This is a genomic window from Cellvibrio sp. UBA7671, assembly GCA_002483145.1.
Classification (GTDB): domain Bacteria; phylum Pseudomonadota; class Gammaproteobacteria; order Pseudomonadales; family Cellvibrionaceae; genus Cellvibrio; species Cellvibrio fibrivorans.
In genome coordinates, this window is the sequence record DLHJ01000014.1 from 288,358 (window position 1) to 346,028 (window position 57,671).

43 protein-coding genes (2 of these 43 only partly in view) are annotated in these 57,671 nt (G+C 48.0%); 15 read left to right on the forward strand and 28 right to left on the reverse strand.

Translation table 11 applies throughout. The features are described 5' to 3' along the window. From fliI to fliE, 5 genes are all read right to left on the reverse strand, one after another. Nucleotides 1–701 carry the 5' portion of a flagellar protein export ATPase FliI gene (gene fliI / locus B4E62_RS13030; RefSeq protein WP_310070705.1) on the reverse strand. Its footprint begins 685 nt before the window's first position, so 701 of the gene's 1,386 nt are visible here — the first part of the coding sequence; it begins with the start codon at nucleotides 699–701; the stop codon falls past the left edge of the window. A gap of 2 nt (nucleotides 702–703) precedes the next feature. Further along, the gene (locus B4E62_RS13035) at nucleotides 704–1,603 is read right to left on the reverse strand and encodes a flagellar assembly protein FliH (RefSeq protein WP_331352347.1); all 900 of its coding nucleotides are present in this window, start codon (nucleotides 1,601–1,603) and stop codon (nucleotides 704–706) included. A gap of 113 nt (nucleotides 1,604–1,716) precedes the next feature. After that, nucleotides 1,717–2,748, reverse strand: coding sequence for a flagellar motor switch protein FliG (gene fliG / locus B4E62_RS13040; protein WP_310070702.1), 1,032 nt, complete (start codon nucleotides 2,746–2,748; stop codon nucleotides 1,717–1,719). After that, complete coding sequence (gene fliF / locus B4E62_RS13045) at nucleotides 2,741–4,441, reverse strand: flagellar basal-body MS-ring/collar protein FliF (protein WP_310070701.1); 1,701 nt, start codon at nucleotides 4,439–4,441, stop codon at nucleotides 2,741–2,743. The genes fliG and fliF overlap by 8 nt, the downstream gene beginning before the upstream one ends. Nucleotides 4,442–4,508: 67 nt before the next feature. Continuing rightward, nucleotides 4,509–4,883, reverse strand: a complete 375-nt coding sequence (gene fliE, locus B4E62_RS13050) for a flagellar hook-basal body complex protein FliE (protein WP_310070700.1) — start codon at nucleotides 4,881–4,883, stop codon at nucleotides 4,509–4,511. A gap of 260 nt (nucleotides 4,884–5,143) precedes the next feature. Between fliE and B4E62_RS13055 the strand changes: the two genes are divergently transcribed. Next, entirely contained in the window at nucleotides 5,144–5,344 is a 201-nt protein-coding gene (locus B4E62_RS13055; RefSeq protein WP_310070698.1) for a PA3496 family putative envelope integrity protein, read from the forward strand. Nucleotides 5,345–5,703: 359 nt separating this feature from the next. On the opposite strand, the gene B4E62_RS13060 is transcribed toward B4E62_RS13055, so the two are convergent. Together B4E62_RS13060 and B4E62_RS13065 are read right to left on the reverse strand one after the other, a co-directional pair. Beyond that, on the reverse strand, nucleotides 5,704–6,105 hold the full coding sequence (locus tag B4E62_RS13060; protein WP_331352348.1) for a hypothetical protein: 402 nt from the start codon (nucleotides 6,103–6,105) through the stop codon (nucleotides 5,704–5,706). A 159-nt stretch (nucleotides 6,106–6,264) separates the two neighbouring features. Continuing rightward, entirely contained in the window at nucleotides 6,265–6,816 is a 552-nt protein-coding gene (locus tag B4E62_RS13065) for a TetR/AcrR family transcriptional regulator (protein ID WP_331352349.1), read from the reverse strand. Between the two features lie 117 nt (nucleotides 6,817–6,933). On the opposite strand from B4E62_RS13065, the gene B4E62_RS13070 reads away from it, so the two are divergent. Continuing rightward, nucleotides 6,934–7,614, forward strand: coding sequence for a hypothetical protein (locus B4E62_RS13070; protein WP_331352350.1), 681 nt, complete (start codon nucleotides 6,934–6,936; stop codon nucleotides 7,612–7,614). 678 nt (nucleotides 7,615–8,292) lie between these two features. Here B4E62_RS13070 and B4E62_RS13075 read toward each other — a convergent pair. Further along, entirely contained in the window at nucleotides 8,293–9,429 is a 1,137-nt protein-coding gene (locus B4E62_RS13075; protein WP_331352351.1) for a hypothetical protein, read from the reverse strand. A gap of 798 nt (nucleotides 9,430–10,227) precedes the next feature. Between B4E62_RS13075 and B4E62_RS13080 the strand changes: the two genes are divergently transcribed. After that, nucleotides 10,228–10,572: a hypothetical protein gene (locus B4E62_RS13080; protein ID WP_331352352.1), complete on the forward strand. Its 345-nt coding sequence runs from the start codon at nucleotides 10,228–10,230 to the stop codon at nucleotides 10,570–10,572. Between the two features lie 93 nt (nucleotides 10,573–10,665). Here the strand turns inward: B4E62_RS13080 and B4E62_RS13085 are convergent, their stop codons facing one another. Further along, complete coding sequence (locus tag B4E62_RS13085; protein ID WP_331352353.1) at nucleotides 10,666–12,210, reverse strand: sigma-54 dependent transcriptional regulator; 1,545 nt, start codon at nucleotides 12,208–12,210, stop codon at nucleotides 10,666–10,668. Between the two features lie 10 nt (nucleotides 12,211–12,220). Continuing rightward, complete coding sequence (locus tag B4E62_RS13090; RefSeq protein ID WP_331352354.1) at nucleotides 12,221–13,528, reverse strand: sensor histidine kinase; 1,308 nt, start codon at nucleotides 13,526–13,528, stop codon at nucleotides 12,221–12,223. Between the two features lie 468 nt (nucleotides 13,529–13,996). Here B4E62_RS13090 and B4E62_RS13095 point away from each other — a divergent pair, with 468 nt between their 5' ends. Both B4E62_RS13095 and B4E62_RS13100 read left to right on the forward strand, forming a co-directional pair. Further along, a complete protein-coding gene (locus B4E62_RS13095; protein ID WP_331352355.1) occupies nucleotides 13,997–14,569 on the forward strand; it encodes a TMEM165/GDT1 family protein in 573 nt (190 codons plus the stop codon). 69 nt (nucleotides 14,570–14,638) lie between these two features. After that, nucleotides 14,639–15,799 (forward strand): AraC family transcriptional regulator, encoded by a 1,161-nt coding sequence (locus B4E62_RS13100; RefSeq protein ID WP_331352356.1) that lies wholly within the window; start codon nucleotides 14,639–14,641, stop codon nucleotides 15,797–15,799. A gap of 79 nt (nucleotides 15,800–15,878) precedes the next feature. On the opposite strand, the gene B4E62_RS13105 is transcribed toward B4E62_RS13100, so the two are convergent. The 8 genes from B4E62_RS13105 to B4E62_RS13140 all read right to left on the reverse strand — a co-directional run bounded on the left by B4E62_RS13105 (nucleotide 15,879) and on the right by B4E62_RS13140 (nucleotide 28,375). Next, nucleotides 15,879–17,468, reverse strand: coding sequence for a tetratricopeptide repeat-containing sulfotransferase family protein (locus tag B4E62_RS13105; protein WP_331352357.1), 1,590 nt, complete (start codon nucleotides 17,466–17,468; stop codon nucleotides 15,879–15,881). 21 nt (nucleotides 17,469–17,489) lie between these two features. After that, a complete protein-coding gene (locus B4E62_RS13110) occupies nucleotides 17,490–18,572 on the reverse strand; it encodes a hypothetical protein (RefSeq protein ID WP_331352358.1) in 1,083 nt (360 codons plus the stop codon). Nucleotides 18,573–18,622: 50 nt separating this feature from the next. Next, nucleotides 18,623–21,097 (reverse strand): family 20 glycosylhydrolase, encoded by a 2,475-nt coding sequence (locus B4E62_RS13115; RefSeq protein WP_331352359.1) that lies wholly within the window; start codon nucleotides 21,095–21,097, stop codon nucleotides 18,623–18,625. 170 nt (nucleotides 21,098–21,267) lie between these two features. Then, the gene (locus B4E62_RS13120; RefSeq protein WP_331352360.1) at nucleotides 21,268–22,875 is read right to left on the reverse strand and encodes a discoidin domain-containing protein; all 1,608 of its coding nucleotides are present in this window, start codon (nucleotides 22,873–22,875) and stop codon (nucleotides 21,268–21,270) included. Nucleotides 22,876–23,058: 183 nt separating this feature from the next. Continuing rightward, nucleotides 23,059–25,887 carry a TonB-dependent receptor gene (locus B4E62_RS13125; protein WP_331352361.1) on the reverse strand — a complete coding sequence of 943 codons (2,829 nt, stop codon included), beginning with the start codon at nucleotides 25,885–25,887 and terminating at the stop codon, nucleotides 23,059–23,061. Between the two features lie 444 nt (nucleotides 25,888–26,331). After that, the gene (locus B4E62_RS13130) at nucleotides 26,332–27,048 is read right to left on the reverse strand and encodes a hypothetical protein (protein WP_331352362.1); all 717 of its coding nucleotides are present in this window, start codon (nucleotides 27,046–27,048) and stop codon (nucleotides 26,332–26,334) included. Nucleotides 27,049–27,090: 42 nt separating this feature from the next. Next, nucleotides 27,091–27,510, reverse strand: coding sequence for an HIT family protein (locus B4E62_RS13135; protein ID WP_310070653.1), 420 nt, complete (start codon nucleotides 27,508–27,510; stop codon nucleotides 27,091–27,093). Nucleotides 27,511–27,532: 22 nt separating this feature from the next. Then, nucleotides 27,533–28,375 carry a 4-alpha-glucanotransferase gene (locus B4E62_RS13140; protein ID WP_331352363.1) on the reverse strand — a complete coding sequence of 281 codons (843 nt, stop codon included), beginning with the start codon at nucleotides 28,373–28,375 and terminating at the stop codon, nucleotides 27,533–27,535. A 718-nt stretch (nucleotides 28,376–29,093) separates the two neighbouring features. On the opposite strand from B4E62_RS13140, the gene B4E62_RS13145 reads away from it, so the two are divergent. Next, entirely contained in the window at nucleotides 29,094–30,950 is a 1,857-nt protein-coding gene (locus tag B4E62_RS13145; RefSeq protein WP_331352364.1) for a DEAD/DEAH box helicase, read from the forward strand. A 118-nt stretch (nucleotides 30,951–31,068) separates the two neighbouring features. On the opposite strand, the gene B4E62_RS13150 is transcribed toward B4E62_RS13145, so the two are convergent. Together B4E62_RS13150 and B4E62_RS13155 are read right to left on the reverse strand one after the other, a co-directional pair. Continuing rightward, nucleotides 31,069–31,818, reverse strand: a complete 750-nt coding sequence (locus tag B4E62_RS13150) for a hypothetical protein (RefSeq protein WP_331352365.1) — start codon at nucleotides 31,816–31,818, stop codon at nucleotides 31,069–31,071. Between the two features lie 108 nt (nucleotides 31,819–31,926). Then, nucleotides 31,927–32,850, reverse strand: a complete 924-nt coding sequence (locus B4E62_RS13155) for a LytTR family DNA-binding domain-containing protein (protein WP_331352366.1) — start codon at nucleotides 32,848–32,850, stop codon at nucleotides 31,927–31,929. A 277-nt stretch (nucleotides 32,851–33,127) separates the two neighbouring features. On the opposite strand from B4E62_RS13155, the gene B4E62_RS13160 reads away from it, so the two are divergent. Then, entirely contained in the window at nucleotides 33,128–35,545 is a 2,418-nt protein-coding gene (locus B4E62_RS13160; RefSeq protein WP_331352367.1) for a TonB-dependent receptor, read from the forward strand. 110 nt (nucleotides 35,546–35,655) lie between these two features. On the opposite strand, the gene B4E62_RS13165 is transcribed toward B4E62_RS13160, so the two are convergent. Both B4E62_RS13165 and rapA read right to left on the reverse strand, forming a co-directional pair. Further along, complete coding sequence (locus B4E62_RS13165) at nucleotides 35,656–35,937, reverse strand: hypothetical protein (RefSeq protein ID WP_310070636.1); 282 nt, start codon at nucleotides 35,935–35,937, stop codon at nucleotides 35,656–35,658. Between the two features lie 101 nt (nucleotides 35,938–36,038). Further along, nucleotides 36,039–39,023, reverse strand: a complete 2,985-nt coding sequence (rapA, locus tag B4E62_RS13170) for an RNA polymerase-associated protein RapA (protein ID WP_310070633.1) — start codon at nucleotides 39,021–39,023, stop codon at nucleotides 36,039–36,041. A gap of 169 nt (nucleotides 39,024–39,192) precedes the next feature. Here rapA and B4E62_RS13175 point away from each other — a divergent pair, with 169 nt between their 5' ends. Further along, nucleotides 39,193–40,122, forward strand: coding sequence for a D-hexose-6-phosphate mutarotase (locus B4E62_RS13175; protein WP_310070630.1), 930 nt, complete (start codon nucleotides 39,193–39,195; stop codon nucleotides 40,120–40,122). 80 nt (nucleotides 40,123–40,202) lie between these two features. Here the strand turns inward: B4E62_RS13175 and B4E62_RS13180 are convergent, their stop codons facing one another. From B4E62_RS13180 to treS, 6 genes are all read right to left on the reverse strand, one after another. Further along, complete coding sequence (locus tag B4E62_RS13180) at nucleotides 40,203–41,186, reverse strand: malate dehydrogenase (RefSeq protein WP_331352368.1); 984 nt, start codon at nucleotides 41,184–41,186, stop codon at nucleotides 40,203–40,205. A 217-nt stretch (nucleotides 41,187–41,403) separates the two neighbouring features. Further along, the gene (locus B4E62_RS13185; RefSeq protein ID WP_331352369.1) at nucleotides 41,404–42,870 is read right to left on the reverse strand and encodes a dihydrolipoyl dehydrogenase; all 1,467 of its coding nucleotides are present in this window, start codon (nucleotides 42,868–42,870) and stop codon (nucleotides 41,404–41,406) included. Between the two features lie 121 nt (nucleotides 42,871–42,991). Next, on the reverse strand, nucleotides 42,992–43,702 hold the full coding sequence (locus B4E62_RS13190) for a polysaccharide deacetylase family protein (protein WP_331352370.1): 711 nt from the start codon (nucleotides 43,700–43,702) through the stop codon (nucleotides 42,992–42,994). Next, nucleotides 43,683–44,186: a YkoP family protein gene (locus tag B4E62_RS13195; protein WP_310070622.1), complete on the reverse strand. Its 504-nt coding sequence runs from the start codon at nucleotides 44,184–44,186 to the stop codon at nucleotides 43,683–43,685. The genes B4E62_RS13190 and B4E62_RS13195 overlap by 20 nt, the downstream gene beginning before the upstream one ends. 62 nt (nucleotides 44,187–44,248) lie before the next feature. Next, nucleotides 44,249–45,598, reverse strand: a complete 1,350-nt coding sequence (locus B4E62_RS13200) for an MGDG synthase family glycosyltransferase (protein WP_331352371.1) — start codon at nucleotides 45,596–45,598, stop codon at nucleotides 44,249–44,251. Nucleotides 45,599–45,813: 215 nt separating this feature from the next. Next, nucleotides 45,814–49,071 (reverse strand): maltose alpha-D-glucosyltransferase, encoded by a 3,258-nt coding sequence (gene treS, locus B4E62_RS13205; protein ID WP_331352372.1) that lies wholly within the window; start codon nucleotides 49,069–49,071, stop codon nucleotides 45,814–45,816. Between the two features lie 284 nt (nucleotides 49,072–49,355). On the opposite strand from treS, the gene B4E62_RS13210 reads away from it, so the two are divergent. The 7 genes from B4E62_RS13210 to glgX all read left to right on the forward strand — a co-directional run. After that, the gene (locus B4E62_RS13210) at nucleotides 49,356–49,871 is read left to right on the forward strand and encodes a DUF4142 domain-containing protein (protein ID WP_310070612.1); all 516 of its coding nucleotides are present in this window, start codon (nucleotides 49,356–49,358) and stop codon (nucleotides 49,869–49,871) included. Between the two features lie 115 nt (nucleotides 49,872–49,986). After that, nucleotides 49,987–50,358, forward strand: coding sequence for a termination factor Rho (locus B4E62_RS13215; protein WP_331352373.1), 372 nt, complete (start codon nucleotides 49,987–49,989; stop codon nucleotides 50,356–50,358). A gap of 51 nt (nucleotides 50,359–50,409) precedes the next feature. Continuing rightward, nucleotides 50,410–51,519 carry a mechanosensitive ion channel family protein gene (locus B4E62_RS13220; protein ID WP_331352374.1) on the forward strand — a complete coding sequence of 370 codons (1,110 nt, stop codon included), beginning with the start codon at nucleotides 50,410–50,412 and terminating at the stop codon, nucleotides 51,517–51,519. Nucleotides 51,520–51,563: 44 nt separating this feature from the next. Then, a complete protein-coding gene (gene treZ / locus B4E62_RS13225; protein WP_310070603.1) occupies nucleotides 51,564–53,393 on the forward strand; it encodes a malto-oligosyltrehalose trehalohydrolase in 1,830 nt (609 codons plus the stop codon). Between the two features lie 102 nt (nucleotides 53,394–53,495). Beyond that, nucleotides 53,496–56,432, forward strand: a complete 2,937-nt coding sequence (locus tag B4E62_RS13230; protein ID WP_331352375.1) for a malto-oligosyltrehalose synthase — start codon at nucleotides 53,496–53,498, stop codon at nucleotides 56,430–56,432. After that, entirely contained in the window at nucleotides 56,416–56,943 is a 528-nt protein-coding gene (locus tag B4E62_RS13235) for a DUF2934 domain-containing protein (protein ID WP_331352376.1), read from the forward strand. The genes B4E62_RS13230 and B4E62_RS13235 overlap by 17 nt, the downstream gene beginning before the upstream one ends. 28 nt (nucleotides 56,944–56,971) lie before the next feature. Further along, nucleotides 56,972–57,671, forward strand: the 5' end (the start) of a protein-coding gene (glgX, locus tag B4E62_RS13240) for a glycogen debranching protein GlgX (protein ID WP_331352377.1). It continues 1,520 nt past the right edge of the window; only the first 700 of its 2,220 coding nucleotides appear in the window; it begins with the start codon at nucleotides 56,972–56,974; the stop codon falls past the right edge of the window.

The window sequence follows — 57,671 nt, forward strand, 5'->3', positions numbered from 1 at the left end:
ATTAAAGGAGCATCGTCGGCGGGTGATGCAACCACAACCGCGCGGCGCAAACCTTCCTCACCGAGGATGTGATCAATAAATTCTTTTACTTCACGGCCACGCTCGCCTACCAACCCCACAACAACTACGTCTGCTGTCGTAAAGCGGGTCATCATTCCCAGGAGCACACTTTTACCCACACCGGAACCGGCCATTAAACCCAGACGCTGGCCACGCCCAACGGTAATCAGTGCATTGATTGCACGCACACCTACATCCAAGGGCTCGCTGATGGGATGACGCTGCAAGGGATTAATTTCGTGCGGAGTGAAATCGAGGAATTCATCGCCAACGAGTGGGCCTTTACCATCCAACGGTTGGCCGATGCCATTCACAACACGGCCTAACAAATGCGGGCCAACCCGCATCCCCATTTGGGTGGCAATGGGCACGACGCGCGCACCTGGCTGCAAACCTTCAACGCGTTTAATCGGCATTAAAAAAACTTTATCGCCAGAAAAACCAACCACTTCTGCTTCAATACGGCGGTTGTCACTATTGATAATTTCACACTGGCGGCCGACAGATACATTCAAACCCACTGCTTCAAGAGTCAATCCGACTGAACGGGTAATACGCCCTTCTGCCTGAGGTTCCACCACAACTAACTTACGCGGTGCGTAAGTGCGTAAACGAGAACCAATAGATTGACGTTCTGACATGCTTACACCTCATCCTGTTGATCAGGTTTCAGGTCAGATTTTTTTTCACGTTCTTTCTCGTTCTCCAGTTCCGCTTTATGCAACATATTTCCGTGAGCAAACGCATCATCACCTTCGTCATCGTCTCTGTCTCCACTCGCTAACTGCTTGGAAATAAATTGTTCCAACACGGTTTGCAAACGCGATGACACAGAAAAATCCACGCGGCTTTCCGGAGTTTCAATTCGGCAACCACCGGGCAACAATTCCCCATCGCCAAAAAAACTCCAGGCTAATTGCTGTTCTGCAGCATAGGTTTCAACAGCGGCGAGATCGTCGGGATTTAAACAAACACGGATATTTTTACTGCCAATAGGCAATGCATCCACCGCATTTCTTACTAAACCGACAATATGGGAGGAATCCGTCAGTAATTCGCGCTGCACCACACTTTGGGTGAGCGTGCAAATCACATCCAGTAATAAATGTTCTACATCGGTATCTTGTGCGTTGATGGGTTCGAGCAATGCATTGGCCAATTTTTGAAAACGCTGCTGCTCGGCAACCAACTGCGCGCGCATTTCCATTAGTCCCTGCTGGCGCCCGGCTTCATAACCCTCGGAATTGCCTTTAGTAAAACCTTCCTTATGCCCCTGCTCAAAACCGTCTTTTTCTGCAGTGTCAAAAATCGCCTGCATCTCCTCGGCGGTCATGCCTAATTGTGGTGGCGCTTCCGGCTCGGGGATTTCAACGGTTTCAATCGTTTCTTTTTCGCGGCGCAACAACCGCTCACGTCGTTCACGTGCTTCTTTTTCTGCCGACGACAAAATTTTGCCGTGTTCCGTAATCGGGGGAATTACCCAAGTCGTGGCATTTTCGACCACTTCAGCGGGAATACGATTTAGCAAACTGTTATCCGACATGGACGCTCTATCTCAATTTGGATACCCGCGTTCGCGGGTATGACGAGCAATGTACTGCTATGACGAGAAATGTACTTCTATGATGAGAAATGTATTTTTCAACGACCCCGTACTTAAACCATTTGGTCGCCACCGCCGCCCAACATAATTTCGCCAGCATCGGCCATACGGCGCGCGGTAATAAGGATTTCTTTTTGCGCGGCTTCCACATCGGCCAAACGCATTGGGGGTTTGGTTTCCAAATCGTCGCGCAACAATTCGGCGGCACGCTTGGACATATTTTTGAAGATTTTTTCTTTGAGTTCGTCGTCTGCACCTTTAAGTGCAACCACCAACACGTCCGAGGACACTTCGCGCAGCAGCGCCTGGATTCCGCGGTCGTCCACCTCTTTGAGGTTTTCGAACACGAACATCAGATCCTGGATTTGGTTGCCCATATCCTCGTCGATTTCTTTGATGCCTTCCATCAATTCGGCTTCAATAGAACCATCCAGATTGTTCATAATTTCCGCCGCCACTTTGTAACCACCCATGGCTTTGGTTTGCGATGCCGCATTGCCCGAGAATTGTTTTTCCAGAATATCGTTCAATTCTTGCAACGCGCTCGGCTGTACGGTGTCCAGCGAGGCGACGCGCATCATAATATCGAGGCGAACTTTCTCGGGGAAATATCCCAAAATTTCTGCGGATTGATCTGAATCCAGATAGGCGATCACAATCGCCTGAATCTGCGGGTGTTCGTTGCGAATAATATCGGCAACGGAACGCGCTTCCATCCATTTGAGCGTATCCAGACCTGTGGTATTGCCACCAATCAAAATACGGTCGATCAAACTATTCGCTTTATCTTCACCTAGCGCAGTGACCAGCATTTTGCGGATGTAATTATCAGCTCCCACACCAAGCCCAGTGAGCGTGCGCACTTCATCTAAAAAGTTACCGAGCACAGCATGTACTTCTGATTGCTGCACATTTTGCAACTGGGTCATTGCAGCACCAATCCGCTGCACCTCTTTTGGCCCCATGTGCTTGAGTATTTCTGCTGCGTCCGATTCACCCAGCGACATCAATAAAATGGCCGCCTGATCAACGTAGCGCAGTTTAAGTTTGGCTTTATCGACCGCTTTATCGTTAGCTTCAGTCATCGCGATTTATCCACTGTTTCACTACCTGAGCCACACGGCCCGGGTCATCGGCAATCAAACCTTTAATGGCGTTCAGTTGTGCTTCGTAACCTTCTTCCGGGCTGGGCAATAACAGCGCCGAGCCGCCGGTCAGTGTGACAGTTTCATCAGACATGCCATCTAACCCGCCAGCGCCAGCTGCTTCCAGAGCGGCCAATTGACGGGCCTCTTCTTGTTCTGCCAGCGCGCCACCTTGTTTGGACAAACTTTTAAACATAGGGCGGAGCAAGCCAAATATGATCAACAGAATAACCAGCACACTGGCGATATATTTAATATTGGGAATAATCCATTGCTCCCACCAAGGTACGTCTACCATCACACTGGGATCCTCCACGCGATTGGCAAACGCCGAGTTCAAAACATTGACGCTATCGCCACGCACAGCACTGAAACCCACTGCGTCACGTACCAGTATAGACAAGCGTTCCAATTCGTTTTCTGTCCAGGGCACCATGGTTTCAGTACCGTCTGCATTTTTAACAACCTTATCATCGACAACGACAGCAACGGTCAGGCGCTTAAGGGTTCCCTGTTGATGCTTCGTGTAACTAACCGTGCGGTCCAGTTCGTAATTACGAGTTGCCTGTTCGCGGTTATTGGTCGGTTGCGCAGCAGCAACTGGCTGGCCAGTGGCAGGATCAATTTGTTCCGGCGCTTCCGCAGTGCCTGGTGGTTGATTGGTTAGGGCGCCAGGAATACCGGCAGCAACATCGCCCGCGCGGCGGGTTTCATTGAGGGTTTGCTCAGAGCGGATTGCCGGTAAGTCCGGGTTAAAGGTTTCGGCCGCCTGCTCTACCGCCGTAAAATCGATATCAGCGCTCACTTCTGCACGGAATTTACCACCGCCAACCACCGGTTCCAAAATACCGTTTATGCGTTTGATTACGCTGTTTTCGACCTCCTTGGAATATTGGTGTTGCTTCGCGGCCATCAACAAATCAGCACTGTCTTCGCCGGTGGAAATTAAATTGCCGTGTTGGTCTACCACCGTCACATCGGCCATTTTCATTCCAGGCACTGAGGATGCCACCAAATTCATAATGGCTTTGACTTGCGCAGGCTCAACACTGCGGCCAGCAAACACTTCCACAAATACCGATGCCGTTGGATTAGTTACATCGCGTACAAATACGGTTTTTTTCGGAATTGCCAAATGCACGCGCGCGTTACGAATACTGGTAATACTGGTAATGGTGCGCGCTAACTCGCCTTCAATGCTGCGCTGATAACGGGTGTTTTCCACGAATTGGCTGGTGCCTAGTGGCTGCTCTTTATCCATCAATTCAAAGCCCTGGGTCGGGCTGGAAGGCAAACCGAACTCAGCGAGTTTCAACCGCGCCATGTGCACATCTTCGCTAGCGACTAAAATCGCACCGCTGTTTTCGTCCACCTTGAATTTGATTTGGTTTTGTTCAAGCACGTCCACCACATTGGCGGCATCAAGGTTATCCATGCGGCCATACAGCGGGCGGTAATCCTCGCCCTGCATCCACATCACAATCGCAAAACCAATCGCAACACTGGCCGCGAGGGTGATCATCAAACCGACTTGGCGCAGCAAATTCAGGTTGCTTAAACCTTCCAAAAAATCGCCACCCAATTTCGGTTGCGCTGGTGCATTTTCAGATTCGGAAGCGGCAGACGTAGCCATAATTTCAACACCTTAAACAAATTTTTAATCGCACTGGGTGATGCAACATAACCATCAGGCACAACCATTAAATTGGCATGTTCATCACATCGCGATAGGCATCCACTAATTTATTGCGCACCTGCACCATCGCCTGAAACGACACTGAGGCTTTTTGCGAGGCGATCATCACATCGGTAATGTCTACACCGGCAACACCGCGTTCATAAGCATCCGCCATAGAGCTGGAAGCCTTTTGCACATCATTCACTTTGTTGACTGCCTGCGTCATTAAATCGCCAAAGCTGGGAACTTTTGACGTCCCCTCAACCGGCAAAGCGCCGAGGCTGCGCATACCGGCCGGTGTATCACCAACGCCCTGCGGGCGCTGAAATGCCTGGGTTTGCGCCTTTAAATTACGCATATCGCCTAATAATCGGTTGATATCTACGCGATCAGTCATGGTATGCCCTCTCAAACAAGCTCAAAACAATCCCAAACAGCCATTTCACTTGTACAACTCACAGTGACAATAATTTGGCATTGCCGCCTATAAATCTGTCATTGCAGGGGATTTTGCACAAAGCAGGCCAACCTTTGCCGCCCGGCAATCACTTGCCCCAAGCTGCGCAAGCATTAATCAATTTGTCGCAGATCCTTAACCGGTTTGTCACCCAGCGCGATTAAGCTCAAGCCGTCACCAACCCCATCAAGGAGTTTTTCATGAGCGACATGAACCAACTAAGCGATCTGGAACTAATCGAAAATGCAATGGCGAGTTTCATCGCCGACGTGGTGATCTCAAAAGGAAAAAAACAACAGATACGCCGCAACATGGAATGCCGCCGCAAGTTGGAAGAAAAATGGGAAGAGAAAAAATTACAGCGGGAAACCTGTGAGTATGAATTTGAGTATTTGCACTAAATTGCCAGCGCAATTTAATGTAGGGGCGCTGCTTGCCGCGCCCAGATTTTTATCCGGTAATTTGGGCGCAGCAAGCGGCGCCCCTACAATAAACGTCAATCACCTCATTTGCCGGTGATTGTCAGGTGGGTGTCGCCACCGTAAATTCTAATTTAGGCAACATTCTTTTCTGCGATTCGCTATAAACCTCCCCAACTTTCACTGCGCCTTTCTTTAAATAAAATCTTCAGCTTCAGTGTATTGCATTTTCTTTTTTCAAGTTGATACCGAGATAAGGATAGTTTTAAGCTCGACTTTATTAATAAAACCAAATAAAGCAGAAAAATTATAATGCAACCACACGGTAGCTGCGCATCAATTTATTTGTGTCTACCCTCATGATCCCAAAGCAAGAACATCTGATTTGAGGTCGATGCCATCGCCTGAATCAAGCGCTCGTTATTAAATGATGGAATTTCCTGAAGTCGTCGTAGCAGTTCGCCAGCGCCTGTAGCTTCACTCGGATATGTTACAACACCATTTTTCGTTGCCAGGTGCCACCACACATCCTCTACAAATGGCCCTTGATCAGTTGTTTCAACGGCCACTCCGATTAGTTCACTCCAAGCGACGGACTGAGGCTCTTTTTCCGGCCATCGTACATGAGCATAATCTTCATCGAACCAAACCTTTACCGCAGCATATGGGCTCGCCTGCCCCGCCTTCTCTGCAGATTTTTTGAGCTTAAATTTTGCAAGTAAAGATAAAATCAGATCAAACATCAACTATTCCCATTTTTCCAAAATTTTAAACCCGGAAGAGCTATTAAACAGCGCCTTAAAAAAATCAGTGGAAAAACTTTTCCGGCTGTACGCACAACAATCAGAGAACTACATATCTTCAGAGCTGAATTAAATCTTATCCTTCCCCATTAAATGTTCTCACACAGAAGGAACAGCAATCGCTCTACTGGTAAGCATCAACTGTTGAGCAAGTTTATCAGGTGTTGTGGAATATACGCCTGTCAGCCAGTTGCTCAATAACGAGAGTTGCGTTGCGGCCAGTGCCTGAGCAACAGCGGACACGGGGACATAGCGGTTAAGTGAAGGTGAAGACATGTTTTGCAATTGCTCGACAAGTATCTGGCTAAGGCAACGACTGACATGCTTACGTGTAGTGCCCGTCAATATAGGGCGAGCAAAACTTCTGTTCTGCCAAAAATGCTCCAGTATCCCTTGTACATCCAACACCTTGTTCGGGGGTAACATCGCAGAGGCCAAAACAGTCATCGGCCAGCGCAAACTCGCATAGAGTAGATCGTCTTTGTTTTTATAATGCTCATAAAACGTCGAGCGCCCCACATCAGCCTTGGCGATGATGTCTGCAATTTTTATCTTGCTGTAAGGCTGTAATAACACCAGTTCAAAAAACGCGTTGCGCAACGCTAACCCTGTGCGTTCTGCTCGCTTGTCTCCTTCAAATTCCTCTGTCACACAATTTACCCAAGGTTTTGTTGTAGATGCCGGACATTCTAATCGTATTGTCCGCCAAGTATCCATATGCGCTTGTTAGGCTGGCATTCAATTTAAATAACTACCTTTGGAGGCATCGTGTTAAACGAAAACGAACAAAGAACACATTCGTATTACCGTCTTATTGGCTGGAGCTTAATTGCCCTATCCATACTGGCGAACGCGGGTATGGCTCATCACCCGTATATCAGCGCGTCGCAACCTGAAGCCCAAATTGAACAGATGGCTCAAATTGCTGGGCTGACTATGCATGTGCACGGCTTGCTAATTTTGGTGGTACTCATCTACGTTTGGTTATTTACACTCTATGGTGCCGCAAAAAATACCCCCATCGTTTGGCTCGGAAGTGGTTTGTTTGCAGCAGGCGGATTAGCGATGGCTGGCGCAGCATTGATTAGCGGCTTTCTCGCACCTGCAATGGTGCTGGGAGCAGAGATCAATACCGCTGAGCAATTAACAATTTTCGAATTTCAATCGCGCTTATTGATGCAATCGAATAAGGTGCTAGCGAATGCAGGAACCTCTGTATGGCTATGTGCGGTGATCTGTTGGAGCGGCAATCTGGTTCGCGATAACAAACTCTTTCGTTGGGTAGGATTAGCAGGTTTATTAATCGGCACAATCAGCTTGTTCATAATAGCTACCGGCAAATGGCATTTGAATGTGAAAGGAATGAGTCTATTTGTGTTAGTTATTACCATCTGGTTTTGTGCACTTGGGTGTTGTTTGTTGTGGAGTACAAGTATAAAAAAGTTCTAGTAAGCTAATTTTTTGCGCGAAAACCGTTACCCAAAATAAAATAAATTTTCACTTTCACTAGGTTTCCGAATTCGTCAAAAACAGACATAGAAACAGTTGAATTTTTTGAAAAACAAGGCGATGCAGGCGCCATTTTTCCGAATTATTTACTACTGGGGTTTATCAATAAGAATTTGCTTTTTTTCACCAACCGCCTCAGTTCTTGAAACTGCGTTAAGTGAAACTTATGCTCCGCCCATTTTTTTTCGTATTTCTCATTGCCATAAGTGTTTAAAACTTCCGTTGCGCATTCACGAGCAGCAGTTGCAAATGTTACAGGCAAGCAGTAATTGTTAAAAATAAGTTCTCCGCCTGAATCAGGCTGCCCACCCCACATAGTTCGGAGCTACTAAGAATAGATAATTCAATTTCGTTTAATCGGGGACTTGATATTACCCAGTGCTGGTCGCCAAGCTTTTCGTCAAATCGGCAGGAGACAGTAGCTTATCGTGAAACGTTAAAATAATTAACCGTAACTTGATCCCTGCGCGTAAGTAAACTAGCCCCAAATTTTACATGGGGAAACTTTGATTGAAGGGCTCATCCTGAAGAGTGTGTTCCCGCGCCAGTGCACGGGAACAAAATCAACGCGTGAACACCCAAGACCTTAACGTTGGCCTCCAGTTATCAGCCGGACTCTCATTTTCCACAGGAATATTGATAACTGTCTGTTAAGGAACGCCGTGCGGGCGTGAGCAAGAAACTGCGATACTGACGGTCGCGCGTATCAAAGCCCGATGCCGTTATCCAACCCGCATCGGTAATTTTCGCCGCACCGAGCATATACAGATACTGATCGTCAGGTTTGTCGCGGATTAGTAGCTCGTTCAGATTGTAAATCTGGAACTGCGAGTCCCAGATGACGGCCGCTGACCCACCTTGGCCCGTGGCGTATCCAACGATCTGCCGGTGGTTGTTGATGTCGGAAGCATAACTGCTCTCGATGCTGCCGGGCAGGTCGCCCAAGTCCACAGTCCCCGTTTCCTCGCTCCAGAAAATTGCATGCGAACCGTAGTTATAAAAGCTGCCGCCACCCACGACATCCCCGTGATCGTTGATGCTTGAAGGAAAACCGACTCCGCCACTGGTCAACCCATCAATTGCGCGAAGACCACTTTTGCGATCCCAAATGTAACCGCGGCCTCCGCCCGGTGTGTTGTTGACACCAATGACCTGCCCGGCGTCATTCATAGCGTAAGGCCTACTTCCTGTGCTGTCTGGAAACTCGGGTATGACGGTTACTCGAGCGTGGCGGTCCCATATGACGGAGCGTTCACCCAATGCCGATTCATTCGGGTAAGGTCCGCTGACGCCTACCACCTCACCGCGATTATTAATGTCGACTGCAACACTGCTGTCATCTTCAGGCGCGGGCTCCAAGAATTTTAAACCTTTGCCCTGTTGCCAGATAACTGCCCGAAGAAACGCACCGGCCGGTTCTATAGGTTGAGTGCTGACGACCTGCCCTCGATCATTTAAAGCGGCGGCCTTTACGGGAATTTCTAGCTCGTGCGCGAGCTCATCAATAAATTTATATCCATGTTTTCGGTTCCACAAAAATACTTCAACCCCCTCACCCAAGTAGCCCCAACCCAGCACTTGACCTCGTCGGTTCAGACCGACAGTTGCAGTGTAATACAACCCGCTATCAGCAACACTAAGCTCCGTAGTGCAATAGTGTGTAATATCTGGAGGGGTAGCACGTTCGACTTCGTTAGCAACTGCGGAAGTCGTGATCAATACACCAATCAGTAAGAATTCGATAACGGGTCGCATAATTGTCTCCTTAATTAAGAACGTGCTCGTGAGAGGTCCGTTAGGATTACCAGCTCGCTCGGGTCTATTTCGAGCCCTGCAAACTAGTATGGGTGAAATTGATTCGGAAATACTGTGATGTAGCATTAAAATTGCGAGCGAAAAATCACAGCGAAATTGGTTAGCTTAAAAGAATTTAAATAAATGAACTTTAAAGCGCCATCCGTAAGCTCGTACCAATATTTTTTCGCCAATGTTAACTAATACTGGATCCTAAAAAAATCGACTGCGATTGTCATCGAATTTAGCAAAAGCACAGCTTTTTGAATCTGGCATGAAAGAGACGGCGCCAATTTTTTAAAGCCAAGCTCCATCTTTTTTTAGACATAATCGGCCCCATTTATTCCAAACTTGCTAAATACAGGTACCATATTTTTTTCAAGCGGCGGGTCAGTATAAAACTTGATGAAATTCACAGTTGATAAACATTGGGGAATGATTTTCTATAAAACTGAAGAAACAACAAAAAGTAAACCTGCCTTTTGATTTGTACTCTGTACGGCGCCACTTTTATGTCGAATCTTGCCCCATATAACCCATTAAAAAATCTATTTGGAGTGTTGCCTTATAACCATTATTCCGGCTCCTTATTAAACGCACATGTGGATCAAATTGAGGCACTAATCAACAATTGCAGCATTTAGCGCCAGCTGGGATTAGACCCACTACCGCGCCTGCGTTGACACCCCAACCCTCATCCACTAAGCTGCCCGCGCTACGGTAAATTCCGCAGCCGGGAATCTCACCCGTGGTAGCGGTTTGCAAACTCAAACTGCGAGATTTTCTATTATGGATAATGTAACCCCTCGCCCCGCCTTCCCCGATGCTTGCGTTATTAAACTTGATCAAACGCAATTCGATTTTTTCCGCAAATCCCGACTTGAAATTCATTCGCCGGACAAAGTTCTTACGGTGATCAGCAAGCCTCTGCCGCATAAAACCGATGTAGATTTGGTTTATCAGTTGTGGTGCCAAGCGTGTTTGCTGGAGGTGTTGCTTGATGAAGTAGAAGACAACATAAAGTTGCCGCAACGAGCAACTAATTGTATTGCCTATGTGGTTGACAGAATTGATATGCATCTTAAACGGCAGACGCGTATTTAAAAAAATAAAGGCGGTTTTTCAACCGCCTTTATTCGTTTTTATCAGCTGAATATTTCGCTAGCCATATTCATGGTCATTAACGAAATGGGCGTATTACTCCGTAATCTCATACCCCTCTTCACGCAACCGCGCGATCTTATAGCGCAGGGTACGCGCGCTAATGCCCAAACGCTCTGCCGTATTTTTGCGACTGCCGCGTTCGTTGCGCAGGGTGTTCATGATGATTTCGTATTCGCGCTGTTTAAGGTCATTGCCCAGCGCCGGGTTATTTAGCGATGAGTGATGCACAGGTTGGTTGTTGACCAGCGCGATATTATCAGCGATTCCGCCGACAGGAAATTGGCTAGCGCGGGCGTAGGCTTGTGCAGCAAAAGATGATTCGCCGTTGGATTCAAAATCCGCGCTTGGATTAACAGCTTGCGCGGCCTCTAACAAATTCGGTTTTTGGCTGTAGTGCGCTGGGCTTTGTGAGTAAGGGCCGTTTGCGCCCAAACCCAAATCATCCGCCTGGATGGATTTGCCTTCCTGCAAAATTAACGCGCGCTGCATGATATTATCCAGCTCACGCACATTACCCGGCCACGGATAGGCGAGCAGCATTTGCTGTGCAGATGCCGATAGACTGACACCGCGACGATTTTGTTTTTGTGCGTGTTTTTGCAAGATTTTTTCGGCGAGCGGAATAATGTCTTCCACGCGGTCGCGCAACGGTGCCCATTGCAGTGGCAATACGCTCAAGCGGTAGTACAAGTCTTCACGGAATTTTCCGGCGACAACATCGCTGCGCATATTGCGGTTGGATGTGGCAATCACACGCACATTTAATTTAATTGTCTTGCGGCCACCCAAGCGCTCTACTTCGCGCTCCTGCAATACGCGCAATAATTTTGCTTGCAAACCAATATCCATTTCGGAAATTTCATCGAGCAATAATGTGCCGCCGTTGGCTTGTTCAAATTTACCGGGGCTGCTGGTGTGCGCGCCGGTGTAGGCACCTTTTTCATGGCCGAACAACATGGCTTCCAACATATTTTCTGGAATAGCAGCGCAGTTGATCGCAATAAACGGTTGGTTACGGCGCGATGAATGGTCGTGAATATAACGTGCGAGCACTTCTTTACCGGTACCTGATTCGCCTACTACCAATACGGTTGAATCTGATTGCGCGACACGGCGGGCAAGTTGCAATAATTGTTTGCTGGACTGCGCCATAGCAACGGGTTCGTCGCCCTCGATCTGTGCTACGCCCAAGTGACGCGCTACGGTTTCTACCAGGGTTTGTGGTTCAAAGGGTTTTACCAAATAATCAACGGCGCCCTGCTTCATCGCATTCACGGATTCAGCGATGCTGGCATAAGCGGTAATCAGCATCATGGGAATTTGTGGATATTCTTGCTTCACACAGCGCAGTAAATCATGGCCGCTCATTGCGCCCATATTGACATCGGAAACAATCATGCGGATATCGCCATAAAGTGCCAACTCTTTTAGCGCCTCTTCGCCACTACTGACGGCAATTACCGAATAATCGGCTAATTGCAGCGTGTCTGTTAACGCCTCGCGGAGATTGTTGTCATCTTCAACAACCAATACCTTGATCGCATTTTCAAAATCAGCTTGTTGCAATGCTAACGCCATGATTATTCCCCTAAGATGTAAAATTCGCGAACGGCAACAGCAGACTTGCACAAGTCCCTTTGCCTACTGTTGATTGCAATAAAAATTTTCCGTGATGCGCACGCGCAACGGCTTTCACTACACTTAACCCCAAGCCAGTACCCTGCGCTTTGGTGGTGACAAATAAATCCCCTACGGATTTGAGCAACTCGGCAGACATTCCCGGCCCTTTATCACACACGCGAATCCACAAACGCTGTTCTTCAGAAGCGAGTTGCGCACTGAGTGATGAATCATTCAGGGTTTGCGGATAGAGATTGAATTCAATGCGCAGCGCCGCTTTGCGGTCTACAGCTTGAATCGCGTTATTGACCAGATTTAGCAACGCACCGATTAATGCATCGCGATTGCATTGGATGTAACGCTCGCGGCAATTGATAATCCATTCGCAGGTAGATTCGCTGGTCATCAACGGGACTTCCATTGCCTCTGCCAATTCAGACTGCAATTGCGCAACGCTGATCACATCGTTCAGCGCAAGCTCGCCCTTCACATAGAAAAGCATGTCTTGCACCTGGCGCTCGATATTATTCAAACGCCCGAGAATTTTTTCTGAAAATTGTTGGCGACGCGCATCATCCAACTTGCCGCTGCACAAATGGCCGGCGTATAACATGGCGGACGATAAAGGCGTGCGGATTTGATGTGCGAGTGCACCCATCATTTTGCCTAATGCAGATAAACGCTCATGACGACTTAATTCGCCCTGCAAACGACGGGTTTCAGTTTGGTCGGTGAGTAAAATAATTTGGCCATCAGCACCCAGGTTGCGGGTTTGGATACTAATGAGGCGGCCATCGCGCAATGACACTTCGTGGCCGTCATCCTGACGCGGTGCGAAACAGCGTGCGATCACTTCGCGCCACAATTCGCCTTGCAAAGGTTCGCCTAGCAATTCAATCGCAGCGGGGTTTGATTCAGACACGCGCCCGGAGGAATCCAATACCACCACACCACCGGGTAAAAAATTCAGCAGGCTTTCAAGGCGATTGGCTAATTTTTCTTTTTCTGCCAACTCCTGCAAGCGGCGGTCACTAAGACTGGACAGTTCTTCATTTAATTCAGCAACGCGGTTTTCCAACAGGTGATAAGAATCCGCCAGCTGTTCAGACATCTGGTTAAACAGCTCAAACGCACTTTTCAGATCCTGGCCTTTTTCACTGAGCGCCTTCTCCATCGGTAGTGCCGCCAAAGGCTCATCCGAATTGGCAGCCAGTAAGCCAGCTCGCGCTTTAGCCGCGCTGCCGACCTTGATCACATTGGAAACTGCTTGCGTCATAAAAACCCCTGTTGCACAACTCTTGCCCTGCCCGAAAAATCAAACCGTCAATAAAACAACGGATATTTGTCGTTAAAGGCTTGCTTAAGGGGTTAATTGCAAGCTGGATGCCAAAGTATTTAGTTGTTATTTTTCATATAGTTACAACTAATAAGACGCAACATAAGTCAAACATTTGGCTTGCGCGGGATTTTCAGGTTGTCGCATTAATCATGCATCCTTATAATGCGCGAACCCTCTCGGGGGAGTAATCTGCTCCAGCATTGCGATGCCTGCATCGGTAAATGCTGAGCGCTTTTGTCAACAAACTTGCCGCACTCTTCCTTCAAGAGCGCATTTACGGCATGGCAAAAGCGTCCTCTGTTGTGCTTACAGCACACATCGGATTGATGAGACCTGAGATACCACTGTGGCCCCGGCGGGACTGCGGTTGTATCTCATGTTATTCATCCCGCCCTGGTAAATTTTATGGAAGCCTTTCTCAGCTCAACCTTCGCCGTCGCCATTGCCGAAATTGGTGATAAAACCCAATTGCTCGCACTTTTCCTCGCTGCGCGCTATGGCCGCCCCTACATCATCAGCTTGGGTGTATTAGTCGCCACCATCGTTAACCATGCAATCTCGGCATGGCTCGGAACTGTGTTGGCAGATGTGATTCCTGCCGAGTGGATTCGCTGGATTATTGCGGGCAGTTTTTTTGCTATCGGCCTTTGGTTATTAATTCCCGATAAAGAAGATGACGACATGGGCCGCTTCGCTAACTACGGCCCCTTTGTCGCAACGCTGGTGTTATTTTTTCTGGCAGAGATTGGCGATAAAACCCAAATCGCCACCGTCATACTCGCGGCCAAATACAATGCAGATATGTGGATGACCTGTGCTGTTATTGCCGGAACAACACTAGGCATGTTGCTGGCAAACGTGCCGGTTATTTTTGCAGGAAAATGGTTAATGGATAAATTGCCACTCGGTGTTGCACACAAAGCCGCCTGCGTTTTATTTATCGCATTGGGAATTGCAACTTTGATAGGAATGGGCTGAGTTGATTCGCTAAACCTGATGTACTATGGTGGCACAATCACCATAGTCGTCACGTCAGGCCAGAGATTAATGATTACTCCTATTTTTAATTTAAACGATATTATTCTCATTCTGGCGATAGGTTTGAGTTTAATTCTAGCCTTATTCCAACCCATCTTACCCGCCAAGAAAAAACTCACCAAAGCATTATTAGCCAGTTTTTTCTTGAGCCTCACATTATCCGATATCGGCATTATGTTGATCTGGAATGAATACATTCCGCAATCAACCATGAGCGCAACGCTAGTACCCTACTTCTACTGCTGCTCCATGCTGTTAAAAGCGCCTTTGCTGTTACTGTATGTACGCAGTATTACGGAAGAAAATTTCCAATTAAAACGCATCCATCTTTTGCATTTAACACCGATGCTCATCGCCATACTGGTGATATCCAGTTTCGATATTGATATCAACCGCCTGAAGCTCGACACCTTTGGTATGGATGCACTGCTCTATCAAGTCATAGACAGCCTTTGGTATTCGCTGAAAATTATTCCACTGGGATATTTTATCGCCGCAACTTTTACTGTTTGGCACTATCACAAAATGCTGCGCCAACAACATTCCGACGTAAATGAAACCGCTCTCTGGTGGTTGTATTATTTAACCCTGGGTTTTGTATTAGCCGGTATTTGGACGCTCTCTCTAAGCATACTTGCCTATTTCTATCGCTTGCCGTTTGGTGTTACCGATAACTACCTGAACTTTATTTTATTGATCGCACTCTTCTATTACAGTATTTCCCATGCGCAAAACCTCACTACCACCAAGGAAGAAGAGGAGTTTGATGATCCGAAAGAATCTGCTGCATTGGTAGACACCAAACCGCTGGATTCCACTATCAGCAAAATTATGGACGGCATAGTCAACCAAAAGCTTTACCTTAACCAAAGCCTTAACGTTGAGCAGTTTTCAGCGAAGATCGGGGTGCCTTACCGGGATGTCTCTTTTGCCATTAACAAAGCATTTGGCACAAACTTTTTTGAGTTTGTTAATTCCTACCGCATTGAAGAATCCAAACGTTATCTCACCGATGAAAAATACAAAGACATGACTATTATGGATATTTTATTAGAGTCGGGCTTTAACAGTAAATCGGCATTCCAACGCTTCTTCAAGCGTTTGACGGGCACATCACCAACAGAATTCCGCCGCGAGGCATTGCGCAAAGCACACTTTGCGCAGGAGTAGTGCTCAGCACTTGAGGCTGTTTTTATGGATACCCGCGTATGCGGGTATGACGACAATATAACTATTCATTGATTTGCCATTATTTAGGCAAAAGACCAGCATCAGTTAATATCGCAATTGCAGGTTCAAGATAAGCCGCATAATGTTTCCATTGCCCAACACTTGCCGCTGAAATCGGTTGCCGGACTTGCACTGCGCTAGCCGTAGCAACTGGCTTGCTATTCTTCTCTACGGCCAAACAGGCCTCCTCCCACTCCAGACCACAAAAACCTAATAGTGCTTTAATCTCGTCAGTAGGGTTAGCCACTAAGGATTCATAATTAGCCACATAAAAATTATTGGGGTAAAGCGTCTGCCAGTGGTCAACTAAACGTTTGAATGCCACGTAATAGCGCGCGGCATCTTCAAGATTCAAAGTGTATCCAAAGGTGGAATCATGGAAGCTGAACAGTTGGCGATAATTACTGACGATAGTATCGAGCGGATTACGGTCAAGGCAGACTATTTTTGCCTCAGGTAAAGCGGCAATAATTAAACCGGCATAGAGTATATTCAGCGGCAATTTATCCACTAAATAACGCTTTCCCGCCAACAAATAATCCGTACTGGAAATATATTCACGCCCCAATGCTGCAAGATCCACCTCGTCCAAACGGTTAATAAAATCGCTATCAATAAACTCATTACTGGTTGACTTGAGCTGACGTTTTAGCGCTACCGAAAAATTATACAGCTCACCACCTGTGGCCACTTGGCTATGGTTTGAGATAATACGCTCAACCAAGGTTGTTCCTGTTCGCGGCATTCCAACAACAAATATCGCTCGCCCATTTGCATAACCCTTATTTAACACTGGCGGTTTTGCTGAAAAATGCTGCTTTACTCGTGCAAAAATATCCTCATCCCGCGCAAACTGATAGGCGAGCTTTTTAGTCATTTTCTGCTTTGCTTGTGCCAGCACCGCCATGGATTCATCACAACACTTTAGTGCCTCAAGCTCTTTGGAAAGCGCATGGGCCACGCACAAACTATCATCAGGATCTGTTGCCGTGGACACCAACTCACGTAAGCGAGCGATGTGGTTAGTTTGCGGAGTAATCCCCCCCAAACTAGTTAATGCGGCATGTGCTTTGTAATAATCGGGTTTTAAAGCGATAGCACTTTCATAAGCATCACGAGCACCAGCAAAGTCACCACAAAATTTTAGTGACGAGGCAAGATTAAAAAAAAGACCAGGTTGTGCTTGCCCAAACGCAATAACTTTTTTAAAACAAACCGCCGCTTGTTCATACATACAAAGTCGATTGTAAGCTACGCCCATCACATCCAACACTTCTGCCGTGTGGTTTTGCAGACGCTCTGCACGTGCCAACAAATACACAGCATCTGTATTTCCAGCAAGCACCTGTGCACGAGCCAAATACACCGTGTATTCCAGTTTATCCGGCTCAAGGCGGTAAGCATGGGTTAGCATCTCAACTTCTTTGAGATGGTTTTTGAAATCATAGGCAATGCGGCTCAGCAAAAAATAAGCGCCTGCCCACTGCGGATAACGACTAACGGCATCAGTCAATAATTGAAACGCATTGCGGTAGTCGCCTTGCAGCAAAGCAAGGCGCGCCGAATCCTGAATCAGCATTTGTTCATGTTCATTATCGACTACAACCATACAATCGCCATTCTTTCAAAATTACTGGACGTCACAACCATTGGAAATAACTCCGCCCGATTGATTGCCATTCAGGTTTTTTACATCCAGGAACTTATCATAAATAAACCAGGTAGCACCAACGACCTCGATATTTTCCTTCCATGGCTTATTGAGTGCATCATACTGTTCGCGCCAGGATTTATAAGCCTGCTGATGTGGATTCTTTTCCAGCCAACATCCCATAAACGGAATATCATTGGTGTTTTTTGGGCCTTCGTTGGAAAAAATGGGCGCAATTTTTACCTTGCGGCTAGCAGCAGATAGCCACTCAAGACGCTCAAGGCCGTAATTGATAATAGTCACATCCGTCTGCATGTAATAGTGCACTAAAATCCGGTCGGTAACATTTCCCAACCTAACTGCTTCCGTTGCATTAATCCAGCCAACATAAATCTCTGTTTGCAAATCATGCACCATGCCGACGGATTTAAAATGCTCTAGCATCGCAATCGTATTATTAAACGCAGTGGCGCGATCAGGCATATTCCAGAACTCGTACTCCACATTCAATACGTTGATACGTTCGGATTCGGGGCGACCATTATTGTAGGCGACTATAGTATTCGCCTCACTCACATCCCCCAAGGCGGCGGCGACGCTTTTAACTCCGGCAGTTAATTTAGCGCGACTGACCAATGCAGCAAACTGTTTGGCGGTGGTTGAGGTTGGATTAAGGCCTTCCAAATCATAAAAAATGAGATAGTTAAATCCATTATCGCGTACAAATTTTATAAATTGATCTTCACGCTCAACATTGCCCAACAATGCATTAGTGCGCCCCGTATTAAGGGACACGTACATTCCGTATAGTTGATCGTTTTGTGGTTCACCACCTTGAGCTGATGATGCGATGGAGGAATTGGAGCTAGAAACTTCCGCGCTGGACGCACTTGCTTCTGCTGCTGAACTCGCATTCGTTACTATCTTAGATGAATCATTTGATGAAGCACTTGATCCAACAACAGAATTGCCACTGTTGTTGGTATTTTTTATTGCAGAGGAACCACCACCGCAGGACACCAGCGCAAAAATAAAACTGAAAATACATAAATTGCGTAACATTATAAAAACCTTTCAATAATTTTCCCGGAAGCGGCTGTATAGCCAACACACTAATCAACAGTCGCTGTGTTGCTTACAACGGAATGTAAGCGGCTGCGCAGCAATACTTGCCCCGTCCCTACATCCACTTTATCTTGATACTGGACCCAATCTTTGCCGTTATTAAGGCTGTACTCGATACCAATTCCGGGTAACGATGAATTAGCACTTAGCTGGTTGTTAACGCGAATACCACCGGGGGGTGGCAAATAAAATTTAACGCCTGACTGTTCCAATTTGGGTAACTCTTTTGCAACCAAGGTGGCCGCGAACTCTCGCCAATCAGTAGCGCGTTTGCTCACATCAGGACTATCACTTTCCCACTCCGCCTTAAACCATGCGCGCTCTGCCAATACAATTACACGCGGGAAAATCATGGTTTGTAATTGTTCTGCAGTCCTGATGGTTTCAGTCCACACCTGCCCTTGCATACCCAGAACATGCTCGGGGTTTTTCAGCGGTGGAAGAATGCGGCCAACCAAGCCATTCAAATTGGTAATGTCATTTCCAATAAATGTCCTATCGGCATTGGCGTAAAGATTATCTGGCATAAAACCAAATACTTTTGCGAGATCGGTATAACGTGTTGCCCAGTGGTAGCCGCGCTCCCCTGCACTGGCTTCATGTGGGTGATCAAAATACAAATGTGTTGCACCAGAAATAACAACATCGTAACCGTTATTGGCTAAACGATGCGCACGGTCAGCGACCCCGGCCTCCCAGATATTGTCCCAGGCATTGGCGATCACGCGTTTATTGAATAATTGGTTGCGGTTAAAGGTATTGTTCGGGTCGTACATCAAACCGTCTTCCCACCCCATTAAATCGAGGCCACGTTTGTTGGTCATTTCAGAAACACGTTGGACAAAATAGGGTTTAAGGTCAGCTACACCGGCAACGCCTTTATCATTGTTAGCAAATAATTGAGTGCACGCGGGTGATGCAGTCCATGCACCTGCACCGACTTCATCGCCACCCATGTGGAATACCGTCAGTTTTTGCCCTGCTTTGCGATACATTTGTTGAAGTTCATAAGTCACTTTTTCAATAAATTCATAGGTCGATGGCAAGCAGACGTTGGCTGCATTATCCGAATAACTTTGCACCGACATGTAGCGGGATTTATCTTGCGGATCACTCAGTAGATATTGCTCTGCAGCGGCTTGTTGACCAGATGCCATTAACTTTTTATAGCGTGCCTCCATGGATTTAATGGCAGCGCGGGAATGGCCGGGCATATCTATTTCAGGAATAACCTCAATATGGCGTTGCGCCGCAAATTTAATGATCTCGGTAAAATCCGCAGCGGTTAAGTAACCATTGCCTACTGCAGTTTTACTGGGGCCATTACCCAATTGCGTCATCAGGCAGGTGGTTTCGGTTAAATCGAAACAGCGGAATGCTCCCACCTCCGTTAATTCCGGTAAGCCAGGAATTTCAATTCGCCAACCTTCATCTTCTGTGAGATGCAAATGGAGTTTATTAAGTTTGTAACGCCCCATTTGTTCAACCAGCGACATTACTGCTTCTTTGCCGTGAAAATTACGTGCAAGATCGTAATGCATGCCGCGCCATTCCGCGCGCGGCTCATCAAATACCCGCAGCGCAGGCACGGATTGCACGGTTGCTTTTTCTACTGGCAACAAACTCAATAAACTTTGTACTCCGTAAAACACACCCGTCGCAGTACCGGCTGAAACGGTAATTTTTTCGCTGGTAATATTTAGCTCATAGGCTGCAGAATCCGCGAGTTTTTTATCGACACTGAGTGCGATGACCTGTTGCTTGGGAATGTTGGTAGATACTCTTTTTTCCAGCGACAAGCCTGCATCATGCAACCGCTTCTGCAAATAACCGGATTCAAACGCAAGGCCACCCACTTCAATAATCACCCAGCGATTATCAATTTGTGCGCTGCCCTTGCTGTAGGTTACATTTTTGGGTGTCGGAACTATCTTTACGTGTTCAGTATCTACATCCAATTGGTTAATCGCCATATTGGTGTGATAACGGCTCTTGGTGGTTACAACGGAATAAAAGTCTTTAGGCGTATCAAAACGTAAAAATTGTTCTGGCTTAATAAAGGGATCAACAAAAGCTTCAAGGTTTTCAGTATCGGTATTGGCAAATACGGCTGCATCCCCTGCGGTATTGGCAATAAATGCGCGCGGCATAAAATCGCTGTAACTCACGATGTGGCCACGTGCCACATAGGGAAACCGCAAGGATTTTCCAGATGTTAAACCCGGGAATTTATCAGTGGGCGAAAGCTCATAAAGATCACCTTGCAGATGCTTAAAGGTAAATTCGGCGGAGTCACTCGACAATATGCGTTTGACCGAGTGAATATAAATTCTCCAATTTCCCTCTCCTTTTGGTAAGGCCAGGGAGGAATTATTATTGATAGTCACTTGCGCAGTAAAAGCACCTTCGCGGCCAAAATTACTGACTGTGCCAAAGCGCAATTCCGCGTTTTGGGCAAACACCCTTAAATCCGCCGATGAAAGCGACCCCGCGCACACCTGACCCGCAATAAGAACAAGCCCTGCAACTGATAAATATTTTTTCCACATAGTGCTAATACCTCTACCACATCAAACCCTGGAGTTTGATTAACAATAAAAATGACTGCCTCACAGAGGCAGTCTGTAACGAATCAATAGACTTCCAACTCAAACAGCGAGAAGCCCCAAGCTGGCAATGCTTTCGCTGTGCCGTTGATGCGGACATAACGGCCGGTGCCACTTAAGCCGGTTTGGTCATTGATCAACGCTGTATTTCCCGTAACTGAACGCAGCGTTGTCCAGTTATTGCCATTAGTAGAAATCTGGATTTGATAAGCCGTTGCGTAAGCTGCTTCCCAGGTTAATTTCACCCGGGTAATGCTGTATGAAGCACCCAGATCAACCTGAATCCACTGTGAGCCGGAATAAGCACTTGCCCAACGGGTTGTGGTGGTATTGCCGTCAACTATTTTTGCAGGTTCATAACCCGCTGCGATAAATGAAGATGCCGTAACCGATTTATTCAGCGCGCGATTTGTTCCAGAACCACCGCAGCTACCGCCTATGCTTAAGCTCGCATTGGTTGAGGTAAAACTGGTGGGATTATTTGCATCGTAACTAATCACTCGCGCCGCATAATTACCCACATCTGCTGCGCTGATGTTAGATACAGTGAGTGATGCTGTACGTGCGCCAGCAATGTTTCCACCATCAATCAAGCACTTGCCATTTTTCATCCAGCAATAACTTTTGTTGGTAGCAGAACTCGCGACAGTAAAAGTGCGCGACTGACCAGCGCAGGCAGTTTGATTGGTGGGATTGCTGGTAATGTGATTGGGTTTAGCAGCGTAAATAGCGGGAAAATGATTGTATAAAAACCAATTGGAACCCACGACTTGAAGATTATTTTTCCAGGTGGCATTGAGTGCGTTGTAGCCGGTAATCCAACTTTTAAACGCTTTATCATTCGGGTTGGTTGCTAACCAGTTGCCCATAAAATAGGTTTCAGCATCGTCAGTCGTTGTTGGGCCTTCATTGGAAAAAATAGGCGCTATGTTCACTTTGCGGCTGGCACCGGCGAGGTACTGCAAACGCTCTATACCGTAATTAATAATTTCGGTATCGGTCTGGCGATAAAAATGTACCAATACCCGATCAGCTGCATCACCCAAACGCGCGCCTTCTGTAGCGGTAATCCAGCCAATATAAATTTCAGTGGTTAAGTTATTGGCAGTACCAAGATTTTTGAAGTAATTCAGTACATTGATGGTTTCATCAAATTCAGCAGCTCGGTTAGTTGTAGAACGCCAAAATTCACGCTCCACATTGAGCACATCAATTCGCTCGTTAAATGCATGGCTATTGTTGTAATCGACAATGTTGTTGCCAAATTGTGATTCCGCTAATGCTGCCCCCACTTGCTGCACGCCATACTGGGTTTTTGCACGGGAAATCAGCGATGCCAATTGTGTTGCACGGGTAGAATTGGCCACTAATCCTTGCAGGTCGTACATGATCAGGTAATTGATGCCGTTGTCGCGCGCAAATTTGAGCAAGGTATTTTCAGCTGCGGTATCACCCAATACGCCAGCGATTCTGGAGGTTGAATCAAGCTTTACATACATCGCATTAATGTCTGCGCAACCGCCACCGACATAGGCATTACAGGTTTGTTGTGCACTAACTGAATAACAAAAAATAAATGATGAGATAAATAATGATAGAAATTTAAAAATACGAAGGTTGAATAATTTTTTCATATAACACCTTTATCGGATAACAAACATTATTGTGTGATTAACGCTATCTACAGCAAAGATGTGGTCCATTACGCAGTACTTCCTGTTGAACACAAATTTCAGGCAAAAGGGGAAAAAGGCCCGGCCGAAGCCGGGCAAACGGGAGTCACAACTAAAGGACAATTAAATAAGAACGACAAAAACCTAGAGCTTGGCGCGAATACCAAAGGTGTATAAAGCACCGGTATCTTCAAAACCGATGAATTGGTTTTTGTAACGGCCATATTTGTTGACGGTTTCGCCGGTGACGTTACTGCCTTCAACAAACACCGTAATCTTGTCGGTGAAATCGTAACTTGCACTGACATCAACCGCACCATAGGCATCGTAATGAACAGGTTCACTACTTGGCCCGTTAGATACACGGCCGAGGAATTCGGTGCGGTAGTTATAGGCAACACGCAATTGCAGGCCATCTTTATCGTAAAAAACCGTTGCGTTTCCAGTGTCACTAATACCTGGCAACGCAAATCGTTGGATTGCACCTGCAGCACTTAGTGATGCATCGCTGTTCACAAATGTGTAGTTACCGGATAAACCAAATCCATTTTCAAACACGTGAGTCCAGTTAAGTTCAGCACCTTCAATAGTGGCCGACTCACCGTTTTGTGGACGCGTAACGGTAAACGTTCGCCAAGCCGGATCTTCAACATCAACAATCGTTTCCAAGGTTTCCGGCAAACTCATCGTCACGATAAAATCGTCGATATCTTTTTTATACAACGCCACAGCAATCATGTTCGCATCGTCATAGTAGTACTCAAATGACAAGTCCAGGTTTTGCGATACAAAGGGTTTGAGGTTCGGGTTATTACCACGCGCCGTACGCACTGACGTCGTCGTTGTCTGATATGACGTGTAGGGAGCCAAGGCGGTTAATGTTGGACGAGTTAATGTCTCACTAAACGCAGCGCGAATATAAAAATCTTCAGTAACTTCAAGGCGCGCATTGAGCGATGGCAACCAATTGTCGTAATCATTTTTCATTGCAACCGCAGTGCCGGCTTCATCTGCAAATTGTTGTACCAACCAGGGTGACGGTGGTCTTCCCGGTTCAGCCGCTTCACGTTCAAGGCCTATCAATACTTGCGTGGTTCCTGATGATGTCAACGCGGTATCGGTGTAACGCACACCACCTGACACATGCAAAGGCATTGCGAAAACATCGGTATCAGCGGCTGCTTCTAAATAGAAAGAAGTAACATCTTCTTCGATGGTGGAGGAATCGTTGGATTTAACGGCATCCCAACTGCTTCCATTGGCAATGAACGCCGCTTTTGAGGCGATACCCGCCGGTGTATTTGCGCGTGTACGACCGTCAATGTTTTCTGCCATCCAATTGCGGTAAGCAACCGGATCAATCATATAAACGTCGCCGTTTAATCCGCCAAATACATTGCCCGGTTTTAACACGCCTTTAATAACTGCATCTGTATCCATGACTTGCTGGGTTGCAAGGCCGTGATACATACGACGAATCAAATCAGGCGTTTTCCAGTATTCGGTCGCTTTTTCTGCAACGGTATTGTTCGCACCAAATTTCACTTGTGACAGGAATGAATCAGCTGGAGACCACTCAAAATCGAATTTGAATTCGTGGTTTTTGGCTTTGTTGTAAACACCGTCATTCGAATTAATACGCGCGCGCAAATCTTTCATATTGGCGCTGCCCATTTCCGGTGTTATTGCTGCGGGATTAGCGTACTCAAGGGTTGGAATACCACCATTGGAGGTCATGATGTATCCAGGTCGATCCAAAAACTCCACGATGTACAAACGATCCAGGCCACGGTTGTCGAGAATCGCATCAGACATGGAAATATCGGCGATCATTTTCCATTCGTCAGAAATATCCCAAGCCGCATTTAAACCGCCAACATTGGATTCTGTCGGGCGCTCGGTGGTCGTCAATAAATGCGCATAACCGGTGATATTGTAGCCAGCGTCATAACCGTGATTGATTACGTTGTAGAAACCGTGCTCATCAATTTGATTCAGCGGAGATAAAGTCGGCGCCCACATGTAAGAACCTGTGGAGTATTTTGATGTAGACGAATCATATTTGGAGTGGATTACATCTGCAGTTAATACCAGATCATCGGTTGCCTGCAATTGCAGCACTAAATTACCACCAATACGCTCGCGGGTTTCGTTGGTGATGCCCGCATACAAACTTTGGATGCGGTATGTATCTTCTTCCAAACCATCACCTGAATAAGCGTAACCGCCCGCCCAACCCTGTGAAGGATTGGTGAAGTTTAAAAAAGGCTCTTCAGTGGTTTTGGAAATATGTTCGTTCTCAACGGTATATTTCGCGCTGGAACGCTCTTGATATGTGAGCGATGCAAGCACACCCAATTTTTCATCGTTAAACGTGTTACTGACAATAAATGATGCCTGTGGACTGGTGTCTTCGCTGTTTTCTTCATACATACCTTTGATGCTGCCTGCAGCATGGAAGCCATCAAAGTCAAAAGGACGTGCGGTAATAATATTGATAGTACCGCCCAAACCGCCCTCTTTCAGGCCGGCATTGGAGGTTTTGAATACATCAACCGTGCGCACCAATTCAGAAGCAAGGGTATCGAAACTGAATGCACGGTCTTCGTTTTCAGTCGCCGGTGAGCGACCGTTGATCAACACTGCGCTGAAATCCGGCCCCAGACCGCGGATGCTCACGAAGCGGCCTTCACCGCCCGCGCGATCAATCGCTACACCGGGAATACGCTGCAATGAATCGGCGATGTTGTTGTCGGGGAACTTACCCAAATCCTCAGCGGTAATGCTGTCGCTGACCAATTCTGAATTGCGTTTTTTATCGATACTGCGCCCCAGGCTCGCTGCAATACCTGTGACCACGACTTCTTCCAGGTTTTCATCGACAGTTGTATCTGCTGCCTGAGCACTCCCCAGTGCCAGTGTCGAGGTCATGGCTGCAACCACTGCCATCGACATTCTTGATTTTATGAACATAACAGCGTCCTCCTCGGACCTTTTTCTCGTTGGTTATCTCTCATTGGCTGCGTGATCTTGTTGCTTGAGCGATCAACCTGACACTGGGTCTCTCCTCCCAGTGTAGGCTGGCTTATCTCCAGTGCAGCCATAATTACCCAACGGAAAATAGGTAGTCGCTTCACTTTGGCGCCAGACGCAAAATGCTCCGGCTCAGTTTTGACGGAAAAGCGACCCACTTTTAATTAATTGATTTATAAAGAGTTTCAACAAACCAACCTAAACAATCCGGAGAATATGGGTCGGATTATTCACTGTTTTTAATGCTGGATAAACGCGCAGACGGGCACAAGCGCGAGAAAATACCAAGGCTACCGAAAGTCGCACTCGGCAGAAGGTATGGAAAAGAAGATAAAAAGAAAGCGGAGGTAGAATTAACGCGAGGTTACTTTTTATGCACCAGGTTTAATCTTTTAAATACCAATCATCGCGATAGGTTTTCACCATGTCGGGATACAACACCGTCATCACCGTAGCGATAAGACCGTTTACAAAACCTTCGGGAAAGGTCATCAACACAAAAACAATGAAATGCTCTTGAGTAGTTGCGAACTGAACATCACTACCTGTAACTGCAAATAACAATATGGCAGCAAGGCCGAGCCAGATACAACTTAGCATCGCGCCAAAAAATCCAACACCCCAGAAATAGGTGAAAGGATTTTTGAACTTCCAGCGATCCACCAACCAAAGTACACACCAGGCCCATCCCACCGGCACAGCGACGCTTAAACAAAAATCGACCGGCAAGGTGCTCAAATCAAACTGTGCGACGGCGACATCCCAATCCAGTGTGAGTGCATGTAGCGGTACTTGATAGATCTCCAGCGCAACCAAAGCCATGGCTCCGATTAAGGTCGCAAGGCTCCAGCCAAATACCATGGTGGTGACTGTCATTAATAAAGGATGAATTGCCAAGGTATCGCGCACCGATACTTGCAACAGCCACAACAGCGCCAGCGCAAGTATGGTGGCAAATAATGCATGTTGGCGTGCTTGACTAGTGAGCACTTGTTGCCAGGGAGCATGGCGGACTGCCAATAATAAAATCGGGAGGGTGATACAGGTGGATAGCCAGAAAAGCAGCGAATTGGGTGCGAGCAAGAGATTCATATAGGACATAAATACGCATCCAACTCGCGAATAGTTGGATGCGCGCTGTAATTAGACCTTCGCCTCAACAAACCCCTGCCCTTGTAAAACGCCGCGAATTTTTTCGGCTGTTTGTTTTAACACCTCACCATCGGCATTTTTTGCAAACGCGAAACTTAAATCATCCATTGAGTCCATGGGCACCAAGTGAATATGGGTGTGGGGAACCTCAAGGCCTGCGATCATAAAACCAACGCGGGTAGCGGGATAAGCCACTTTCAACGCGTTGGCGATGTTGTGGCTCACTTGCATTAAGTGTGACGCGAGATCCAATGGCAAATCGCTCCACTGATCAATCTCGGCGCGTGGGATCACTAACACATGGCCCTGGCGGATAGGTTGGATGGTCAGGATGGCGACGGCCTTGTCATCTTTCCAGACAAAATTACCGGGGATTTTTCCTTCCATAATCATTGTAAAAACACTTGCCATGAGAAACTCCTAAAACGATTTATTAATAAACGGCAATGCCACGCCGCAACAATTCCCGCGCGAGTATTTCGTCTACCTGATGAATATTTTCATCGCGAAACTCGACGTAAGCAACCTTGTGTTTTTTGTAGGCCTGATTTTTTTCCAGTTCGCCGCTAATCACCGCCGCACGGTTGTTTTCCAATCCGAGTTCATCGGCCCAACACTCGATACAAAGCTCAGCATCAGGCAAATAAAAATCCGCAACCGCAGAATCCAGATCCCAAAGTAGAGAATAATCGCGAGCATGGATAACGCGATTTAGATACAGCCAATTATCGATACGACGCTGCACCGCATTATTAACGCTGTGGCCATCCAGTGTGGGTTGTCCGTCCAGGCCGTTATCACCTGTAATTTGCAAGAGTGAAGCAATAAGCTCTGGCTCGTCCAGAATGGTTTCTGGCCAAGTGACAAACGGAATACCCGACTCCGCCTCCTGCTGCTGCCCACCCAATTTTTTTCCCTTGGGCGCCAGCAACCAGCCGCGGATATGTTTTTTAATCAGGCCTTTTTCAGCGAGCAACGCGTTGACCAGGCGCGCGGGAATATCCCATTTGTGCGCAAGGTTAGTTGCACTCAAGGGAGCTTCCGGCAATAGCTTTAGTAAAGGGTGCTGCTGGATCGATTCTGGCCAAGCAATATATTCGCCATACTTGGGGTGATTGACGTAAACGCCACCCTCAAACTTACCTTTCTCGGTAAGTTGCCAATGGTTATCCACTTTGACGATCCAGCCACCGGTAGTCAGCAGGATAAATAGCTCTTTGCTCTCCTTATTAATCAGGCGGGCAAGCGCGGTGGTAGAGATATGTCGTTCAGCCATAACATTCAGCCATAAAAGGGAATCTTTATTAAGGATAGAAGTGTAAACCCAGCCCCTCGCGCCGAACAGTCCGTTTCGCCAAGGGCGCTCACTTATGCAATTTTGTGCGCGATATTACGCCTGCTTAGCACTAATTTGCGACCGGATTCAAATTTAACTGGCCTTGAAAGCCGCAAGCCTCTATACTCCGCGCACTTTCAGTAACCCCTCTCTTGATCGTGAATGTCTTGCCATGGGGTAAATGCTGAACAGACTGGATGTCTGAGGGCTGCCCGACCATTTGTTATATTTCTAGACACTTGGTAGATATTTACGCTGATCGATTCTGTTTTTCAAATCTCTTCAGCCTGCCCCATAGTATGCAATCGGTTATACGAATCGGAGTTTGTGGATTGCATAAACGTCTGCTTTGCAGATGACGCGGGAATTCGTTGATTAAATCGCCTTTTACGACTGCACTTGTGCCCTGACTCCTTGAGTTAATTTCACACGCAGCCGAACCTTGTATGTAGTTCATACGCTTAGCGATCAATCATCGCCCCCACTTTATTGTGTTTGCCCATTCACTGTTGCCCTCCTTTATATTGGGCGATGCTTTTCGCAAACACCCATTAAAAAACTAATAAGAATCAAACCGTAAAAAAGTACAGATGCAGCATTTTGCTGTTGTCTCGTGGTTTTTTGCGTGCGATTTTTATGTTTAAACACAGGTTATTACATGTCTGAACCCATTATGTTTTCCGATTTAGCCCTCTCTGAACCCGTTATGCGCGCCATCCAAAAAGTTGGCTATGAGCAACCATCACCCATTCAAGCAGCTGCAATTCCAGTTCTGCTTGCTGGTGGAGATATTCTCGGCATGGCACAGACCGGCACCGGTAAAACGGCGGCATTTGCGTTGCCTTTGTTGTCTCGCATTGACACCAAGCAAGCAGATCCACAAATTTTGGTATTGGCACCGACGCGCGAACTCGCGATCCAGGTTGCAGAAGCTTTCCAAAAATACGCCAGTGAAATTCCTGGCTTCCATGTGCTGCCGATTTACGGCGGCCAGGATATGACGAGCCAACTGCGCTCATTAAAACGCGGTGCCCACGTAGTTGTAGGTACTCCAGGTCGCGTAATGGATCACTTGCGTCGCGGCAGTTTGAACCTCAACAATCTGAAAGCGTTGGTTCTCGATGAAGCCGACGAAATGTTGCGTATGGGTTTTATCGATGACGTTGAATGGATTTTGGAACACACGCCAAAAACTCGCCAGACCGCACTTTTCTCAGCCACCATGCCGAAAGAAATTCGCCATGTGTGCAACAATTATTTGAACAACGCCACCGAAATTAAAATCGCCAGCAGCCAATCAACCGATGCCAATATTGAGCAGGTTTATTGGATGGTGAGCGGCACCAACAAACTCGATGCACTCACCCGCATTCTGGAAGTTGAACCTTTCGACGGTATGATTATTTTTGTGCGCACCAAAACTGCCACCGTTGAACTCGCCGAAAAATTGGAAGCACGTGGTTACTCTGCCTCTGCACTCAATGGCGATATGAACCAACAATTGCGTGAGCGCACCATTGAGCGATTGAAAACCAACAAGCTCGATATCGTTATCGCCACCGACGTTGCCGCGCGCGGTATTGACGTTGAACGTGTAAGCCACGTGGTGAACTACGATATTCCGTACGATAGCGAAGCCTATGTTCACCGTATTGGTCGTACTGGCCGCGCCGGTCGTAGCGGTAAAGCAATTTTGTTTGTAGCGCCACGTGAAAAACGTTTGCTCTACACCATCGAGAAAGCAACTAAAAAGCCTATCACCTTGATGGAATTGCCAAGCGGTGCAACGGTTACCAAACATCGTATCGATCAATTCACCCAACAAATTACCGACACCTTGCAAGCGCAAGCGGATTTAAGTTTCTTTAACGATTTGTTGGCTGAATACAGCCACAAAAATGATGTATCGCCAGAACAAATTGCCTCTGCCCTCGCCTTTTTGTTACAACGCGAGCGTCCATTGCAAGTGAAATTTACCGATGTGAAACCTGAGCGTGAGCGCAGTGAACGTGGCGGCCGCGATGAGCGTAGCTCACGTGATGATCGCGGTGGTCGTGATGGTGGACGCGATCGCGGCTCACGTGAAGATCGCCCGCGCCGCGAGCACAATGACGAGAATATGGATCGCTACCGCATTGAGGTGGGTCGCAATCACGAAGCTCGCCCTGGCGATATCGTTGGCGCTATCGCTAATGAAGCTGGTATCGAGAGCCGTTTCATCGGCCACATCAAATTGCACGATGAGTTTTCTACTGTCGATTTGCCCACCGGCATTTCAAAAGACATTCTCGCCAAATTGAAAAAAGTGCGCGTGCGTAGCCGCCCGCTTGAGATTTCTTTGGATACCGGCCCACGCACTGGCGGCGATGATTTTAGCCGCAAACCAAAACGTGACTTTGGTCCGCGAGAAGGTGGTGGCCGTGACTTTGGCAATAAAGATGGCGGCCGTGACAAACCACGCTTCGGCGAGCGCGATGGCAAAAAAACCAGCTTTCGCCCAAAGAAAACCGATTAATTTGTAGCGATTATTAATATTGAGTTTCTTGTTAAGTAGCCGGATGAATAATTCGGCCACTTAAACTCCCTTGTCGTCATAACATGCAAATGTTATGACGATTTTTTTATTCATCAAATCACAGCTTTCCCTTTACATCGCTATTCACCCGCTCCAACATTTTTTCACTTTCCGATTGACCACCGCAGGCTGTGAAATACCAATTTTTGGGTGCGCCGATTTTTGTGTTCGCGGGAGAACTCATACAACCTCCACCAGGCAACTTCACTACCGTTGCACCGGCAGGATCGGTAAACGTTTGCAAACCTGAATCTTCAACTCGCATCAGTGTTGGTTTGTTTGCCTCAGCAGAGAGCCGTGCGCGCAGACCGGGATGAAATACATTTTCTGCGATTGCAGCAGTGGAATGAGAAGCCGATTGCGCATCATGTCTCTCCGCAATCTCTTTCAGCTCTTGCGCCGACAGTGGCTCGATCACCAATCGAGTGGCGGGTTTGGTTGCAAGCGTTTTTTCAACTGTGACAATTTTTTCCGCAACAACAGACGAGGCAACAACCTCTCGCTCTACATTCGAAACAGGCGGGATCTCATTAACATCTAGTGTGATTATCTCGGGCGCAATATCCTGTGTCTTAGCGGGTAGCTGACGCAAATCAATATGGAGTGTTGGAGTCGGTTGAGGATGAAATTGTTTTTCGCTAAATTGGAATAGCAGTAAGGATAAATGCAGCAACAAGGATAAAAGTAACGCCAGCCATAGCAAAGTCGATCGCTGCTTGCGCACAGGCTCGACCGATTCTGGATTGGTACCCGCAATGGAGAGATGGGAAAAATCAACTTCCCTGAATTCAGGAATGCTAGCCAACATGCTTGTAGTGCCAGAAAAAGTGCCAGTGATAAAAACTTATCTCTAGACCCACAAGCAGTTTAAAAGTTCGCGCTGTTATTACCCTGCATTCATTTCACTTCAAGCAATTTATTTCACTCTACGCAAAGGCACGGGCGTCAAAGCGGCAGGAGCGCAAACAGATTGGCCAAAATAATTTTTTACTTCTTTGCGTTTGTTGCGGCTTATGGCCACTTTCAATCCATTAGTCATGACACAGTAAGCATCGGTAGTAGTGATATGAACTTTCACAATATGTTTTTTGGCCACCCAATTGGCGCGATGCACCTGCATACCGGAATCCACCAGGGCTTCGGCGTAATATTTCAAGCTGCCCAAGATCATGGTTTTGCCGAGCGTTGTATATACATTGAGATAATGCAGATCAGAAGAAATGGCAACTATGTCCCTGCCAAGCACCTCCGGCAGGCGTTCATATAGATGCTCCAAACGCTGCTTGCGCTCTTGAATCTCTTTTTCAGTCTCGTCAAAACTGTCATCTGGAGCATCGGGCTCGGATATAGTCGTCAACACGGGTTTATTTAACAGATAGGGTAAGTTTACGGTGTACCAGCTCATCAACATGATAGGCATCACACACGCAAACTCAGCAACAATTGCCTGCCACCATCCCTGTGAAGCAAACTCATCCAATGCACCATCAATTAACTCGGGTGGATACATTAGCTCCACCACACAATAAAGCGGTGCAGCCAGAGCCGCGCCTATAACACCGGTGATACCCAAGGATAGTACTGTGGACAGCTGCGCCAACCGCCAAAACCTTAAGCAGTAACTCGCCAATAAAATGGCCAACAACCCGATTCCAATATGCAGCACCCAAAAACTGAAACGCGCCCAGAATCCCAATCCGACCGATGCTTCGGGTTTCACCAGGGTAAAGAGCACACTCAAAGATGCAGCCACTAACAACAAACTGGTTTTGATTGGTGTCGCGCCCAGTACGGTCCCATTCACTAACATACTGTAGCTTCCTGATTGTTTATCGTTCATTGTGCATTTCCCTTCGGATTCCGCATGTTTTTTTGTACGGGTGGCAGTTTTTATTCATCAAAAGTCAATCAGGGTCACAAGCTGTTTTGACGCAGGGGAGCTGCGCGAAAAGCGGATTTAAGCAAGATAAACAATTTCAGCCTGGCCTTTCATGAAAAATATCAACATTTCATACAAGCCAGTGAAATAAAACCGGAGTGGCTACGTATAGTCGAGGGAATCAAAACATCACCAAGTCCACTCACAGCGTGGATGAATTCAAGGAGTCGTCACATTTATGTTCCGCCACAAGCATACCAACCCATTGCATCGTTTAACCCACACGCTCCTGCCACTGGTACTTGCAGGTTATGTATCCAACACCTACGCCGATACCGGAAAAATTCGCCTGACAGTGATCGACTCCAGTACGCAGAGACCTATCCCTAATGCCGCGATCACCCTTCTATCGCGCGCTGGTGCGACTACAGAAACCCGTGCGAACGAACAAGGCCTGGTGCAAATTGATGCATTGGATGCCGGACTCTATACGCTGCTTATCAATCATCCGGATTACCAAAGTGTGCGCCTGCCGAGAGTAAGAGTCCTGGATAATAAGACAACGCCGATAGAAACCAAACTGGCTGGCGTCAGCCCAGGTGTGGAAGAACTATTAGTTGTTGGAAAAACGATTGCAGGCAATCCGCTCAACCCGGCGGGCACCAGCTTTATTGATGGGGAAGCACTGAACAGCGCCGCTGGCAGTGGTAGCGATGTGCTGCGCTCGCTGGATGGATTGCCGGGCTTGTTCGGCGATGGCGAGTTCTCCAGCTTTACCGTGCGCGGCAATGGTCCGCGCGACAATTTGATTTTGGTGGACGGCATTCCATTCGATAAAGTAGTGCATTTCAGCGATAGCTTCGGCGAGCAGGAAGAAATTGAAGGCGGCGGGCGCTATTCCGTCTTTGCACCCAACACCATCGCAACCGCCGAATTTCAACCGGGCGGCTGGAATCCTGCCTACGGTGGTCGCGCAGGTTCCTTATTGAAGTTAAATGTCGCCGAAGGTAATCCGGATACTCCCGCCTATCGCACCCGTCTGGATATTGCCGGCATCGAAATTGGTTACGATGGCCCCAGCGGGTTTCACGACCAAACCTCTATTTTATTTTCTGCACGCGATTACGATTTCGGCCGGTTGTTTGAAACCATCGGGTTAGATGATATAGGCACACCCAAACTCACCGATGTGATTTTTAAATCCACCAGCGAACTTGGTGATAATGATCAATTAAGTTTTCTGGCGATTTACGCCCCCGAAGAATACCAACGCACTATCGATAACGTATTGGCATCGGATGAAGATGAACCGGGCAATTATGTAGATGTGGAGCTGGTAGACAGCGAAGCGGATAACAGCCTCTTTGCACTGACCTGGACCCGTTTGATTGGCAGCGATGGCGAACTCACCAACCAAATTTATTTACGCAATTATGATGAGCGCAGCAGCACCGGTGAAGCCTATCCGGATCTGGTAGAAACAGGTGCTCCTGCCAATACAATTCCTGTGCGCAATAATATTCTTCGCTCCGAAGCCGAGGAACAAGAACTCGGGTTACAAACGGATTTTGAAATCAATAATACATTCGGCCGGTTATCCAGCGGCCTGCGCATCACCCAGGTTGATTTGGCATTTTCACTGGCACTGGATGATGACTGGATTCGCTACACCTATGATCAAAATGATTATCGAGAAAATCCCGAGCAAAAATATGTAGTACTCACACCGCAAGCAATCAACAATCATTACACACAGACTGAAACCAATTACGCACTTTACGCCAACCAGGAGTTCGCGCTCGATGATTGGAGCTTTCGCGCCGGTGCGCGTTACGATCGCGATAATTTTTCCAGTGAAGACTTACTGTCACCACGCGTTGGCGCTACCTGGCTCATTAATAGCAACCTACGCCTGACAACTAGCGCAGGACGCTATTTTCAAGCGCCGCGCTTTAATGACCGCGCCAGCGATGCAAACAACAGCCAACTTGAAAACGAAGTAATCGATCAAGTCAGCATAGGATTTGTCTATCGCTGGAATAATGATGTTGAGTTTTTAGTCGAACCCTACTACCAGGATTTGCACAACCTGGTTGTCAACGGGGACAATGTTAATCAAACACTGGCCAATACAGGCGAAGGAAAATCTTTTGGTGTTGATACCGCGCTTACGCGGCTGTTCGATAATGGCTGGTCAGCCAGCATCAATTATTCCTATAACGACGCGCGCGTGCGCGATAATCCTGATGCAACAGAATACGATGCCGACTTCAACCGCCCGCATATTGTGAGCATCGGTGGCGTATGGGAAATCAATCAGCGGTGGAAATTGTCGTCGCGCTGGAAATGGGCATCCGGAAAGCCCAGTGACGCTTATATTATCCACAGTAATGTTTTGGGTGATGCACAACCACTGCGTTATTCACGCGAGACTATCGCAACCAACACGGATAGATACGGCAATTACAACTCATTGAATTTTCGCGCGGATTATCTCCGCAGTTTTGGCCGCACCAATGTTATTGCATTTATTGATGTCATTAACTTGCTCGGCTCAGAAAACCCCGGCAATTCAGATTTTAACGAGCGCAGCGGAAAAGAGGAAATTGAAGACGGGGAAGCAATACCCATTGTTGGCTTAATGTTTGAGTGGTGAGATTTTACCAATGAGTCCGGCGGCTGATAAAAAATTCACTGCCATCTAGCCGCCGGATTTTATTGAGATTATTTATTTTTCAAACATTGGGATATTTTTCAAACATCGGTTTATTCGTCAAACATCTGGATCATATAACCGTCTTTCAATGCTTCTGCCATCGCTTTATCGGCCGCAACCACACGCGGATCACTAGTCAGGTTGCTAGGCACCAGTTTGCGGTTTTCAATTTGTATTTCAATAAAACCTGCGCGCATCAAATAAAGTTTGCACAGGTGCTCTGCGCCGAATAAATCTTTGAAATTGATATACACAATAAAAGGCACCATTTGGCCTTCTTTAATATCATCGAAGGCTTTTTTTGCGCGGCCATTGGCAGAGAAAATATACATAATGTTTGTCTCGGGTTAATTCAGGCAAAAACCATTGAATCATTGCATCTATTAGGTAAGCATTCCCAAGCTGAGCTTGGGAATGAGGGTTAAATGAATTTTTATATCGTCATTACGACACGCAGTGCATCCAAACGAATTTTTGCTTGCGACAAAAAGTGTTGGCTTGCGCTCAAGCGCTGCTGCAAATAATCAATCTCCTCTTGGCGCACATTCGGGTTCACATCTTTCAGCGCCTTCATGCGCGCAAGTTCACCGTTCAACTGCTCGCTAACTTTCGCCTGTGCTTCAGCAATTAGTTCAGTTTGCTTTGCAGCGGTAATTTCTTCCGCTTTCTGCACCATAGTCGTCAAGGTCGGGCGCGCGTGGCGAACCAGATCTTGGGCGTTGTTGCGTGGCACTTTTTGCAACAGCTTACTCAGTTGGTTAATGCCCAGCACATTGGATAAATCCTTGCCCTTATCGTCCAACAATACCCGCAATAAGGATTGCGGCATATAGCGGAATAACTGTAATTCCGCCGGTGCCGGGCAATGCAATACAAACAGGGCTTCCAGCATCAGGGTGCCGGGTTTTAGCGGCGGTAATTTCAAGGTACAAAAAGCAGTGTTGCCAAATTCGCTGAGTGATATCAGGTCCTGCGCACCGCGCACCAGTGGATGTTCCCAGGTGAGGAATTGCATATCCTCACGCGATAGCGCCTGTTGGCGATCATAGGTCACGGTCAATCCATCTTCCGGTAAACCGGGAAATTGTTCAATTCGCATATGGTCGCTGGGGTGCAGCACCAAACTTTTTTCGCTGTGCTTTTCAAAATCGATACCGAAGCTGTCGAACACCTGCTCCATATAAATCGGCAGCACACTACTCGCATCATTTTCTGCCAAGGCATCTACCAGGGCTTCGGCTTGTGCGGGCTTGCACGAATTCAATTCCAATAAGCGATCGCGCCCCTGTTGTAACTGGGCGACCAATTCAGCGGAAAATGCGCGCGTCTCGTCTAACAATTGTGCAAAGGTGGTGTCATCGTTATTCACTAATGCTGGCAAAAGCGTATCAGCAAATTTGACATAGGCCGCCTGCCCAATTGCACAGGTTTTTTCAAAGGCATTTAAACCCTGGTGATACCAATCCAACAATTTTTGCTGTGCAGTATCTTCATAATAAGGCACATGGATATTCACTGTGGCGGTTTGGCCGATACGATCCAAACGGCCAATACGCTGCTCCAACAAATCCGGATTGGTAGGCAAATCAAACAACACCAAATCCTGCGCAAATTGGAAGTTGCGCCCTTCACTGCCAATCTCCGAACAGACCAATACCTGCGCACCGTCTTCAGCTTCAGCAAAATAAGCGGCAGCGCGGTCACGTTCGATTAAATTCAAACCTTCGTGAAATACGGCTGTGGTTAAGCCTTTGCGCAAACGCAAATACTCTTCGATTGATTGCGCAGAATCCGCGTTGGCACAGATCACCAATACTTTTTTCCGGCGATGTTGACGCAGCCACTCAGCGAGCCAAACCACACGCGGATCTTGTGTCCACCAATCGGATTCCGTTTTTTGTTGCCAATATTGTTCGGCGCAAATTTGTGTCGCCAGTGGTTGCTCAAGTAAGGCGATAAGATCTTCATCGTCCAAATTAAGCGCGTGCGCTTGCAATTTACGCTCGGGAAATCCACTCACAGAATTACGCGTATTGCGGAACAACACGCGGCCAGTGCCGTGGCGGTCCAATAGATAGTGAATGGCGGTATCTATCGCCGCGCCCAGACTTTGGGTTTCCGCTTGCGCTTGCAATTCGTTGATAGTTTCAACGGGCAAATAAGCGCTTAAGGATTTAACCAGCGCGGCGGAAATTGTTCCGGTATCGTCACGGTGATCCTGTAATAAATCTTGTACCAAACCATTTAAAGGTTGATAGGCTTTTTGCTCGGCGACAAATTTTTCCAAATCGTAATAGCGATCCGGATCGAGCAAACGCAAACGTGCAAAATGGCTTTCAACACCCAACTGCTCCGGCGTTGCCGTCAACAACAACAGGCCTTTGGATTTTTTTGCCAAGCCTTCTATGCAGGTGTAGGCCTTGCTCGGCTTCTTTTCGCTCCATTGCAGATGGTGCGCTTCATCCACCAATAATAAATCCCACTCGGCTGCAACCGCTTGCTCGTAGCGATAATTATTTTTGGTAAGAAAATCCAGCGAGCAAATAACCAGCTGCGCAGTTTCAAACGGGTTACTGATATCCGCCGCTTGTGCAAACTCGTCTTTGTCATCGCCTTTAAAATCATCATCTGCAAAGTCATCGACGTAATCGACTGACTCTTCAACGCTATCCAACCCCACCAAAGCATTGCAGCGTGCTTCATCAAGCAGCGTAAATGCCAAATTAAACCGGCGCAGCATTTCCACCAGCCACTGGTGTTGCAAACTCGCGGGCACCACAATCAATGCACGCTGCACACGCCCGCTCATTAATTGTTGATGCAAAATCAAACCGGCTTCGATGGTTTTACCCAAGCCCACTTCGTCTGCTAATAACACGCGCGGCGCATGGCGCTGGGAGACTTCGCTGGCGATATAAAGTTGATGTGGCAGCAATTGCACACGCGGCCCCGCCAATCCAAACATGGATGATTGGCGATGCTGGTTTTGATAATGGAGTGTTTGGTAGCGCAGAGTGAAATGGTTGTGTTTGTCGATCTGCCCCGCAAACAAACGGTCGCGCGGCGTACTGAACTGCACAAAGCTATCCAGTTCAAATTCCGGGATGGAAAACTCCTCTCCCTCTTTAGTCAGACCGACATACATCAAACAACCAGCCTGCTCGACAATGCTGGTAATCTGGATTTTGGTTCCGTCCTGATGGCGAACCTTCTCACCCACTTCGTATTTCACACGGCTGACGGGCGCATTATCTATCGCATAGGTGCGGCGTTCACCCGCGGCGGGGAAACTCAGGGTAAGGCGGCGATTGGCCACATCTAATACAATTCCCAACCCCAAATCCGCTTCTGACTCACTAATCCAGCGCTGGCCGATGACAAAAGCCGTTCCACCCACAAACTGCGTCTTACTACTCACTCAAGCACCTACTCTATTCCAGTATTCGGGCACTGCCCAAGAAAAATCAAAATTGTCGAAAAGGCGCGCATCATACTGTTTTAAAGCCCACAAAACCAAAAAATTTGGCTGTTAGCTGGCACGCTTTTCTATAGAATCGAGCCCATTAGTCACATAAATGGAAGCCATCATGCATATCAACACCCCCGATGCGGAAAGCAAACTCCACCTGGATCAATTGGTGGCCAAATCCGGCTTCTTACGCCTTACCACCAGCAAAGAACAATACCCCAATTCACCCGGGACAGGCTTGCCCTTATTGGTGGTAGAAACTGAATTGTGCAGCGCGGTCATTTCACTGCAAGGCGCGCATCTCTTGGAATTTAAAACCACCAACGGAGATCCATTGCTTTGGCTCAGCCCTAATTGCGATTTTTCCGCAGGTACAGCTCTACGCGGTGGCGTTCCCCTATGCCTACCATGGTTTGGCGTCAACCAAGCCGACCCAACCAAACCCAAGCACGGTTTTGCGCGCAATAATTTTTGGGAATTAGGAGAGGCGCATTTACTGAGCGACGGCAACGTCGAGCTGGAATTTTTATTTTTAAGCGATGCTAACGATTTATTTCCGTTCGATTTTTCAGCCGAATTGCGCATGACATTAGGCAAGACGGCAAAACTTGAAATCACCATCAACAATACTGACACCGAAGACTTTGAGTGCAGTTGGGCGATGCACAATTACCATCGCATCAGCTCACTGAGCGATGTGCGTGTGCTGGGCTTGGCAGAGAGAAAGTATCTCGACAACTTTGAAGGCTATGCAGAAAAACACCAATCCGGCGATGTGAGTTTTCCGGGACCCGTAGATCGTGTTTATCACGCAATCGACAACACAGTCAGCATCATCGGCTCACCCAACATTGAAATCACCCACAGCAATTGCCCGAGCGTTGTCGTGTGGAACCCGGGTAGTGAAGCTGCCGCAAAAATTGCGGATATTGGCGAAGGTCAGGAACAATTTTATATTTGTGTGGAGCGTGGTGCAGTGCTTAGCGAAAAATGGCATTTGCCTGCAGGGACTAGCAAAAGTGCGTGGATGGAGTTTAAACAAATTTAAAAACGCACAATAACAATTATCAACAAAAATGCCGCTGCTTCTCACAAAGCAGCGGCATTTTTTCATCAACTTATTGCGAATTACGCTGGCAGCAATTCTTTTACTGCGTCGCGCTCTTCTTGCAATTCTTTCTCGGTCGCTTGCATACGCGCACGTGAGAATTCATTGATTTCCAAACCTTGTACGATTTCCCAATCGCCGTTTTTGCACACGCATGGGAAAGAGTAGATCAGGCCTTTTTCGATGCCGTAAGAACCATCGCTGTATACACCCATGCTCACCCAATCGTTCGCTGGAGTACCCAGAGCCCAATCGCGGATGTGGTTGATTGCCGCGTTAGCAGCTGAGGCTGCAGAAGAAGCACCGCGTGCAGCAATGATTGCAGCACCACGTTGTTGTACGGTTGGGATGTAATCTGCTTCGTACCAAGCTTGGTCAACCAGGCTCAATGCTGGTTTGCCGTCAACCAAGGTGTTGTGCAGGTCTGGATACTGGGTAGATGAGTGGTTACCCCAGATGAGCGCTTTGGTGATGTTGTTGATGCTGGTACCGGTTTTGGTGGCCAACTGTGACAGCGCACGGTTGTGGTCCAAACGGGTCATCGCAGTGAATTGACGTGGGTTGATGTTTGGAGCGTTGCGTTGAGCGATCAAGGAGTTGGTGTTAGCTGGATTGCCTACAACCAAAACTTTGATGTTGCGTGACGCATGGTCATCAATCGCTTTACCTTGCACAGAGAAAATAGCGGCGTTAGCTGCCAAGAGGTCTTTACGCTCCATGCCTGGGCCACGTGGACGTGCGCCTACCAGCAATGCGTAATCTGAGTCTTTGAAAGCAACAGCAGGATCATCGGTAGTAACAATGCCAGCCAACAGTGGGAATGCACAGTCATCCAACTCCATCGCCACGCCTTGCAGGGCTTTGAGCGCCGGGGTGATTTCCAGCAATTGCAGGATTACTGGTTGATCTTTACCCAACATGTCGCCAGCGGCAATGCGGAACAACAAGGAATAGCTGATTTGGCCAGCGGCGCCAGTGACGGTAACTCTTACAGGTGCTTTCACGATGAGACTCCATTTATTCGGGTGATATTGGATAGGAAACGAAAGTTCGGCATTGTGTGCCAGGGTTTACTACTAAGACGGGTGGGCATTATAGGCATTTGGGCAAAAAATTCACCCTGTTAATGCGTATGAATGAGAAAGGCTCGCAGATTTCGTCCGCGAGCCTTGACTCAAAACCAGATCGGTCATTAATGAAGCAATGAGCGAACGCTTGCCTCTAAGCGCCCGGGCCACAATCCAGGCAGGCGTCCGGCACCCGCGCCGTTTTATGCAACTTATGATTAAGATCGCGTAAAGCCGTGCGCATCCCCTCTTCCAGTACGGGGTGATAGAAAGGTAACTCGAGGAGTTGGGACACGGTCATCCGCATTTGTATAACCCACGCCAGCTGGTGGGCGATATGTTCCGCTGCAGGACCAAACATTTCAGCGCCTAACAGTAAACCTGTGCCTTTTTCACCGTAGACTCGCAGCAGTCCGCGGTTTTTATTCATTACACGGGCGCGCCCCTGATTTTCAAAGCTGACTTCACCGATTGCATAACAATTGCCGCAATTTTTTCTGATTTCCTCCAAATTCTGTCCGACACTGGCAATTTGCGGATCGGTAAATACAATGCTTAACGGCGTTCGCCGCAAGCCAGCGCGTATATCTTCAGGGTTTCTTAACGAACGTCCTGCATTACCGCCTGCAATTCGTCCTTCATCAGCAGCCTCATGAAGCAAAGGGATGTCATTGGATACATCGCCCGCTATATAAATTGAACTGGAACCGCACTGCCCTGTATACCGATCATGAAATGGAATTCCTCTATGATCCAATTCGATATCTGCATTTTCCAACGCGAGTGTATCGATGTTCGGCCGACGTCCTGTTGCAGCAAGCACATAATCAAAAGCTTCCTCGACCATTCCTTTTTCGCGATGACGATATTCAACAATCACCGAATCCTTTTCGGTGCGCACAATATTGATAAAGGCATTTAAATCCAAACAGAATTCGCGGTTGAATTCAGCATCCGCATATTCACTGATTGCTGGATCTTTAATGAAAGTAAGCTCGCCGTTTTTACCAAACACGGCAACCTTCACACCCAGCCGGCTCAATGCCTGCCCCAATTCCAACCCGATTACACCAGCACCAAAAATTGCAACCGATTTGGGTAAGTTGTCCAATTCAAACAAGTCGTCACTGGTTAACAAGCGCCCGCCCACCCCCTGAAGAAAATCGGGAATGACGGATATTGAACCAGTTGCGATAACAATTCGTTCAGCACGCACTTGCGACACGGAACCATCAGCACCGGTTAGTTCCAGTTCGCGGGTGGAGATAAATTTAGCTTGGGCTTTGATTTTATGTTGAATGGGAAATTCATCAATAGCCTCAACGACAGAACCGACAAATCTATCCCGCTCATACCTGATACGTTTCAAAACCGCTTGCCCATTGATAAAGAGCGTTGGGTAATCCACTCCAAACACACCATTTTGGCTGGCGTGATGGGCGTGATCAGCCGCTGCAATAAGCAATTTACTCGGCATACAACCAACGCGTGCGCAGGTTGTTCCGTAAGCACCGCCCTCGATCAGGACAAGGTTATCAGTGTAGTTTCGCGCTTCGCGGTAAGCGCTCAAACCGGCAGTGCCGGCGCCAATGACAGCAATATCAACGTGACGTATTTTCATCAAATCCTCGCAATAGAAAAACATCACTTAATGTATAAATTCACACCAGTTGATTCGGTACGGCAACCCACATATACCCGAACCTGCTAGCCTCGCACGACAGTGGTTTACAATATTCTCCTTAGTCGGCGCGATATATAACCTCATCAAGATTACGTGCCACCAAACATTTATCCGCAAGCGCGCGAAGAAAACCGGGTAAACATTGATAAGTAATATCGGGATGATTGTGCCCGGGCCTTCCATCATGCATGAGCACAATATCCCCAGACTTTATTTGATCCAAACGCCTCGTTATACCCACTTTGGTTCCGCAAAAACCCCAATCAATAATACTGCGGCTCCACAACACCGTAGTCATTTGCTCGCTGTGTGCTTGCACGCGCATAGCAGTGCGCAAACGTCCAAAGGGCGGGCGAAACCAGCGCGGTGTTATTCCGGCAATAGTGTTAATCACCAAATTTGTTTGAACCACTTCTTGCTTAGCTTGTTCTGATGACATCACCCAGGGATGACGGTGACTGTAAGTGTGGTTACCGATGGAATGCCCCGCTTGCAGTATCTGCTCTACCAAATGAGGAAATTGCTCGGCCGCCTTACCTAATACAAAAAAAGTCGCCTTAGCCTGATGATCGGCCAGCACATCAAGTATTTTCGGGGTATATAACGGGTCTGGCCCATCATCAAAGGTTAAACAAATCGAATGAGCCGGCTTGATTTCTGATAATGCAATAATGTCTGGAGCTGGCACTTTATGCACAGGCGGAGGCAAAACCCGATTGACAGATGAAACAGAGGCGAGCCCTGTATTGTTAATGAATAAGAGGCTCATGCGATGACTCCGGCGTAAAATTTTTAAGTAAACTTTGGCGGGTCAACCAATAGGCATGCGGTTGAACGCGATTTTTTTCCGCCGCCGCAAGATGCGGAAAAAATGTGTTTAACAGAATTTTAAAATATAACGTCCGCACCTGATTCAACATAGAATCTGGTAGGCGCTCAATAAGAAAACCCAATTTTTCGCCATGTGGTGGTAACCAGCTAACACCGTGAAACGCTTTTACCATGACAAATTTTTCGTTCGCAATTACATCCAGCGCCAATTTCCTTAGAGATGACAAGATTAGCTTCCTGAATCGTAAAGCGTTGCGGATGTAATCTTTTGGATTAGCCGAAGAGCTGGCAAAACATTCGCGATTAAAATGTAAGATGGCTAACCAATCTCCAGGCTCAATCCAGGTGCCATCATTCATAATACGACGTTCACCCGCGTATTTTTCAAACGAAAAACTCAGTAACTCGTCAAATTTTTCCACGCCGTGAGTGCGGCGCCAATAGGCGTCGTACCAGCACATAAATCGATAGAACAAATGGCTCTTCATAATCCGAAAGCGCTTGTCGGCTCTATATAACGGTCGTCATCCTGTTGCAGGATATTTTCCAGCTCTGCAACAACTGCCATAGCCGCATCAGGCCGACCCAATTGATAAGCGTTTCTTTTCATATTTCGCAACAGTTCTGTATTACTGAACAGCTCATCTAATACCTGCGGCAATTGCTCCAAGCCCGCTTGCAGCCCCACTTTATTGGTTTGCAAAAATTGCACGTTATGCGCTTCTTGCCCACCTAAACAGCAGGTAGCAATAAAAGGTCGTCCACACGCTAGCGTTTCACTTAAGGTTAAACCACCGGGTTTACCCACAACCACATCGGCAGCGCAGATCAAGTAACTGATATCGCTGCACCAGCCATACAATCTAAAACGATGCTGATGATGCCTGGCTAGTTGTTGCAATGCCTCCATATCAGCCGTGTGCTTCCCTGCCGTCACCAATATTTGATAATTGTGATACTCGTCATTCAATAATTTTTGAACTGCATTTAAAACACCTATGCTGCACTGACCTCCAGTTATTAAAACGGTTGGACATGAATCCAATCCAAGATGTGCACGCGCTTGGGACTGGGTAGGAATATTGGAAAATGCTGGCACCAAGGGGATTCCCGTTACTTTTATACGGTCTGCGGCTATACCCTGCTTGCGTAACTCTGCAGCAACGTCTTCATGACTAACACAGTAGGTGTCCGTGGTGTTGCGCACCCATACACCATGTACACCGTAATCGGTAAGCACACCTATCACTGGTTGTTTAATCAAGCCTTTTTTAATGGAGTGCGATAGCAATGCATTAGGGTACATTTGGGTAGCAATTAAAATATCCGGTTTATATTCATTGACAAACTTTCTTACACGCGCAGCAAGAATGTTAAAAATCAACACGAGCAACCCTTGGGTCAGGAGCCTTCCGGCTGGAATTTTTTCGCGGTTGCAAATGCTGTTAATCAAGGTATTTAATAACGCACTATCAAGACTTTTGTAAAATACAGGCAGTGAAAACCGGGAACGCTCAAACACTTCTGGAAAAAATCGTCGCTGCTGCTCTTCAAGAAAATCTATCAAGTTTTGATCCGCAGGAATTTTTCCTGCGAGTTGGCGATAGAAATTTTTGTCCATGTCATACAGTTTTTGATACAGCTCTGGCTGTTCTGCAGTCATCCTGAGATAACCGTCCTGAATGGCATTACTCACGTGACTATCGAGCAGACTGGTGATATTTAAATATTCCGTTTCAATACCGGGATACCGGCACTGGAGCGCCATATCAATGGCCTCTGCAGCGCGGGTGTGGCCGTAACCGGGACTAGACGTGAGAAATAGGCATTTCATAATATTTCCTTTTTAAAATGCAGCGTATTTGTAACAGGTTTATCGTCATAATCTGCATGAGCAACAACGATTAGCTTACAAACAAAGCTGCTTGTGTATCAATGAGAGCTTAAGATTAATCACCTCTTATGCGATCTTCGGTACGCCAAACCACATATGAACCACTTCCTAAAACAGCGCTGTTTATACCCTTAGCGGAATAAAAAGGTTATTCGTTAATATTGGTACTTGAGGATCATTTCAGTTAAATCGCGCAAGGGTACATCTAACCAATCCGGGCGGTGCTCCGCCTTAATAATTTCACGCGCACGATTATCCAAACAAAACAGTGCAAGCGCTGCGGCTTCACCACCGCGTTGCGACCAGTGTTGAGCCAGTTCATTCGCAGCACCCACATAGGCATCATAAAAAGCCACACTGGCCGCAGAGGTGTAAGCAACGATTAAACGACGAATTTCTTCACTATCGGACGACACGTTAGTTGTCTGCGCGTTGCGAATGGCCAACGCCGCAGCATCATTAAATGCACACAACATATCGGCGACATCCCGCAATGGATTTTGGTGGGAGGCATCTTCAAAATTTACGAAATAGGCATCACCCGCCACGACCAGTACCTGTGCCAGATTGAGGTTGCCATGAATACGTGTGCGTATACCACCGAGTGCGCGAGTGCCGAGTTGCGCCATTAACTGCTGTATTTTTTCTGCACGTGCGATCAGCCAATTCGCATCGCGCGTGTTTTGATTACGTAATATTTCCAGCGCTTTGGCAAACCGCCGCCCAATAGCGTCTACCCATTCTGCTGTGTCTGCGGCGTGAATTGGCCGCACACCAAAACGTGGATCATCACTTGGCTGTGCCAATACAACATGCATTTCGCCCAATCGCTGGCCGAGTAAATTAGCAAAGCTTTTTAATTCCCGCAGTGCCGGGTATTGCATGTCCATTGAAGAACTGCCGGCTGAAAGCTGGTCGCGCAATGCACGCTGTAAGGTATTTTGCGTCCACTGCCATGCATCTCCCTGATTGCTAATAAAATCTTGCAAGATGATCAATGTGAAGGTTTCACCTTGTGCATTGACACGCTTCATCTCACCATAAATGGGCGCAATATTCGGAAATTTGTGGTCGCCAAGGTAGGCGCCAATCTCTACTTCAGGGTGAATACCGGCGAACACTTTACGCAGCGGCTTCAAGCGCATTTTCTCGCCGATAATGACTGAACCATTGATGCTCATTGTCGGTGCGAGATTAATATCCTCATCCAGAGTCGCATCAAAACTCGCCAACATTGGTCGAGCAATAAAATGCAACTCACCAGTACCAAAAGGCAGTACCGCTGACTCGCGCATGTAGCGCATTAGCTTGCGACTAAAGTCCGGCAGAGTGAATGCATCTGTCAGTAAACCCACGCGCCGTTTTTGGCGTAAGCGCGCTAAAGCTAATTGTTGTGCGGGTGTCCCCGCCAAATGATCAGCCACTACTCCCATTGGTAAAAAATATATTTCTTCCGTTGCGTCGCGCTGGACGGCTACTTCCGTCAATACCATCAGATCAGAAGGGTCGCCTAAAGGAAGCGCATAGCGCAGCTCTACTGAGGAAATTGGACGCCCCGACAACGCAAACCAGGGGCATTTCGGCAAATACACGGGTAAGGATTCGGTCTCGATATGCGTGCGCACCGGTTCGGATTCAATTAATTCAAGCAGGCTCTGCTTGATAATAATGGTCGTGAGTTCAGGCATAGGTTCGACTGGCGCCACATACCAGCTGGGCATTTGCGCCTCATCCACCAATAAAAACCAATAAAAACCATAGGGTGGCAAAGTGAGTTGGTAATTCAATTTACTGATCAATGGAAAAGAGGTTCCGCCAATAAGCTCAACCGGAATTTTTCCGGCATAGGCTGACAAATCCAACTCAGCTGCCTGTGCTGCACGGCTCACATTTGCCACGCACAAAATAATTTCACTCACACCTTCCGCACTTGAATACTCACGCAAATAAGCGAGTATCCTGCGATTAGCCGGAGTCAGCATTTTTAAATTGCCGCGCCCAAACGCTTTTTGCTGCTTGCGAATAGCCAGAATACGCCGCGTCCAATTGAGCAGCGAATGCGTATCGCGCGCTTGCGCTTCCACATTCACACTTTGAAAACCGTAAAGTGGATCCATAATTGCCGGGGCGATAAGACTGGCCGGATCAGCGCGGGAAAAACCGCCATTGCGATCATCGGACCACTGCATGGGTGTGCGCACACCGTGACGGTCACCGAGGAAAATATTATCGCCCATGCCGATTTCATCGCCGTAATACAAAGTCGGTGTGCCGGGCATTGAGAGCAGCAAACTATTTAATAATTCAATGCGGCGGCGGTCACGCTCAACCAGTGGTGCCAAGCGGCGGCGTATGCCCAAATTAATCCGCGCCCGCTGATCGGCTGCATAGTGATTCCACAAATAGTCGCGCTCTTGATCGGTCACCATTTCCAGCGTTAATTCATCGTGGTTGCGCAAGAAAATTGCCCACTGGCAATTGGTGGGTATCTCCGGCATTTGCCGCAAAATATCGATAATAGGAAAGCGGTCCTCCTGCGCGATAGCCATGTACATGCGCGGCATCAATGGAAAATGAAATGCCATATGACATTCATCGCCGTTGCCAAAATATTGCTGGATATCTTCCGGCCACAAATTGGCTTCGGCTAACAGTAAGCGGTCTGGGTAATTTGCATCTAATTCGGCACGAATTTTTTTCAATACCTCATGGGTTTCCGGCAAATTTTCATTGCTAGTTCCCTCGCGTTCAACCAGATAGGGAATTGCGTCCAAACGCAAACCGTCAACACCTATATCGAACCAAAAGCGCATGATACTCAGCACTTCTTTTAGTACGTCGGGATTATCAAAATTTAAATCCGGTTGGTTGCTGTAAAAACGATGCCAAAAATATTGACCTGCGAGCGGGTCCCAGGTCCAGTTGGAACTCTCAGTATCTGAAAAGATAATTCGTGTCCCTTCATATTTTTGATTGGTATCAGACCACACATAAAAATTTCGCGCTTTGGAACCTTTTTTTGCGCGTCGGGATTTCTGAAACCAAGCATGCTGGTCAGAGGTATGGTTAATGACCAGCTCAGTAATAATCCGCAAGCCCCGCTTATGCGCCTCGGTAATAAATCGACGCACATCACCCAAGCTGCCATACGCAGAATGCACACTGCGGTACTCCGCAATATCGTAGCCATCATCGCGCATAGGTGAAGGATAAAAAGGCAATAACCAAATAGCATTGACGCCGAGGTCAACAATGTAATCCAGTTTCTCCATTAACCCTACAAAATCCCCTACTCCATCATTATTAGCATCAAAAAACGACTTGACATGCGCCTGATAAATAATGGCGTCTTTGTACCAGGTGATGTCATTGAGAAAATCGTTCTTGAGAAAATTGTTGCTTTTTTCAGTCATAGAAATGCGCTTCCACGCGATAGGATTGCTAATAGGTATAACTGAACGACAACTATCCCACTGTGCGGCACATAACATATGCATCTATTTCGCTGGCGGCGTTTACGTATTCCACCTTTTTTAACTTTTTTAGTTATAGGTTAGATACCACACCGAAGCCCCTCATTTTTCTTGGCAGGATTAACCTAAGGTAGGTAGTGAACCTATCGTCAAACCAATCTGGTTAAACCGATTAATTTTTCAAACCAGATTTATAAGGATTAATCCAAAAAGAGGTACTAACGATGACTATCAAAAAACTACTGACTAATAGCGCGCTTGTGTGCATTTTCGGTGCAACCTCGAGCCTGACCTTTGCTGTAGATAAAATTGACGCAGATGATTTTGTCGAAGAAGTGTCGGCCAAAGGTGTCGCCGAAGTTGAAGGTGCAAAACTGGCATTGGAGAAATCAAGCTCACCCGATGTGCAAGCATTTGCACAAAAAATGATTAGCGATCACACCGCTGCCAATATGGAATTGGCAGGCATCGCAAGCCGGAAAAATCTTGAGGTGTCGGATGAAGCAGAGCTGACTACCAAAGCAAAGAAATTCGTATTGGAGCAACGCGATGGTGAATCCTTTGACGAAGCCTATGCAAAAAATCAGGTTTCGGCTCACGAAGATACTATCGAGCTGTTTCAGCAAGCTGCAGTGTCTGATGACGCAGAAATCGCCGCATTTGCCAAACAAACTCTACCCAAATTGCAACACCATTTAAAAATGGCAAAAGCGTTGGTCGCTGCGCACGACAAGGAATAAATCAGCAACTTCCTTCTGCTGCGTAGCGATTTGATCGCTGCGCTGCAGGCGGCGTTATTCTGAAAACGGAAATTCAGCAACGCTTTCTAATAGCACAAAAATCCGGGAGATTCATATGGCTATCGGCAGCAAGCAAAAATATACCGACGCCCAAAAGCGAAAGGCGGAACACATTGAAGACAGTTATGAAGCCAAAGGCGTTTCGCATGAAAAAGCGGAACAAATTGCATGGGCCACGGTAAACAAACAATCGGGCGGTGGAGAGCGCTCCGGCTCTGGCACTACGACACCGGAAACGACAAAAGAAGCGGCGCGTAAAGATTCGGCGGAGCATGCAGCAGAAACACGTCAAGCAAAAGCTGAACCCAATGCACTTGAAAAGCAATCCATCGCCGCATTGAGATCGAAGGCGCGTAAAAAACATATCAGCGGCCGCTCTACAATGAGTAAAGTTGAGCTCATTCTGGCACTAAGACAGAAGCGCTGATATTACGCCGCAAAATTCAGTGCGTAAAAACGCGTTAATAAAGGCATAGTCATGAATTTCAACTGGGCAGAGCATGTTCCTGAATTAACTTTTTTAGCAACGGCGCTAATTACCCTTGTTGTACTTTCATTAGTAGCACCAGGGGTTACGTTTTTATTGACACGTATAGCCAACCCATTTTCGTTTGCGCGCGATTTACTTGAACGCGTCAAACCGCCGCTGCATTTTTTAATACCCCTTATTGGTTTGCAAATAGTGTGGCGTTCAGCACCAGAGACGTTGCGTTTTGCAGGTGCTGTCAACCATCTTATTACGCTGGCTATTATTGGCGTAATTATCTGGCTGGGATTACGTTTTGTAGACGCAGGCCGTCAGGTGATTTTCAAACGTCACCCCATTCAAGTGAGTGACAACCGCACGGCACGAAAAATTCACACACAGACACAAGTGCTCGTACATACACTCTCTTTTTTCGTTATTTTATTCGGCGTCGCCGCCATGTTGATGACTTTCCCCGGTGCAAAACAAATCGGCGCCAGCTTGTTAGCTTCTGCGGGTTTAGCAGGTCTGGCAGTAGGTTTCGCGGCGAAACCCGTGTTAGGTAATTTGATCGCAGGATTACAGATCGCAATCACCCAACCTCTTAGTCTCGACGATGTGGTGATTGTGGAAAATGAATGGGGGCGCATCGAAGAAATTACCAGTACTTATGTGGTTATAAAAATATGGGATGAACGGCGATTGATAGTCCCGCTGCAATATTTTATTGAAAATCCATTCCAAAACTGGACTAGGGAATCCACCCAATTATTAGGTTCATTATTTTTATGGGTCGACTATGCAATGCCGCTTGATCCCTTGCGCAGTGAACTGGAGCGCTTGTGCAAACAAAATCCTGAATTATGGGACGGCCGCGTAAGCAACATCCAGGTCACTGATACCAGCGATAAAGCCATTCAGTTACGCATTCTGGTTAGCTCCAGCAACGCCAGCAATAGTTGGGATTTGCGCTGCCTGCTACGTGAAAAACTGGTGCAATTTATTGCCACTAACCATCCGGATTATCTACCGCAGTTGCGCACTAATTATTTTGAAGACTCAGCAACTATCGACTTTCAACCAGCTAAAAAAAATCGTGATAGCACTCCGGCAGCCGATTAAACATTGCGATTGCCTCTACGCAAAAATACGCGGAGCAGTTTGATATGCCTTATAGCACCACCACTAAAAGCGCTTTTACCAAATATGAAAGCGTGCAAGAAACTTATTCACATGGCGCCTTTCCGTTACCGGATGGCACTACACGCTTTTCACTGTGGGCTCCCGATGCGGACAAAGTTGATGTCAGCTTGGGGGATGGGCGACTTTATCCACTGGAATATAAAAAAAACGGCTGGTACAGCACCCGCGTTGAATGTGTCGCGGGCACAGCTTATCGCTACATCATTAATGGCAAGGCACGAGTACCAGATCCTGCTGCCCGACTCCAACATGGCGATGCCCATGGGTTGAGTTGCGTAGTCGATCAGGCATACCCCTGGCAAACCAATTCATGGGAAGGTTTGCCATGGCACCAGACCGTATTGTATGAGCTGCACGTCGGGCTCATTGGCGGTTTTAGCAAGGTCGAGAGACTGTTGCCTTCGCTGGCACGATTGGGGATAACCGCTATTGAGCTAATGCCCATTAATGAGTTTCCCGGTACTCGCAATTGGGGTTATGACGGTGTCTTGCCTTTCGCCCCGGAGGCGTCTTACGGTACACCTGACGAATTGAAGCGCCTGATTGATACTGCCCACAGCCTGGGCCTAATGGTATTTCTGGATGTGGTCTACAACCACTTTGGCCCGGATGGCAATTATCTCGGTGAGTACGCAAGCGGGTTCTTTCGTCACGACATACACACTCCGTGGGGGGCCGCAATTGATTTTCGCAAGCGCGAAGTGCGCGATTTTTTTTGCGAAAACGCCCTCATGTGGATTTTCGACTATCGCTTTGATGGATTGCGCCTGGATGCAGTACATACGATCAGCGAAAAGGATTTCCTGGTCGAATTGGCCGATCGGGTACGCAGTGCCCTTCCGTTCAATCGCCATGTCCATTTAATTCTGGAAAATGAAGACAATTCCGCCAGTCTGCTGGAAGAGGGGTTCAATGCCCAATGGAACGACGACGGCCACAATGTGCTGCATTACTTGCTCACTGGTGAAGATGAAGGCTATTACGCCGATTTCGCCAAATCCCCTACGGTCAAGCTGGCGCGCTGCCTGGGTGAAGGATTTATTTACCAGGGTGAGATGAGCCATACCGGACGTTACCGTGGTGAACCCAGCGCCCATCTATCGCCGACTGCTTTCGTACTTTTTTTGCAGAATCATGATCAGGTGGGCAATCGCGCGCTAGGCGAGCGCCTGCCCCAAATTGCCGATCCCGATGCGTTGAAAGCTGCGGTTACATTAATGCTCCTCTCGCCCATGATCCCAATGTTGTTTATGGGCGAAGAGTGGGGAGAAAAGCACCCATTTTTGTATTTCACCGACCATGAAGACAATTTGGCCAAAGCGGTACGTGATGGGCGGCGGGCAGAATTTGCGCACTTCACGCAATTTCAGGACCCATCAATGCGCCAACAAATCCCTGACCCCAACGCCATCAGCACCTTTCTCAGCTCCAGAATCGAATTCACCGGAAACAGTGACACTGATGAGCAAGAGGAGGGCCAGCTGTCGGAGCGCGAACGTTGGTGGAGCTTTTACCAGCAGCTACTCACTCTGCGTCGCACCCACGTAACTCCTTTCCTGCCCGGGGCACGCTCGACTGGCACCACCATCATGGGGCCGAGGGCCATACGGGCGGCCTGGATTTTGGGTAACGGTAGCCAGCTGGGTATTTATCTTAATCTGTCGCATTCCCGGGTAATGGCGTCCCCCCCGTGGGACGGTGAACACCCCCTGTTTCGCCATAATGTGGCGGAGTCTGATTACCAGCAAGGAATCCTCCCGCCCTACAGTGCGGTCGTCATTATGCGTCTTTAATCCCTGCTGCCCCTCTGTTAGCTAACCAACAGACAGCAAAGCGCAGGATTTGAGACAAAGCGGGTATTGTTTTAATTGATACCCATGCGGGAACTCAACACGATGCCAGACGTTCGTGCCACTGTCAGACTGCAATTCCATCGCGATTTTACGTTTGATGACGCGATACCCTTGGTCGCCTATTTTGGCGAGCTGGGCATAAGCCATATCTACTCGTCACCCATCCTTAAAGCGCGTGCAGGCTCGCAACATGGATACGATGTCGTCGACCCAACGCAGGTAAATCCGGAGCTAGGCGGAGAGGAAGCGCTGGAGCGGCTAGTCGCCGAACTGCGACGATATGACATGGGCTTGATTGTCGATATTGTCTCCAACCATATGGCCGTAGGTAAGGACGATAACCCCTGGTGGCTTGATGCGCTGAAATGGGGAGCCAAAAGCCGCTACGCCAAGTTTTTTGATATCCAATGGAATTCCCCTGACCCGGCTCTTAAAGGCCAGTTATTAGTTCCCTTCTTGCGGACCAACTACGGCGATGTATTGGCAGCAGGTGAAATAACCGTCCATTTCAACGAAGACACTGGCGAATTCTATGCACGCCACTTTGACCACTATTTTCCGCTGAGCCCTGCCAGCTACAGCCATATCCTGTACAACTCCCCAGATCCGGTTTTGCAGGCATTCGCCCAACCTTTTGCCGCTCTCGAAACCAGCGCCGATGGTTGGCAAGCTGCACCTACTCTGCACCAGCAACTGCGAGAGACCGCCCGGCAACCAGAACAACGCGCAAGTATTGCAGCTGTGCTTGCGCTCTATCGCATTACCCCGAACAACGCAGATACATCCGACCAGCCCGAACCTGCAATAACAGATTCAGATGGGACACAATCAACTGATAACCTCGACAGACTCCATCATCTGCTGGAACTTCAGTATTACCGGCTAGCCAGCTGGCGCACCGCCGCTGACGATATCAATTGGCGCAGGTTCTTCGATGTAAACGAACTGGGCGGATTGCGAGTGGAACGGCAGCAAGTGTTTGAGGCCATCCACGCCAGGATTTTTGAGCTGATTGAGCGCGGGATAATTGATGGGCTGCGTATCGACCACGTGGATGGTTTGGCCAATCCACGCGCTTACTGCCGTAAATTACGCCGCCGTCTTGATCGCCTCGTCCTTGAGCGCCCAACAGAATTAAAAAAGGGCCACCTGCCCCTTTATGCGGAAAAAATACTGGCAGACGGCGAGCAACTTGCGCGGGATTGGATGCTCGATGGCACCACCGGCTATGAATTTATGAACCAGGTATCGCTGTTGCAACACGACCCCAAAGGAGCATTTCAGCTTTACGATTTATGGAGCCGCGTGAGTGGACGCGCAGGAACATTTGAGGAGGAAGTGAAAGAAGCGCGGCGTTTGGTGCTCTCCAGCAATCTGGCCGGGGACGTGGAAACCGTCGCGCAAGGACTGCTATCGATTGCCCGCCTCGATATACGCACCCGCGACCTCACCCTCAGCGCATTGCGCCGCGCGCTGATCGAATTGGTCGTCCACTTCCCGGTCTACCGCACTTATGTCACTGTTTGTGGCCGCACCGCGTCTGACCAGATTGAGTTCTTTAATCGCGCATTGGCGGGCGCGAAGACGACCTTGGCCGAAGCTGATTGGCCACTGCTGGAACATCTTGACCGCTGGCTGGGTGGTGAGCCCTTGCATGAGTTACCCCCAGGCGCAACACGCGATTTGCGGCGGAAAGTACTTGCGCGTTTCCAGCAACTTACATCACCTGCCGCCGCCAAAGCAGTTGAGGACACCGCCTGCTACCGCTCTGCAGTGCTGTTATCACGCAACGACGTCGGCTTTGATCCGCAACATTTCAGCGCCACACCCGCGCAGTTTCATGCGCGCAACAGAGAGCGCGCCAGAAGCTTCCCACATAACTTGCTGACCACCGCCACCCATGACCATAAACGCGGTGAAGATACGCGCGCGCGCCTCGCGGTAATCAGTGAGCGGTCCGTGTGGTTCAGCGAGAAAGTGGCCAACTGGCAAACCGCGGCAAAATCGTTGCGGACCGAGCTACCGGACGGAATCGCGCCATCTCCCGGCGACGAACTGATTCTCTACCAAACACTGCTTGGATGCTGGCCACCCCAACTGGAGGCCGATGATGAAGCGGCGATGGAAGCCTTTCTCACGCGGGTGTTGCGCTGGCAAGAGAAGGCACTGCGCGAGGCAAAATTACGCAGTCATTGGAGCGCACCCAATGCCGAATACGAAGCCGCCTGTACCCGCTTTGTCACTGATCTCCTAACGTCTGGAGACAGGGTCGAATTGCGTGAGGACATTTGCGCTGCGGCACATACCATCGCACCGGCTGGTGCGCTGAATAGCCTGAGCCAGACACTGTTGCGGATGACCTGCCCCGGTGTGCCGGATCTGTATCAAGGCACCGAATTTTGGGATTTCAGCCTCGTTGACCCGGACAATCGCCAACCCGTAGATTTCCTCTCCCGCCGCGCGGCGCTCGCACAGGTAGAACGCACTGCGCCGGCTGATTTAGTTCAGCACTGGCCGGATGGCCGGCTAAAACAATGGCTGATTAGTCGCACGCTCAGCACTCGCAAGCAGTATCCAGCATTATTTTCCGCAGGCGATTACCACGCATTAACGGTGGAAGGCGAGCAGGCAGATCACGTGCTCGCCTTTGTGCGCGAACACAAGGACAACTGCTTGTTGGTCGTGATCCCTCGCCTCACCACTTCGCTACTCGACGATACCGGTTTACCCCTGATTCCAGCCGCTGCTTGGGGAGATACCCAAGTGTTATTGCCTTCACAACTCTCGGGCCGGATTTTTACTCACTCATTGCTCAGCAATGCGCGGTGTCAAGCCCCTTCAGGCCGTTTGCCGGTAGCGCAACTATTGGATGGATTCCCGGTGCATTTATCGATTGCACGCTCCACCACATCCCTTCAACCCAACCCATCCACATTTAAAACACCTACCCCAGGAGAACTGCATGATGAATGCTCATGAACAACGCATCCGCGAATTTGCCCACCAAATTTGGGAATCTGAAGGCTGCCCTACCGGGCATGAATATCGGCATTGGGAGATGGCCTGCAAATTAGTAGAGGCTCAAAAAAGCGTATATCCGCACGAAAAAGTCACCGGCCACATCAAAAGCATCATTGCTCCGGAAGAGCCGTTCGACCCGAATCCAAAACCCGAAATCGATCCCGCGCCGCCGCAACCCGAACAGCCTGCGCAACCCAATGTACCGGTTGACCCTATAGCGCCGGTGCAACCGCCACCGCACATATCGCCAACTCCACCGCCCCAACCTATCCACCCGACCGACCCCGTTCAGCCCGGGAATCCAGCCCAGCCTATTCAGCCAACCGCGAGCAAACCAAAAAAGGCAACCTCAACACCGTCATCGTCAACATCTATGAAAAGTGATGAGGCGAATGCGTCACCCGGCCCGAGGACGACCAAAGCGCGCAAACCCCGCGCCACCAAAAACCAGGATTCAATGAGCCTGTAACAATTGTCTTTGCACAAGGAGAATGGCCATGACCACCAGAGAAAAAATTCATGCGGCAGTAAAGCAGACCATGCGGATTTGCGAGGGAAAACCTTTTCCTCTCGGCGCAACCTGGGACGGACAGGGAGTCAATTTCGCGATTTTTTCTGCCCACGCCACCAAAGTTGAACTCTGCCTGTTTGACCAGCAAGGCAAACGGGAACTTGAACGTATTGAATTACCGGAGTTTACCGACGAAATCTGGCATGGGTATTTGCCGGATGTACGCATTGGGCAGGTTTACGGTTATCGCGTGTATGGCCCCTACGAGCCGGATGCGGGTTACCGCTTTAACCATCACAAATTGCTCATTGACCCCTACGCCAAGCAGTTGGTGAGCGAGCTGAAATGGGATGCCGCTATCTTTGGTTACACGCTCGATTCGCCCGATGGCGACCTGAGCTTCGATGAGCGCGACAGCGCGGCGTTTGTACCAAAAGCAAAAGTCATCGACTCGACGTTTGACTGGCAGGGCAAACATTCCCACAGCGTCGCCTGGGATAAAACGATTATTTACGAAGCACACTTGCGCGGCATGAGCATGCGCCACCCCTCGGTACCGGAACATTTGCGCGGCACGTTTGCGGGCTTGACCAACAAAGACCTACTCAAACATATCAAATCACTTGGCGTCACCAGTCTTGAACTGCTCCCGGTGCATGCTTTTGTACACGACAATCAGCTGCTGG

Coding starts and splice junctions, on each gene's coding strand:
- B4E62_RS13095 (WP_331352355.1), top strand. CDS start 13,997: ATGGAAGCCTTTCTCAGCTCAACCTTCGCCGTCGCCATTGCCGAAATT.
- fliF (WP_310070701.1), bottom strand. CDS start 4,441: ATGGCTACGTCTGCCGCTTCCGAATCTGAAAATGCACCAGCGCAACCG.
- B4E62_RS13090 (WP_331352354.1), bottom strand. CDS start 13,528: ATGACGCAAGCAGTTTCCAATGTGATCAAGGTCGGCAGCGCGGCTAAA.
- B4E62_RS13165 (WP_310070636.1), bottom strand. CDS start 35,937: ATGTATATTTTCTCTGCCAATGGCCGCGCAAAAAAAGCCTTCGATGAT.
- fliG (WP_310070702.1), bottom strand. CDS start 2,748: ATGACTGAAGCTAACGATAAAGCGGTCGATAAAGCCAAACTTAAACTG.
- B4E62_RS13175 (WP_310070630.1), top strand. CDS start 39,193: ATGCATATCAACACCCCCGATGCGGAAAGCAAACTCCACCTGGATCAA.
- B4E62_RS13085 (WP_331352353.1), bottom strand. CDS start 12,210: ATGGCGTTAGCATTGCAACAAGCTGATTTTGAAAATGCGATCAAGGTA.
- B4E62_RS13155 (WP_331352366.1), bottom strand. CDS start 32,850: ATGAACGATAAACAATCAGGAAGCTACAGTATGTTAGTGAATGGGACC.
- B4E62_RS13130 (WP_331352362.1), bottom strand. CDS start 27,048: ATGTCCTATATGAATCTCTTGCTCGCACCCAATTCGCTGCTTTTCTGG.
- B4E62_RS13235 (WP_331352376.1), top strand. CDS start 56,416: ATGATGAATGCTCATGAACAACGCATCCGCGAATTTGCCCACCAAATT.
- B4E62_RS13185 (WP_331352369.1), bottom strand. CDS start 42,870: ATGAAAATACGTCACGTTGATATTGCTGTCATTGGCGCCGGCACTGCC.
- B4E62_RS13140 (WP_331352363.1), bottom strand. CDS start 28,375: ATGGCTGAACGACATATCTCTACCACCGCGCTTGCCCGCCTGATTAAT.
- B4E62_RS13135 (WP_310070653.1), bottom strand. CDS start 27,510: ATGGCAAGTGTTTTTACAATGATTATGGAAGGAAAAATCCCCGGTAAT.
- B4E62_RS13120 (WP_331352360.1), bottom strand. CDS start 22,875: ATGAAAAAATTATTCAACCTTCGTATTTTTAAATTTCTATCATTATTT.
- B4E62_RS13145 (WP_331352364.1), top strand. CDS start 29,094: ATGTCTGAACCCATTATGTTTTCCGATTTAGCCCTCTCTGAACCCGTT.
- B4E62_RS13110 (WP_331352358.1), bottom strand. CDS start 18,572: ATGTTACGCAATTTATGTATTTTCAGTTTTATTTTTGCGCTGGTGTCC.
- B4E62_RS13150 (WP_331352365.1), bottom strand. CDS start 31,818: ATGTTGGCTAGCATTCCTGAATTCAGGGAAGTTGATTTTTCCCATCTC.
- B4E62_RS13100 (WP_331352356.1), top strand. CDS start 14,639: ATGATTACTCCTATTTTTAATTTAAACGATATTATTCTCATTCTGGCG.
- fliE (WP_310070700.1), bottom strand. CDS start 4,883: ATGACTGATCGCGTAGATATCAACCGATTATTAGGCGATATGCGTAAT.
- B4E62_RS13075 (WP_331352351.1), bottom strand. CDS start 9,429: ATGCGACCCGTTATCGAATTCTTACTGATTGGTGTATTGATCACGACT.
- B4E62_RS13210 (WP_310070612.1), top strand. CDS start 49,356: ATGACTATCAAAAAACTACTGACTAATAGCGCGCTTGTGTGCATTTTC.
- treS (WP_331352372.1), bottom strand. CDS start 49,071: ATGACTGAAAAAAGCAACAATTTTCTCAAGAACGATTTTCTCAATGAC.
- B4E62_RS13160 (WP_331352367.1), top strand. CDS start 33,128: ATGTTCCGCCACAAGCATACCAACCCATTGCATCGTTTAACCCACACG.
- B4E62_RS13105 (WP_331352357.1), bottom strand. CDS start 17,468: ATGGTTGTAGTCGATAATGAACATGAACAAATGCTGATTCAGGATTCG.
- B4E62_RS13230 (WP_331352375.1), top strand. CDS start 53,496: ATGCCAGACGTTCGTGCCACTGTCAGACTGCAATTCCATCGCGATTTT.
- B4E62_RS13055 (WP_310070698.1), top strand. CDS start 5,144: ATGAGCGACATGAACCAACTAAGCGATCTGGAACTAATCGAAAATGCA.
- B4E62_RS13125 (WP_331352361.1), bottom strand. CDS start 25,887: ATGTTCATAAAATCAAGAATGTCGATGGCAGTGGTTGCAGCCATGACC.
- B4E62_RS13060 (WP_331352348.1), bottom strand. CDS start 6,105: ATGTTTGATCTGATTTTATCTTTACTTGCAAAATTTAAGCTCAAAAAA.
- B4E62_RS13035 (WP_331352347.1), bottom strand. CDS start 1,603: ATGTCGGATAACAGTTTGCTAAATCGTATTCCCGCTGAAGTGGTCGAA.
- B4E62_RS13220 (WP_331352374.1), top strand. CDS start 50,410: ATGAATTTCAACTGGGCAGAGCATGTTCCTGAATTAACTTTTTTAGCA.
- B4E62_RS13215 (WP_331352373.1), top strand. CDS start 49,987: ATGGCTATCGGCAGCAAGCAAAAATATACCGACGCCCAAAAGCGAAAG.
- B4E62_RS13190 (WP_331352370.1), bottom strand. CDS start 43,702: ATGAGCCTCTTATTCATTAACAATACAGGGCTCGCCTCTGTTTCATCT.
- B4E62_RS13200 (WP_331352371.1), bottom strand. CDS start 45,598: ATGAAATGCCTATTTCTCACGTCTAGTCCCGGTTACGGCCACACCCGC.
- treZ (WP_310070603.1), top strand. CDS start 51,564: ATGCCTTATAGCACCACCACTAAAAGCGCTTTTACCAAATATGAAAGC.